The sequence below is a fragment of the Streptomyces sp. NPDC093071 genome, assembly GCF_044754545.1.
Taxonomy (GTDB): domain Bacteria; phylum Actinomycetota; class Actinomycetes; order Streptomycetales; family Streptomycetaceae; genus Streptomyces.
Window position 1 is genome coordinate 1,182,747 of record NZ_JBIVPH010000003.1, and the last position, 57,671, is coordinate 1,240,417.

The following is a 57,671-nucleotide window of genomic DNA, read 5'->3' on the forward strand; positions in this document are numbered from 1 at the left end:
CCGCTTCTGGCACCCGGGCGGCTCGCTCAACGCGATCGCCCTGGAGACGGACGTGCACCCCGGCTTCCAGACCGACTGGCAGCAGCCGCTGGTGGTGGCCCTGACGCAGGCCTCCGGCCTCTCCATCGTCCACGAGACGGTGTACGAGTCGCGGCTCGGCTTCACCTCCGCGCTGAACCAGATGGGCGCGCACATCCAGCTGTACCGCGAGTGCCTGGGCGGCTCCGACTGCCGCTTCGGCCAGCGGAACTTCCTGCACTCGGCGGTCGTGTCCGGCCCGACCCGGCTGCAGGGCGCCGACCTGGTCATCCCCGACCTGCGCGGCGGCTTCTCGTACCTGATCGCGGCGCTCGCGGCCCAGGGCACCTCGCGGGTCCACGGCATCGAGCTGATCAACCGCGGCTACGAGAACTTCATGGAGAAGCTGATCGAGCTCGGCGCCAAGGTCGAGCTGCCGGGCAGCGCGCTGGTCTAGCGGCCCCGCGCTCCTCCGTACCGTACGGCTCCACGCACGCGCGTGGGGCCGTACGGCCGTTCGGGGGTCCTCCGGGGTCTGTACGGGCCGCACGGGGCTCCACGACGCCCCGGGCGGGCCCACGGGGCCGTACGGGGCGTTCTGGCGGGCGAACGAAAGGGCGGCCACCCCGTGACCGGGGTGGCCGCCCTTTCTGCGCCTCCAGGCCGCTTACTTGCCCTTGGCGGCTTCCTTGAGCTTCGAGCCCGCGGAGACCTTCACGCTGTAGCCGGCCGGGATGTTGATCGGGTCGCCGGTCTGCGGGTTACGAGCGGTGCGAGCGGCACGGTGGGTGCGCTCGAAGGTCAGGAAGCCGGGGATGGTGACCTTCTCGTCGCCCTTGGCGACGACCTCACCGACGGTCTCGGCGAGAGCGGCCAGCACGGCGTCGGCGTCCTTGCGGGTCACCTCGGCGCGGTCGGCCAGGGCGGCCACCAGCTCACTGCGGTTCATGTTGTTACTCCCGTGTTCTTCTTGCCTGTGAGGCGTGCCACGCGGCGGAAGCCGCGCGATTGGGTACAGCGAAGCCGATGCTGCCAGGGCCCTCGGACAGTCCCCGGACCCGGGTCACATGACAGACCCTCGCGCCCAAACACGCATCCTGCCCCCACCAGCGGCGGGAACGCCAATCCGGCACCCCCGCGGGTCACACGAAAAGCGCCGGAACCCCGCGGTGGTGACGTTCTGTCGACTCCCCGCGAACCGCGCGGAGTCGAAAAGCAACCCTAAAGGCGGGTTTACGCCACCGCGAATCGCGACGCGCCGTCAGAGCGCGGCCGGGGCCGCGCCGCCGCCCGCCGCCTTCGCCGCGGTGCGGACCGCTCCGGCGACCGCGCCCGCCACCTTGTCGTTGAAGACCGACGGGATGATGTAGTTCGGGTTGAGCTCGTCCTCGGTGACCACGTCGGCGAGGGCCGCGGCGGCCGCCAGCATCATGTCCGTGTTGACCGTGCGGGACTGGGCGTCGAGCAGGCCGCGGAAGACGCCCGGGAAGACCAGGACGTTGTTGATCTGGTTGGGGAAGTCGGAGCGGCCCGTGGCGACGACGGCGGCCGTCCGGCGCGCCTCGGCCGGGTCGACCTCCGGGTCGGGGTTCGCGAGCGCGAACACGATGGCGCCCTCCGCCATGGCGGCGACGTCCTCGGCGTCCAGCAGGTTCGGGGCGGAGACGCCGATGAAGACGTCCGCGCCGGCGACGGCCTGCTTGAGGGTGCCGGTGACGCCCTCGGGGTTGGTGTTGTCCGCGATCCAGCGCAGCGGCGAGTCGGCCGGGGCCTCGACCAGGTCCTCGCGGTCCGCGTGGACGACGCCCTTGATGTCGGCGACGACGGCGTGCTTGACGCCCGCGGCCAGGAGGAGCTTCAGGATGGCCGTACCGGCCGCGCCGGCGCCGGACATGACGACCCGTACGTCGCCGATGCCCTTGCCGACCACGCGCAGGGCGTTGGTGAGGGCGGCGAGGACGACGATGGCGGTGCCGTGCTGGTCGTCGTGGAAGACCGGGATGTCGAGGGCCTCGCGCAGCCGGGCCTCGATCTCGAAGCAGCGGGGCGCGGAGATGTCCTCCAGGTTGATGCCCGCGAAGCCGGGGGCGATGGCCTTGACGATCGCGACGATCTCGTCGGTGTCCTGGGTGTCCAGGCAGAGCGGCCAGGCGTCGATGCCGGCGAAGCGCTTGAAGAGGGCGGCCTTGCCCTCCATGACGGGCAGGGCGGCCTTGGGGCCGATGTTGCCGAGGCCGAGGACGGCGGAGCCGTCGGTGACGACCGCGACGGAGTTGCGCTTGATGGTGAGGCGGCGGGCGTCCTCGGGGTTCTCGGCGATCGCCATGCAGACCCGGGCGACGCCGGGGGTGTAGATCATGGAGAGGTCGTCGCGGTTGCGGATGGGGTGCTTGGACGCCATCTCGATCTTGCCGCCGAGGTGCATCAGGAAGGTGCGGTCGGAGACCTTGCCGAGGACGACGCCCTCGATGCCGCGCAGCTGCTCCACGATCAGGTCGGCGTGGGCCGTGGAGGTCGCGGCGATGGTGACGTCGATGCGGAGCTTCTCGTGGCCGGAGGCGGTCACGTCGAGGCCGGTGACGGAACCGCCGGACGACTCCACCGCCGTGGTGAGCTGGGAGACCGCGGTCCCGCTCGCGGGAACCTCCAGCCGGACCGTCATCGAGTACGAGACGCTGGGCGCCGTTGCCATGGCCGAGTTCCTCTGCTTTCCCTGAGCTTCGTTGCTACGCCGCCCCGGCTGGTTGCCCGGCGGCGCCCTCCGATGGTCGCACCTACCTGCGAGTAGCGGGTAATGCGGTCATTTTGTTTTCGGAAAGTAGTTTCCACCATACGAGAGAGGCTCGGGAAACAGAAGAGGCCCCCGCCACCTGGGGTGACGAGGGCCTCGACTTCGTACGTACGTCCAAAGGACGGCTTAGGTGGCACCGACCCGCCATGCTCGCCTCGCGGCAAGTGGTCCCTCTGAGGGACGAAGGTTGGGCCCGGGGGCTTGGATCGAGCCGGTGCCACACCCAGGCTAACAAACCACTCCCGCCGGTGATTCCAGCGCCACAGGTTGACCTGAAACCGGCTGTGGTTCCGGTGCCGCGGCGGGCGCCGGACGGGCCCGCCGCAGACTGGGGCTCAGTCCCGCAGCAGGTCCGGCACCCCCGCCGCGTCCGGCAGGTCGCCAGCCCCCGCGACCACCGTGAGCTGCTGCGTCGCCCGGGTCAGGGCCACGTAGAGCACCCGGAGCCCGGCCGGGGACTCGTCCGCGATCTCCGCGGGCGAGACGACCACCGTCGCGTCGTACTCCAGGCCCTTCGCCTCCAGGGAGCCGAGCGCGACCACCCGGTCGCCCAGCTCCGCGAGCCAGCGGGCGGCCTCCTCGCGCCGCCGCATGGCGACGACGACGCCGACCGTGCCCTCGACCTGTTCGAGCAGCCTTCGCGCCTCGAAACGTACGGTTTCGGCCAGATCCGCGTCCCCCGCGCCCTCCGGGACCGCGACGAACCGGGGCTCGACGCCGGTGGAGCGGACCGCGCGGGGCGACTCCTTGCCCGGCATGGCGAGGGCGAGGACCTTGGCGGCCAGCTCGGCGATCTCGGCCGGGTTGCGGTAGTTCACGGTCAGCTCGAAGCGGCGGCGCGGCCGGGAGCCGAGCGCCTCGTCCCGGGCCGCGGCCGCCTCGTCCGGGTCGGACCAGGAGGACTGCGCCGGGTCCCCGACGACCGTCCAGGTGGCGTGCCGGCCGCGCCGCCCGACCATCCGCCACTGCATGGGCGTGAGGTCCTGGGCCTCGTCGACGATCACGTGCGCGTACTCGGTGCGCTCCGCCGCGAGCCGCTCGGCCCGCTCGCGCTGGGTCTCCTCCCGTACCGGCATCAGCTCCTCCAGGCCCGTGAGCTGGTCCAGCGGGTCGTACTCCCGCCGCTTCCGGGGCCGGGCCGGGGCGCCGAGCAGGGTGTTCAGCTCGTCGAGGAGGGCCACGTCGTGGACGGAGAGCTCCGGGCGGCGCAGCGAGCGGGCGAGCCTGCGCACCTCGCCCGGGTTGAGGATCCGGCGGGCCCAGCGGCCCAGGCGCCGCTCGTCGGCCATCGCACCGAGGACCTGCCGGGGGGTGAGCTCGGGCCACCAGGCGTCGAGGAAGCCGAGGAAGGAGTCCTCGGTGGAGACGTCCTCGTCGAAGGAGGAGCGCAGCTCGGCGGCCAGCTCGGGGTCGCTGTGCCGACCGGACGCGCCGGACTTGGCGTAGAGCGCGTCGAGCAGCAGCCGGCGGGCGCGCGGGCGGAGCAGGTTGACGGGGGCGGTGCCGCCGAGGACGTGGTGGCGGATGCGCCGCAGCTCGTCGGCCTCCAGCTCCAGGCGGCGCCCGAAGGCGACGACGCGCAGCCGGGTGGGGGTGCCGGCGGGCGCCCGCTCCGCGTCCTCCCCCAGCTCGGGCTGGACCCTGGGCGCGGGGGTCTCCAGGGCGCCCCGGGCGGCCTTGCGGAGCACCGCGAGCATCCGGGAGGAGCCCTTGATCCGGGCCACGGCCGGGTCGTCGTAGGCGGTGGCCTCGGCGCCGTCGACCAGCGAGCCGACCGCGCGGATCGCGACCTGCCCCTCCTCGCCGAGGGAGGGCAGGACGCCCTCGGTGTACGAGACGAGGAGCGGGGTCGGGGAGACGATCAGGATGCCGCCCGCGTACCGCCGCCGGTCCTGGTAGAGCAGGTACGCGGCCCGGTGCAGGGCCACGGCCGTCTTGCCGGTGCCGGGGCCGCCCTCCACGTACGTCACGGAGGCGGCGGGCGCCCGGATGACGAGGTCCTGCTCGGCCTGGATGGAGGAGACGATGTCCCGCATGGTGTGGCCGCGGGCCTGGCCGAGGGCGGCCATCAGGGCGCCGTCGCCGATGACGGGCAGCTCGTGCCCGCCGAGCGTGGCCCGCAGCTCGGGGCGCATCAGGTCGTCCTCGACGCCGAGGACCCGGCGGCCCTTGGAGCGGATGACCCGGCGGCGCACGACCCGGCCGGGGTCGACGGGGGTGGACCGGTAGAAGGGCGCGGCGGCGGGCGCGCGCCAGTCGATGACGAGCGGCGCGTAGTCGGAGTCGAGGACGCCGATGCGGCCGATGTGGAGGGTCTCCCCGATGTCGGCGGTGTTGTCCGGGCGTACGGCGTCCTCGGCGGGCTCGACGGAGGTGTAGGCCCCGTCGGGGCCCTTCTTCCCGTCCTTGCCGTACAGCAGGTCGATCCTGCCGAAGAGGAAGTCCTCGAACTCGTTGTTGAGCCGGTTGAGGTGGATGCCGGCCCGGAAGACCTGGGCGTCGCGCTCGGCGAGGGCGCCGGGCGTGCCGACCTGCCCGCGCCGGGCGGCGTCGTTCATCAGGAACTCCGCCTCGTGGATCTTCTCCTCCAGCCGGCGGTAGACCTGGTCAAGATGTTCCTGCTCGACACCGATCTCACGGTCCCTGACCGTGTCCACGGCTTCCTGCGCGGCCACCTAAGGCCCCCTTCTCACGTGCACTGGGCAGCCGTCGAGCGTACGCCACCGGGAGCCGCCGTGTCAGGCGGGCGGGGGGTCGTCGTGCAGGAGCCGCTGGAAGAGGTGGTGGTCGCGCCACGCGCCGTCGATGTGGAGGAGCCGGGGAGCGGTCCCGATCCGGGTGAAGCCGCTCTTGGCGAGGACCCGCTGGGAGGCGTGGTTGTCGAGGAGGGTCCCGGCCTCGACGCGGTGCAGCCCGAGGTCGTCGCGGGCGGCCCGGCAGGCCTCCGCGACGAGCGCGGTGGCCAGGCCGCGCCCGGCGTGGTGCGGGTCGATCCAGTACCCGAGGGAGGCGCTGCGGAGGGGCCCGAGGACGATCCCGGAGAGCGTGGCGACGCCCGTGATCTCGTCCCCGTCGACGGCGAACCACCGCACCCCGCCGTCCGCGAGCCGTTCGGCCTGTCCCTCGACGGTGTAGTACCGCTCGGCCCGGTACGGCTCCCACGGCTTCATGTACTCCCGGTTCCGCACCACCGCCCTGGCGAGGGCGGGGGCGTCGGCGGGGACTGCGGGGCGGATGCGGGGGCCTTCGGCGGTCATGCGCGTACGGTAGCGGGCCGCCCGGCTCCGGAACCCCGTCCCCTACCCGTCGTACTTGTCGTCCGCCGACGGGTCAAGGGCCAGCCGGTAGCCCCGCTTCACCACCGTCTGGATCAGCTTCGGGGTGCCGAGGGCCGTGCGGAGGCGGGCCATCGCGGTCTCGACCGCGTGCTCGTCGCGGCCCGCGCCCGGGAGGGCGCGCAGGAGGTCGGCGCGGGAGACGACCCAGCCGGGGCGGCGGGCGAGGAGGCCGAGGAGGGCCATGCCGGCGGGCGGGACGGGGCGCAGGGCGCCGTCGACGAGGACGGCGTGGCCGCGCACCTCCACGCGGTGCCCGGCCACCGGCAGGACCCGGGCGCGGGCGGGCAGTTCGGTGCAGAGGACCTGGACGAGCGGCCCGAGCCGGAAGCGCTCCGGCTGGTACGTGTCGACGCCCTCCGCCTGGAGCGGCAGCGCGGTCACGGGCCCCACGCACACCGCGAGCACGTCGTGCCGCAGCGCCGCGACGAGTTCCGCCCGTACCCCCTTCTCCTCGGCCCGGGAGAGCAGCGAGGCGGCGGCCGGGGCGCTGGTGAAGGTCACCGCGTCCAGGCTCCGGGCGAGGACCGCGTCGAGGAGCCGGTCGAGCGGGCCGGTGTCCTCCGGCGGCATCCAGCGGTAGACGGGGACGACGACGACCTCGGCGCCGCCCTCGGTCAGCGCCTCCACGAAGCCGGGCAGCGGCTCCCCGTGCAGCTGGAGCGCGATCCGGCGGCCGGTCACGCCCTCGGCGAGGAGCCGGTCGAGGACCTCGGCCATGGACTCCGAGGACGGCGACCAGGACTCGGTGAGTCCGGCGGCCCGTACGGCTCCCTTGACCTTCGGTCCCCGGGCGAGGAGTTCGACGTCCCGCAGGACGGCGAGGAGCTCCTCGCCGCATCCCCAGCCGTCGGCGGCCTCGACCCAGCCCCGGAAGCCGATCGCCGTGGTGGCGACGACGACGTCCGGGGCGTGGCCGATGAGTTCCTTGGTGGCGGCGAGGAGTTCGGTGTCGTCGGCGAGCGGCACGATCCGCAGGGCGGGTCCGTGGACGACGGCGGCGCCGCGCCGGCGCAGCAGGGCGATGAGTTCGTCCGCGCGCCGCGCCGCGGTGACGCCGACGGTGAAGCCGGCGAGGGGGCCGTGTTCTTGCTCGTCCATGGACGCAGAGCCTGACGGGGACGCGTGACGGACGCGGTTCGCCCGTATTTCCTGGTCGTTACGGTCCGTGCCGGGCACCGGGGATCACACCTTCGCGTAACCGGGCCGGGGCTCCGGCTCCGTGACGGCCTCGGCGGTCTCGGGCACGGCCGCCGGCCGCCGAAGGTATACCGCCCGGGTGACGGCCATGCAGAGGGCGTAGAAGACGAGGAAGGCGACGAAGGCGGCGGTGCCGGTGCCGGAGGTCTGGAAGGACTGGCGGAAGGCGAGGTTGATGCCGAGCCCGCCGAGCGCGCCGACCGCTCCGATGAGGCCCATGGCGGCGCCGGAGAGGCGCCGGCCGTATGCCTCGGCCTCCTCGTCGGCGAGCCCCTTCCGGTGTCCCTGGGCGAGGAAGATCGCCGGAATCATCTTGTACGTGGAGCCGTTGCCGAGGCCGCTGAGGACGAAGAGGCCGATGAAGCCGGCGAGGAAGACGGCGAGGGACTCGATCACGGAGGCGTAGATCACCACGGAGGTCGCGGCGGCCATCGCGGCGAAGGTCCACAGGGTGATGCGGGCGCCGCCGTGCCGGTCGGCGAGGGAGCCGCCGACGGGCCGGACGAGCGAGCCGAGCAGGGGGCCGATGAAGGTGAGCGAGGCGGCCTGGAGGGGGGTGCGGCCGAACTGGGTCTGGAGCACCAGGCCGAAGGCGAAGCTGTAGCCGATGAAGGAGCCGAAGGTGCCGACGTAGAGGAAGGCCATGATCCAGGTGTGCCGGGCCCGCACGGCCTCCTTCGCGGCCCCGGTGTCGTTCCTGACGGGGGCGAGGTTGTCCATGAAGAGCGCGGAGCACGTGGCGGCGACCACGATCAGGGGCAGGTAGACGCCGAGCACGATCCGGGGGTGCACCGCGCCCGCGGTCCCGATGACGAGGAGGCCGACGAGCTGCACGACGGGGACGCCGATGTTGCCGCCGCCCGCGTTGAGCCCGAGCGCCCAGCCCTTCTTCCGCAGCGGGAAGAAGGCGTTGATGTTGGTCATGGAGGAGGCGAAGTTGCCGCCGCCGACGCCGGTGAGGGCCGCCACCAGGACGAAGGTGGTGTACGACGTCCCGGGCTCCATGACCGCGAAGGCGAGGCCGGTCGGCAGCAGGAGCAGCAGGGCGCTGAAGACGGTCCAGTTCCGGCCGCCGAAGCGGGCGACGGCGAAGGTGTACGGGATCCGGATCAGCGCGCCGACGAAGGTGGCGGTCGCGATCAGGAAGAACTTGCCGGCGGGGTCGACGCCGTACTGCGGTCCCATGAAGAGGACCATGACCGACCACAGGCTCCAGATCGAGAAGCCGATGTGCTCGGAGAGGACGGAGAAGACCAGGTTCCGCCGTGCGATCCGCTCCCCCTCCTCACGCCAGAAGGTCTCGTCCTCCGGTTCCCACCGTTCGATCCACCGGCCGCCCATGTCGCACCTCCGCGGGGTCGGGCCCGGGGCGTCCACTGCCCCGGTCCACCTGCCAACGACGCTAGGGAGGCCGCGTTTCAGGCCGGTGCCGCGAGGTGACGGCGGCGGAACCTTGCTCTCACCCGGGGGGCGGGGTTGCTGTGAGCGGGGCCGCCGTGCGCGGGGGACGGGGGAGCCCGGTGCCGGGCAGGCCCGGTTCGCCCTCCGGCAGCCAGGAGTCCGGCGGGCGGACGAGCCAGCCCTCCCGGGCGCCGATCTCGGCGGCGGCGGTCCGCAGGGCGTCCAGGCCGGGGTGGCGGAGCCCCTTGCGCCACACCAGGCTGACGGGCGACAGGGGGACGGGGGCGACCAGCGGCCGCAGGACGCAGCCGGGCATGGGCGGGAACTCGACGACGGCGAGCACCGGGTGGCGGTGCTTGGCCATGATCCGGCGGAACTCCTCCTTGCCGACCGCGAGCGGGGCGGGCGGGGAGAGCTCGATGCCGCGCCCGGCGAAGAGCCGGACGGCGAGGTCGGTCCACTCGGGGGTGCGCTCGTTCCCGGCCCCGGCGTAGATCCGCTCCCCGGCGAGGGAGGCGAGCGGGACCTCGGGGAGCGCGGCGAGGGGATGGTCGTCGGGCAGGATCACGGCCATCGGCTCGTACCGCACGAACTGCGCGTCGAGTCCGGCCCGCAGATCGGCCGCGAGGCCGCCGTAGCGGCCGAAGGAGACGTCGAGCCGGCCGGCCAGGACGGCCCGCGCGGCGCCGGTGAGGCCGCTCTCGTACCGGGCCATCAGTTCGAGGTCGGGGGCGAGCTCGCGGGCCCGGCGCAGGACGCACTCATGGGCGAGGTCGGGGCTGTTGAGGTCGACGAGCAGGGGCCGGGGCGCGGCCCGGAAGGCCTCGCGCAGCTCGTCGTGGGCGGCGAGCACCCGGCGCGCGTACGGCAGGAGCCGTTCGCCGTCGGGGGTGAGGGAGACCTGCCGGGTGGTCCGGACGAACAGCTCGGCGCCCAGCTCGCGCTCCAGGCGCCGGACGTCCCGGCTGAGGGCCTGCTGGGCGACGTAGAGGCGGGCGGCGGCGCGGGTGAAGTGCAGCTCCTCGGCGACGGCGGTGAAGGCGCGCAGGAGACGGGGGTCGGTGTCGTACGGAGAGGCCACCGCCGCATTCAACAACACGGGTGCGTGAATGGCCATCGATCAGGTGTTGGACCGGGCGGGTGCGGGCGCCCGAACCTTGATCCATGCCGCAACCGGACCTCACCCTGACCCCGGCGGGCCCGGCCTTCGCGCCGCGCTACGACGCCCCTTCCCCCATCTCCTCTTGTGAGAGGAAAGACCGCCGCGCCGGGCGGACCCGCAACCCCTACCGCCTTCTCTTCGCCCGCCCCGGCACCCTCGCCTTCACCGCCGGGGGCCTGATCGGCCGGCTGCCCGCGGGCATGTTCGGCGTCAGCGCCGTGATCATGATCGCGGCGGCGTACGACTCGTACGCCCTGGCCGGCGCGGTCACCGCCACCGGTCTCGCCGTCGGCTCCGTCGTCGCCCCCCTGACCGCCCGGCTCGTCGACCGGTACGGGCAGGCCAGGATCGCGGTCCCGGCCGCCGCGTACGCCCTCCTCGGCCAGCTGGTCCTGGCGCTGTGCGTGCACGGACGGGCCCCGGCCTGGACGCTCTTCGCGGCGGTCGCCCTCACCTCCACGTTCCCGAACACCGGCGGGATGTCCCGGGCCCGCTGGGCGCACCTCCTGCGGGACGACCCGGACGCGCTGCACACCGCGAACTCCTTCGAGCAGGCCGTCGACGAGCTCTGCTTCATGGTGGGCCCGGTGCTCGCCGCCCTCCTCTGCTCGGCGCTCTTCCCGGAGGCGGGCACGCTCGCGGCCGGCGCGTTCCTCCTCGGCGGGACGCTCCTCTTCACGGCCCAGCGCTCCACCGAGCCGCCGGTCGCCCCGCGCGTCCCGGCGGGCTCCCCGCTGCGGGCCCCCGGCATGGTGCCGCTGCTCGCGGTCTTCCTGGCCACCGGGGCGGTCTTCGGCTCCATGGAGGTGGTGACCCTGGCGTACGTGGACGGGCCCGTCGCCGGACCGGTCCTCGCCCTCCAGGCGGCGGGCTCCTGCGCCGCCGGCCTGCTCTACGGCCGGATCCGCCGCACCGCCCGGCTGCGCACCTGCCTGGCCGCGATGACGGCCCTGATGGCGCTGCCGCTGCTCGCCGCCTCGACCGGCTCCCTGCTCGCCTTGGCCGCCGGCCTGCTGGTGGCGGGCATGGCGACGGCGCCGACGATGGTGACGGGGATGGGCCTGGTCCAGCGCCTCACGCCCGCCGACCGGCTCAACGAGGGCATGACCCTGGCCGTGACCGCGCTCCTGGCGGGCATCGCGACCGGTTCGGCCACCGGCGGCTGGGCCGCCGACCACGCCCCGTTCGCCGCGTTCGGCTTCCTGGTCCCGCTCGCTGCGGCGGCCACGGCGCTGGCCCTCTGTGCGGTCGCGGGCATGACGAAGGCCCGGCGGTCGTGGTGACCACCGGGCCTTCGCCCACATGGGATGAGTGGAGATGGCGGGAATCGAACCCGCGTCCAACGGTACGGAAACAGAGCTTCTCCGTGTGCAGTCCGCTACGCGTTTCTCAGCCCCGGAGATCACGCGGACAAGTCTCCGACGGGCTCAGTCACTGTTTGATTTCCCTCCAACCCCCGTGACCGGGGCTAGAGGTTTAGATCCCTTGATGACGCCAGGATCCGGGTCGGGACCATCCCCGGGCTGACGCTCCTCACAGAGGCTTCTGTTCGTTACCTAAAATTAGGCAGCGAGGGCGAAGCGGGAGTTATCGCTCTTGGTGTTGGCGATTATTGGTTGCGACATATGGTTTACGAGATCATTGCCGCTTCCTCGACACGCTTCCTCTGCATCGGTATCCGCTGTCGAAACCGATCATCCCCATGTTGATTTTTCAAAGGTCGCACCCGCCGTGGGGTGCGTGGCCCATCGTACGTGACCAACGGCGGCCGTCGCCAGCGTATTCCCGGCGGCCGGTCCCCCGGCTAGAGCGACTGGCCCGCGCGCTGGCGCCGCTTGGCCGCCGCGATGGCCCGGTTCGTCTCGCGCGTGTCCTGCTTCTCGCGCAGGGTCTGGCGCTTGTCGTACTCCTTCTTGCCCTTGGCGAGGGCGATCTCGACCTTGACCCGGCCGTTGAGGAAGTACAGGGCGAGGGGCACGATCGTGTGACCCGTCTCCTGCGACTTCGCCTCCAGCTTGTCGATCTCCTCCCGGTGCAGGAGCAGCTTGCGCTTCCGCTTGGCCGAGTGGTTGGTCCAGCTGCCCTGCATGTACTCCGGGACGTGGATGTTGTGCAGCCACGCCTCGTGGTTGTCGATCTGGACGAAGCCGTCGACCAGCGAGGCCCGTCCCATCCGCAGCGACTTGACCTCGGTGCCCATGAGCACCACACCGCACTCGTAGGTGTCGATGATGAGGTAGTCGTGCCGCGCCTTCTTGTTCTGCGCGATCAGCTTGCGCTCCGGCGCCTTGTCCTGGTTCTTCTTGGCAGGCTTGCCCTGCACGTTCACGAGTCCCTTTGCCATAGTGCGGTCATTTTCGCACTACGAGCCCCCTCCGAGGCCACTCAATACCGTCCTCGCCCGCTCCTCGGCCCGCTCCCCCGCCGCCAGGTCCGGGGTGATGCCGCTCCCGTCGACGGCGTGCCCGGCCGGGGTCCGGTAGTGGCCGACGGTCAGCTCGGCGACCGAGCCGTCGGGCAGGGTGCTCGGCATCTGGACCGAGCCCTTGCCGAAGGTCCGGGAGCCGACCGTGACGGCCCGCCCCCGGTCCTGGAGGGCGCCGGTGAGCAGCTCGGCCGCGCTCATCGTGCCCCCGTCGACCAGCGCCACCAGGGGCCGCTCGGTGTCGCCGCCGCCCTCCGCGTACACGGCCCGCTCCTCGCCCTCCACGTCGTACGTGGCGACGAGCCCGCCGTCCAGGAAGGCGGAGGCGGCCACGGCGGCCTCCTCGACCAGGCCGCCCGCGTTGCCCCGCAGGTCCAGGAGGACGCCCGCGCCGGCCGGGGCGTCCCGCACCGCGTCCCGCACGCGCGTGCCCGCGCCCTTGGTGAAGGCCTCGACCCGGATCAGTACGGCCCCGTCGTCGAGGCGGCGGACGGTCACCGGGTCCGTCGCGAGCCGGGCCCGGCGCAGGGTCTGCGTCCAGGCGGCGCGCCCGCGCTCGACCCGCAGGGCGACGGACGAGCCCGGCACCCCGTCGCCGCGCAGCAGGGCGACGACCTCGGAGACGGAGAGCCCGTCGACCGGGCGGCCGTCGACGGAGACGAGCCGGTCGCCGGTGCGGAGCCCGGCCCCGGCGGCGGGGCCGCCGGACCGGACCCGGGTGATCCGGACGCGGTCGCCGTCGGCCCGGCCCGCGGAGAGCCCGACGCCCGTGTAGGCGCCGTCGAGGGACTGCTCGAACTCCGCGTACTCCCGCTTGTCGTACACCGCGCCCCAGCGGTCGCCGCTGCGGCTGACGAACTCCTCGGCGGCCTCCTTGCCCGACTTCCCGTCGGCCATGGCCGCGGCGGCGGCGCGGCGGAGCGCGGCGCTGTCGACGGGCGCCCGGTCCCCGGACCACCGTCCCTCGTCCGGGGTCCCCCCGGCCCGCTCGGCCGCCGGTTCCTGCCGGGGCAGCGAGCCCGTGGCGGCGGCGGTGGCGAGGACGCCGGTGAAGACCAACGTCAGAACGGCCCCACGGAGCACTCCGCGGGGCCGGATACAGAGAAGGTCGGTGCCGGCCGGCATGTCGCCCACTCTAGGACAAGGCGATGGCGCCGCACGGGCTTTGGCCGTACGACGCCATGCGCGGAGAGGGGTGTCTTCTCACACCTTCAGGTACTTGCGCAGCGCGATGAGAGCCGCCACGGCGGGCATCAGGAGCCCGATGGCGATCACCAGCGGCAGCTTGGCGAAGACCGCGTCCCAGCCGATGAACTGGATGAGCTGGACCTTGTCGGCGAGGGCGATGCCGTGGTCGATCAGGAAGTACCGGCCGAGCAGCAGCAGCACGCAGGCGACGCCGCCGCCGAGGAGTCCGGCGAAGGCGGCCTCCATGATGAACGGCATCTGGATGTAGAAGCTGGACGCGCCGACGAGCCGCATGATCCCCGTCTCGCGGCGGCGGCTGAAGGCCGAGACGCGCACGGTGTTGACGATCAGCATCAGCGCGATGACCAGCATCAGGCCCATGACGCAGAGCGCGGCGATGTTCATGCCGTTCATCAGGTCGAAGAGGTTCTGCAGGATGTTCCGCTGGTCCTGGACCGACTCGACGCCGTCCCGGCCGGCGAAGGCCGTGGCCACCACCTGGTACTTCTCCGGGTCCTTGAGCTTGACCCGGAACGACGACGGCATCTGGTCCGGCGTCACCACGGAGGCGAGGGCGGTCTCGCCGTACTGCTCCTTGTAGTGCTTGTAGGCCTCGTCGGACGTCTCGTAGTGGACGGACTCGACGATGTCCATCTTCTTCAGGTCGGCCTCGATCCGCTCCTTCTGCTGGCCGGTGACCGCGCCCTTGGGGCACTTGCCCGCGGTGGCCGCGTCGGCCTTGTTGCAGAGGTAGATGGAGACGTTGACCTTGTCGTACCAGTAGTCCTTCATCGTGCTGACCTGCTCGCGCATGAGCAGGGCGCCGCCGAACAGGGCGAGCGAGAGGGCCACGGAGACGATGACGGCGAAGGTCATCGTGAGATTGCGCCGGAGGCCGACGCCGATCTCGGAGAGCACGAACTGAGCGCGCATGGGTCTGCTTTCTCCTACTCGCTACAGGCTCAGTGCTGGTATCCGTAGACGCCGCGCGCCTGGTCGCGGACGAGGCGACCCTTTTCCAGCTCGATGACGCGCTTGCGCATCTGGTCGACGATGTTCTGGTCGTGGGTCGCCATGACGACGGTGGTTCCCGTCCTGTTGATGCGGTCGAGCAGCTTCATGATGCCGACGGAGGTCTGCGGGTCGAGGTTGCCGGTGGGCTCGTCGGCGATCAGCAGCATCGGCCGGTTCACGAAGGCGCGGGCGATGGCGACGCGCTGCTGCTCACCGCCGGAGAGCTCGCCCGGCATCCGGTCCTCCTTGCCGCCGAGGCCGACCAGGTCGAGCACCTGGGGGACGGCCTTGCGGATCTCGCCGCGCGGCTTGCCGATGACCTCCTGGGCGAAGGCCACGTTCTGGGCGACGGTCTTGTTGGGCAGCAGGCGGAAGTCCTGGAAGACGGTCCCGAGCTGGCGCCGCATGTGCGGCACCTTCCAGTTGGACAGCCGGGCCAGGTCCTTGCCGAGGACGTGCACCTGGCCCTGGCTGGCGCGCTCCTCACGCAGGAGCAGCCGCAGGAAGGTCGACTTTCCGGAGCCGGAGGAACCGACGAGGAAGACGAACTCCCCCTTCTCGATCTCCAGGGATACATCCCGGAGCGCGGGGCGGTTCTGCTTCGGATAGGACTTGGAGACGTTGTCGAATCGGATCACGGATGCACCACGGTCGGCCGGGAGTAGGTGTGCGTGACCTTACGCGACCGGGGACGGCCCCCGCAGTCGCGGTCCTGGCTTGTGCGGTATATCCTTTTCGCCCTTCCGGGCGGAGGGCGACGGGCCTGCGGGGCGCGCCGAAACGGCGCGGAGCTGGCACAGTGGTAGGGGAACGCCCGGACCCCTCCGGTCGTTGCCCTGGTGGGTACCCCAGTGCGGGAGGAGGAGAGCGCATGACCTACGACCGACTGGTGTGCGCCAACTGCGCGGCCCCGGTCGCCGAGGGCCGCTGCCCCGTCTGCCGCGCGAACCGGGAGCGACTGACCCCGCAGGGTCTTTCCCCCGCCATGCTGCTGACGGTGGCGATCGCCCTGCTTGCGGCGATCGCGCTGCTCGCGGCGGTCCGTACGGCCTAGGGGCCGCCCGGACGGCCCCTACAGGCCCATACGAGCCGGATGAACGACCGAAGGGCCGGGGAGAGGTCTCCCCGGCCCTTCGTCACGCACGGAACCGTCAGGCGGCGGTACGGCCGCCGGCGACGAGGCGCGGCAGCATACGGAAGCCGATGCCGCCGGCGATCATGGTCGCGGCGCCGATGATCAGGAACGAGGTCTCGGCCGCACCGGTCTCGGCGAGCTCCTCCTTGGCCTGACCCTGCTGCACGGGCTGCGAGCCCACGTTCTGGGTGTCGGGGTTGTTGTTGGAGGCGTCGACGCACTCGGCGCCGTCGACGTCGACGGTGCAGGAACCGGCACCGCCGCCGGTGGCGTTGCCGCCTCCGGTGGAGGAGGCGGTGTTGCCGCCCGAGCCGCCGGTGTCACCGGAACCGCCGTTGTCGCCGTTTCCGTTGCCGCCGTTTCCGGCGTTGCCGCCGTTCCCACCATTTCCGGCGTTGCCGCCGTTCCCGTTGCCGCCGTTGCCGTTACCGCCGGCGGCGTCGTTCCCGCCCGCAGCGTCATTGCCACCGGCCGCGTCGTTACCACCGGCCGCGTCATTGCCACCAGCGGCGTCATTGCCGCCCGCAGCGTCGTTACCACCGGCCGCGTCGTTCCCGCCCGCAGCGTCATTGCCACCGGCCGCGTCGTTACCACCCGCAGCGTCATTGCCACCGGCCGCGTCGTTACCACCCGCAGCGTCATTGCCACCGGCCGCGTCGTTACCACCCGCAGCGTCATTGCCACCAGCGGCGTCATTGCCGCCCGCAGCGTCGTTACCACCGGCCGCGTCGTTACCACCCGCAGCGTCATTGCCACCGGCCGCGTCGTTACCACCGGCCGCGTCGTTACCACCGGCCGCGTCGTTACCACCCGCAGCGTCATTACCACCGGCCGCGTCGTTGCCGCCGGCGGTGTCGGTGCCACCGCTCTCGGCGCCCTCGATGCTGCCGACGATCGTGTTGCCGTCGGTGTCGCCCTCGCTCTGGAGGGTGATCTCCTCGGACTGGCTCGCGTCCGAACCGAAGCTGTCGACGGCCTGTGCGGCGCCGGCCGCCGTCAGGGACGCACCGGCGATGATCACGGCACTGGCCGCGACCCGCACCAGGCGGACCCGCGTCTTGTTGGTCATCTGGCTGCTACCCCCAGTAGCTCATCTCGTCATGGGGCAGCGCTCGGGGCCTGCGCGGCAGGGGCGGCGTCACGACTGGACCGGCCCCCGTTCACACGCGCCCCAGAAATGCGCATGCCAGTACGTCACCCTTCCGAGTTTCCGAAGAGGCGTCAAGGTCGTTGCGCGTGCGATGCCCGAAAGATCACTTGCTGACCGACATGCGACGATGCAACTGTGACGTAAACCCTGAACTACGGGCCCCGCCGCGTCAGTTCCCTTGTCGACAAAGCGTCCTGACGGGCCGTCGTCCGCTTGCTCCAGCGAATACGGGCCCCGCACCGTGTCGGTGCGGGGCCCGTGGGGAGGAGCGCGCGGAGGCTACTTGTCCTGCTGCTTGCGCCAGCGGATGCCCGCCTCCAGGAAGCCGTCGATCTCGCCGTCCAGGACGGACTGCGGGTTGCCGACCTCGAACTCCGTACGGAGGTCCTTGACCATCTGGTACGGGTGGAGGACGTACGAGCGCATCTGGTTGCCCCAGGAGCTGCCGCTGTCCTTCAGCGCGTCCATCTTGGCGCGCTCCTCCTGGCGCTGGCGCTCCAGGAGCTTGGCCTGGAGGACGTTCATGGCGCTCGCCTTGTTCTGGATCTGGGAGCGCTCGTTCTGGCAGGAGACCACGATGCCGGTCGGGAGGTGCGTGATGCGCACGGCCGAGTCGGTCGTGTTGACGCCCTGGCCGCCGGGGCCCGAGGCGCGGTAGACGTCGACGCGCAGGTCCGACTCGTCGATCTCGACGTGGTCGGAGGACTCGACGACCGGCAGGACCTCGACGCCCGCGAAGGAGGTCTGGCGGCGCCCCTGGTTGTCGAAGGGCGAGATGCGCACGAGGCGGTGGGTGCCCTGCTCGACGGAGAGCGTGCCGTAGGCGTACGGGGCCTTCACCACGAAGGTGGTCGACTTGATGCCGGCCTCCTCCGCGTACGAGGTCTCGTAGATCTCGGTGGAGTAGCCGTGGCGCTCCGCCCAGCGCAGGTACATGCGCTGGAGCCGCTCGGCGAAGTCGGAGGCGTCGACGCCGCCGGCCTCGGCCCGGATGTTGACCAGGGCCTCGCGCTCGTCGTACTCGCCGGAGAGGAGGGTGCGGACCTCCATCTCGTCGAGGGCCTTGCGGACGGAGGTCAGCTCCGCCTCGGCCTCGGCGAGGGTGTCCGGGTCGTCCATCTCCTCGGCGAGCTCGAAGAGCACCCCGAGGTCGTCGATCCGCCCGCGCAGCGTCTCGGCCTTGCGGACCTCGGCCTGGAGGTGCGAAAGCTTGCTCGTGATCTTCTGCGCCGCCTCCGGGTCGTCCCACAGGGACGGGGCCGCGGCCTGCTCTTCGAGCACGGCGATGTCGGCCCTCAGCTTCTCGAGGTCCAGGACGGCCTCGATCGACCCCATGGTCGAGGAGAGGGACTTCAGCTCTTCGGATACGTCGACGACTGCCACGCGTCCAGCGTAACGGCTCCGGGCGGGGAGCCGAACCTGCGGCCGCCGGGGGGTGTCCCGGCGGTCCGCGGGGGCCCTACGGCAGGGGCGAGGACTGCTTCGAGTCCTGCGGCGGGGCCTCCCCGTCGCCGGAGGCCGCGTAGTAGCCGCCGGCGCCCAGGGCTCCCGCGAGCACGACCGCCGCGACGGCGAAGGCGATCCGGCGCTTGCGGACCGCGCCCGCCTTGTGCCGGGCCGAGCCGGGGCGGCGGGCGCCCGCCGGGCGGGGGGCGCGGGCCGTGCCGAGGGGGCCGCCGGAGAGCTCGTCGGGGGCCGGGACCCGCATGGAGGTGTGGGTGTCGCGGTGGGAGTCGGCGGAGGCTCCGGGGACCAGCGGGACGGCGGCCCGGCGCGGGCCGGGCTCGGCGGCGCCCGTCGCGGTGGAGTGGGCGTCGTCCTCGTACGGCTCCGGGGCCGGCTCCGCGTCGGGCTCGTCCACGTCGAGCGGCGGGATGCCCTTGAGCAGCGGCAGGACGTCCCTGAGGCGGGCGGCCAGCTCGGAGGCGCGCAGCCGGGAGGCCGGGGCCTTGGCGAGGCACTGGACGAGCAGCTGCCACAGCTCCTCGGGGATGCCGGGCAGCGGGACGACGGTCTCGGTGACGTGGCGGCGCAGCACCGCGCCGGGGTGGCCGCCGCCGAACGGGGTGAAGCCGGCGAGCAGCTCGTACAGGACGGTCGCGAGGGCGTAGATGTCGACGGCGGCGCGCGGCGGGAGGCCCTCGACGATCTCGGGGGCGAGGTAGTCGGGGGTGCCGATGATCCGGGTGGCCTTGGTGCGGCCGGGGGTGTCGATGAGCTTGGCGACGCCGAAGTCGGTGAGCAGGGCGGGGTGGGCGCCGCCGGGGCCGAGCGGGCCCTCCATGTCGAGCAGGATGTTCTCGGGCTTGACGTCCCGGTGGACGACCCCGGCGGCGTGCGCGGCGGCCAGGGCGTCGGCGACGTCGGCGACGATCGCGACGGCGGCCTCGGGGGCGAGCCGGCGCTCGCGGTCGAGGCGGGTGCGCAGGTCGGTGCCGCGCACGAGGTCCATGACGAGGGCGAGGTCGTTGCCGTCGACGACGAGGTCGCGGACCTTGACCACGCGCGGATGGTCGAGTCCGAGCAGGGCGGTCCGCTCCCGGACGAAGCGGCCGACGAGCTCCTGGTCGGAGGCCAGGTCCTCGCGCAGCAGTTTGACGGCGACGGGCCCCTCGGGGCCCTCGCCGAGCCACACCGTTCCGGCGCTGCCCCGCCCGAGGATCTGGTGGGCGGTGTAGCGGCTGCCGATGTTCCGTGCCAAGACTGCTCCCTCAGCGGCTGCGGTTCACGCCAAACGTACGCGTCCGTGGGCGCCGCTCGTCACTTCCGGGAGGAAAACACCCCCTGGAAGTCGACAAATCAACAGTATTACTGTCCCGTACCGCCGGTAGCACCCGTGTTTCCGGTGCCGGTGCTCGCGCTGTCGAATAGGTCGGACACCCAGGTGGTGAAGGACGAGACGCCGTCGCCGATCGCCTCCCAGTAGCCCTTGCCCTCGGCGACCCAGCTCTGGAGCGGGGTCAGCTCCCAGACGAGCCAGCCGGCGACCACGAACAGGATGATCATGACCAGGCAGCCCTTGAGGCAGCCGAGGCCGGGGATCCGGATCGGGTTGGCGCTGCGCCGGCGCGGCTCGCGCGGCGGGCGCGGCTCGCGGGGCGCCGGGGCCTGGGGCGGCGGCTGCGGGGGCGCGTACTGCTGCTGGGGCGGGGCGTACTGCTGCTGCGGGGCGGGCGGCGGCGGGGGCGCGTACTGCTGGGGCTGGTGCTGCGGCTGGTACCGCTGGGGCGCGGGCCGCTGCGGAGCCGGGCGCTGCTGCTGGTACGACGGGGGCTGCTGCCGCTGCTGGTTCTGCGGCGGGTGCGGGGGCTGCTGCGGCTGGCGCTGCGGGCGGCGGCGCAGGGGGTCCTGGCTCGGGTCCAGGTACTGCACCTGCGTCTGCTCGTTGCGGTCGCGGGCGGCGCGCAGCTGGTTCTGCCAGGGGTGCGGCTCCTCGCCCTGGCCGCCCTGTCCGGCCTGACCGCCCTGTCCGGCCTGCGGCGGGCCCGGGGGCACGGGGGGCATGACGGTCGTTGGGTCGGCGCCGCCGCCCGGGCCGCCGGTCGGCATGACGCTGGTCGCGCCGGCGGGGTCGTAGCGCGGGGGCGCCCCGGCCCCGGCGGGCAGCACCTGGGTGGGGTCGGCGGAGCCGGGGGCGCCGTGGGACAGCACCTGGGTCGGGTCGGCGGCCCCGGGCGTCCCGGGGACCGGCGCGGGCGCCGGGTCGGGGGCGAGGAGCGCCCCGACGCCGTCCGCCGCCTCGATCTGGGCGGGCGTGGCGTGCACGCCGATGCCGGCGGCGACCGCGCGCAGGCCGCGGGCGAGGTTCACGGCGCTCGGGCGCCGGTCGGGGTCCTTGCTGAGGCAGCGCTCTATGACCGTCCACAGCGGGCCGGGGACGGTCGAGGGGCGGCGCGGCTCCTCGCTGAGGTGGCGGTGCAGGACCTCCAGGGCGGTGCCGCCCGCGAACGGCGGGCGGCCGGTGACCAGCTCGTAGAGGAGGATGCCCGCGCCGTAGATGTCGACGGCGGAGGTCTGCGGGCGGCCCTCGGCGGACTCGGGCGCCACGTACGCGGGCGTGCCGACGAACTCGTGGGTGCGGGTCAGGCCCGGGGAGTCGGCGAGGCGCGCGATGCCGAAGTCGGTGAGCATCGGGTGCATCTCGCCGTTGTGCTCGGCGAGCAGGACGTTGGCCGGCTTCAGGTCGCGGTGGACGACGCCGTCGGCGTGGCTGGCGGCGAGCGCGTCGGCGATCTGGGCGGTGAGGAGCGCGGCGGCGACCGGGGTGAGCGGTCCGCTCTCCCGGATGTACCGGTGCAGGTCGGGGCCCTCGACGAGGTCCATGACGAGGGCGAGGACGTCGCCCTCGACGACCAGGTCGCGGGTGCGCACGATGTTCGGGTGGGTGAGCCGGAGGAGCACGGACCGCTCGCGCAGGAAGCGCATCACGATGTCCGCGTCGTTGGCCAGCTCCTCCTTGAGGACCTTGATCGCGACGGTCTCGCCGGGCTGGCCGGGCACGGCCGCCTCGGCGCCCGCCGTCTCCCGCTGGCGGGCTCGCCAGACGGTGCCCGTGGCGCCGCGGCCGAGCGGCTCCTCGAGCAGGTACTTGCTGCCGATAGGCCGCACGTCACGCGCTCCCTGCTGATCGTGGTCCTGGGGTGGTTCCTGTGCTGTCCCCGCGGTCCCTGTCCTCTGTTGTGACCCGTCCGGGTGTCCGACCCACTTTAGTGCCGCCGAACGGGTCCCAGGCCGGTCGTCCACAGGGCGTTTCCGGAGGACGCCCTGACCGAAGATGTCCGGAACGTACCCCGGTCCTGTCCGGAAGGAGACGCTTCTCCGAGCGGGTCGGTTGCCGGGCATGTTCCGAAGGCATGTCCAACCAGGCACTTTTGCGCCCACAGCCGACCATTCAAGATCACTTACGGCCGACCGGCGGGCGCGCTGTCGGTGGCAGGTGCGAGGATGCCTCCAGCACGTCGCACCGATGGGGTCGGGAGCCCCGCGCCGTGCCGACCTGTACCGGACGACGCGTCCGTGCCGGGTGGGGGGAGACACGGGCGGTTCCCCTGCCGGGCACGTCGCGCAGAAGGGACCGCTGACGGCGATGCAGATCCGGCTGACCGTCCTCGCGCCGCACGCCGGCCACGGCGCCGGGCGCGCCTGCGACGTGCTCGTCACCGCACCGGCCGGGACGGCGCTCTCCGCCGTGGCCTCCCAGCTGGCCGCCGCCGTCACGGGCCCCGAGACCTCCGCCTCGGGCACGACCGTGCTCTACGCGGGCGCGGAGCGGCTGGACGGCCGGCGCTGCGTGCTCGGCGAGCCCCCGCTGGTCGACGGCGCCGTCCTCTCGCTCCAGGTCCCCGGACCGGACGACCGGGTCGGGGAGGGTGCGGCCGCCCGGCTGCACGTGGTGGCGGGTCCGGACGCGGGCGGGGTGCACCTGCTGCACGGCGGAGCGATCAGAATCGGCCGTTCCGTCGACGCCGACGTCCCGCTCGACGACCCGGACGTCTCCCGCGCGCACTGCACGGTGACCGTCGGCGCGGACGGCCGGGTCACGGTCGCCGACCGCGGCTCGACGAACGGCACGACCCTCGACGGCGCCCCCGTCGGCGAGCGCCCGGTCCGGCTCCGGCCGGGCGCGCTGCTGCGCCTCGGCGAGTCCGCCCTCCGCCTGACGGGCCCGGGCGACGACCCCTGCGGTACGGACGCGGTGGCGACGGCCCCGGACGGCGAGGGCCACCTGCGGCTCACGCGCGGGCCCGGCGCGGACCGGCCGGTCCCGGCGGGCGGTCCCGGGGCGGCCCCGGGCGGCCCCCGGACGGCTCCGGGCGGCCCGGTGGACGACGACACGACCCACGGCGGCGGGCACGCGCTCGCGTGGGGCGGCGACGCGGCCGACGACGGCCGGGGCGCGCCGTACGCCGACGGACACGACCACGACCACGGCGGCGACCCGCACGCGCACGACCGCTACGACGACGATTCCCGCGGCCACGCGCGCGACGGCGGCCCCCACGACCCGTACGGCTCCGGCTCCGCCGGTGACGGGGGCCCGGCCGCCCGGGCGCAGACGCAGGCGTCGCGACCGGCCGGCAGGCGCGGGCTCGGCGCGTGGGCCCGGCGGCTCGCCGGGGGCCGCGAGGAGCTTCCGGCCCCCGCCGCCGAGGCCCGTCCGGTCCCCGACACGCACGCGGGCACCCGGCAGGGCCCCGGCGCCCGCGACGGCGCCCGGGGGCCCGTACCGGGCGCCGACACCTGGCCCGACCCGGCCACCGTCCTGCTCACCGCGCTCGGCCCCGGCCCCCGGCTCTGGGAGCGGGACCCGGACCACCCCGAGTACCTGGCGGTCCGGCTCGGCACCACGGACCGCGCCGAGCTCTCCGGGGTGCCGGTCACGGTCGGGCTGCGCGAGGCCGGTTCGCTCGGTCTCGCGGGTCCCGGTGACCGGCTCGCCGGGTTCGCCCGCTCGGTGGTGGCCCAGCTCGCCGCCCTGCACTCCCCCTCCGACCTGGAGATCGTCCTCGTCAGCGCCGACCGGAACCGCTCCCTGGAGGAGCGGCGCCGCGCCTGGGGCTGGCTCGGCTGGCTCCCGCACGTCCGCCCGGCCCACGGCCAGGACTGCCGGCTGCTCCTGGCGTACGACCGCGAGCAGGCCCACGCGCGCACGTCCGAGCTGACCCGGCGGCTCGACGACGGCCCGCTCGGGCCCGGCTGGCCCAGCGCCGACCGTGCGTCCGTCGCGGAGGCCGCCGCCCGCTACGAGGGGCCCCGGACGGTGGTGGTCGTGGACGGCGACCCCGGTACGGCGGCGCTGCGCGAGACCGTGGCGCGGCTCGCGGGAGCCGGGGCGGCCGCCGGCATCCACCTCCTCTGTCTGGCCGAGGCGCCCTCCGCCTCCCCGGTGTCGCCGGTGGCCGCGACCTACGAGGCCGCGTGCGCCGCGTCCCTCGCGTTCCGCGAGTGCGGGGCCGCCGCGCTCCTGAGCGGGGACGTGGCGACGGCGCTGCGGCTGCTGCGCACGGCGGGCGGGCGCGTGGCGGGCCACGGGACCGTCGGCGTGGTCGACGCGGTCTCCGTCGCCTGGGCCGAGCGGTTCGGGCGGGCCCTCGCGCCGCTGCGGCCGGAGACCCCGGCGGCGCCGCACGGGCGGGCCGCCGCGCTGCCCCCGTCCTCCCGGCTGCTCGACGAGCTGGGGCTCGCCCGGGCCACGCCCGCCTCCCTGATGGCCCGCTGGGCCTCCGCCGGGGACGGGACGGCCGTCCTGGGCACGGGCCCGCACGGCCCGCTGGCCGTGGACCTCACCCAGGAGGGCCCGCACCTGCTGATCGAGGGCCCGGCGGGCAGCGGGCGCACGGAGCTGCTCCGCTCGATCGCCGCCTCGCTCGCGGCGGGCGGCCGCCCCGACCGGCTCGGCCTGCTCCTCGTGGACGGGGCCGGTGGCGAGCGCGGCGAGGGCCTCGCGGCCTGTACGGAGCTGCCGCACGTGACCGAGCATCTGGTGGCGTCGGACCCGGTCCGGATGAGGGAGTTCGCGCAGGCGCTCGGCGCCGAGCTGAAGCGGCGGGCCGAGCTCCTGGGGGACACCCCCTTCGCCGACCGCCGGGGCGCCCGCGCCCCGCAGGTGTCCGAGCGGCTGATCGGCCAGCGCGCGCCGAGCGCGGCGGAGTCCGTCCCCCGGGGTGCCCGCGCGACCGTCCGCCTCCCGGACACCGGCGACCATTCGAGCGGCCGCACCCTCCGCACGGGCGACGGCACGATCGGCGCCCTCCCGAGCAGCCGCACGGCGCCCCGGACACCGTACCCGGGCGCGGACGACACCCCCGCCCGGACCCCGTACCCCGGCGGGGACTCCCGCCCCGCCCGCACCGGCAGCGGCCCGTCCCGCTCCGGAGCGGACGCCTTCCTGACCGACACACCCAGCGGCCGACTCCCACGCCGGGGCCCCGGCTCCCCGGACGACCGCCGCGTCCCCCGCACCGGGGCCGACGACCTGGGCGGCCACGCCGGCGGCAGAACGCTCCGTACCGGAGACGGCGACCTCGACACCCGTACGAGCGGACGCGTGCCCCGCACCGGGGCCGACGACCTCACCGACCGCCCCAGCAGGCGCGTGCCCCCCACCAGGGACGGCGACCTGGGCGGCCACGCCAGCGGCCGAACCCTCCGCACCGGAGACGGGGACCTCGACACCCGTACGAGCAGGCGCACCCCGCGCGCCGGAGACGGCGACCCGGGCGACCGCCCCAGCAGCCGGACCCTCCGCACCGGAGACGGCGACCTCGACACCCGTACAAGCGGGCGCGTGCCCCGCGCCGGAGCCGACGACCTCACCGACCGGCCCAGCAGGCACGTCCCTCCCACCAGAGACGGCGACCCGGGCGACCGCCCCAGCAGCCGAACCCTCCGCACCGGAGACGGCGACCTCGACACCCGTACGAGCGGGCGCGTGCCCCGCACCGGGGCCGACGACCTCGACAACCGCCCCAGCGGACGCGTCCCCCGTACCGAGGGGGCCGGGATCCGGATTCCGCGGCCCGCCTCGGGGGAGGCGGCGGCGGGGGGTCGGGCACTGCCCCGGCTGGTCGTGCTGGTCGACGACTTCGACGCCCTGGTCGCGCCCGCGCTCGGCGCCCCCGGCCGGCCCGCCGCCGGGTCCGTGGTGCGGGCCCTGGAGGCCGTCGCCCGGCACGGCGAGCGGCTCGGCGTGCACCTCGTCGTGACCTCGGCCCGCCCGGACCGGACGGCCGACACCGAGCCGGCCCACAGCGCCCGGCTGCGGATCGTGCTCGACGCGCCCCCGGTGACGGCGGGACCGGACGTCCCGGCGGCCGGGCGGGGCCGTCTCGGGCACCCGGACGGCCGGGTGACCCCCTTCCAGGCGGGCCGCGTCACCGGCCGGATCCCCCGGACGGCGACGCTCCGGCCGACGGTCGTCCCGCTGGAGTGGGAGCGGATGGGCGACCCGCCCACCCGCCGCCCGGTCCGCGAGCTGGGCAACGGACCGACGGACCTCGCCCTCCTCGCGAGCGCGCTCGACCGCGCGGCCCGCTCGGTGGAGGCGACACCCGTGGCCCCCCTCTCCTCTCCCGCGACGTCCGCCGGAAACCCTTCCTGACGCCACGTCACGAGCCAATCACGATCGTCCACTTGACACGGAAGGCGGTATTGCGGCCCCCGCATCACCGGGCGTAGACCTGTCGGCACGGGACAGCTCAGCGCACGAAAGAGACGGGGCAGCGATGCGTACAACTCTTCGTCCACGCAAGGCCGCCGTGACCTTCACGGCACTCACGGCGCTCGCCGCGCTCGCCCTCGCGGGCTGCGGCGACGGCGGCTCCGGGGACCCGGAGGCGAAGCCGAGCGGCGATCTCCCCCTGAAGGGCGAGAAGATCGAGGTCGCGGCCGTCTGGACGGGCCCGGAGCAGGAGAACTTCACCAAGGTCCTGAAGGAGTTCGAGAAGCGGACCGGCGCGACCGTGACGTTCGTGCCCGCCCAGGACCCGATCGTGAACTTCCTCGGCACGAAGATCGCGGGCGGCTCCCCGCCCGACGTGGCGATGCTCCCGCAGGTGGGGGCGATCCAGCAGGCCGCCGCCCAGAAGTGGCTCAAGCCGGTCGGCCCGGAGGCCAAGGCCCAGCTGGCCGCGAACTACTCGCGCGGCTGGCAGGAGCTGGGCGCGGTGGACGGCACCCAGTACGGCGTCTACTTCAAGGCCGCCAACAAGTCCCTGGTCTGGTACAACACGGCCGTCTTCGAGAACGCGGGCGCCACCGAGCCGAAGACCTGGAAGGAGTTCCTGACCACCGCCGAGACGATATCGGCGTCCGGCGTCACGCCGGTCTCGGTCGGCGGCGCGGACGGCTGGACCCTCACCGACTGGTTCGAGAACGTCTACCTCTCCCAGGCGGGCCCGGAGAAGTACGACCGGCTGGCGAAGCACGAGATCAAGTGGACGGACCCGTCCGTCACCGCCGCCCTGACCACGCTCGCCGAGCTGTTCGGCAAGCCGTCGCTGCTCGCGGGCGGCACGAGCGGCGCGCTCCAGACGGAGTACCCGGCCTCGGTCACCCAGACCTTCACCGGCGGGGCCGAGCCGAAGGGCGCGATGGTCTACGAGGGCGACTTCGCCGCCGTCAACATCGCCCAGACCGAGGCGAAGATCGGCACGGACGCGAAGGTCTTCCCCTTCCCGAAGGTCGGGGACGCCGGGACCGTGCCCGTGGTGACGGCCGGAGACGCGGCCGTGGCCCTCAAGGACACCAAGGGCGCCCAGGCGCTCCTCGCCTTCCTGGCCTCCCCGGACGCGGCGAAGATCTGGGCGGGCGCGGGCGGCTTCCTCTCGCCGAACAAGAACCTGGACCCGTCGGCGTACCCGAACGACGTCCAGCGCGAGATCGCCGAGGCCCTGATCGGCGCCGGTGACGACTTCCGGTTCGACATGTCGGACCAGATGCCGCAGTCGTTCGGCGGGACGCCCGGCAAGGGCGAGTGGAAGGCGCTCCAGGACTTCCTGAAGAACCCGAAGGACATCGCCGGGACCCAGGCGCGCCTGGAGGCGGACGCGGCGAAGGCGTACCGGGCCGCCGCGAAGGGCTGAGGCCGGTCATGTCCTCCACCACCGCCACGCGCGCGAGGAGCACGGCCGGAACGGACGGCTCCCGAGGGAAGGGCAGCGGGGACGCGAGGCGGCGCCGGGCCGTGGCGGCGGGGTTCCTCCTGCCCGCCCTGCTCCTGCTCGGCGCGCTCGTCGTCTACCCGATCGGGTACTCCGTCCAGCGCTCGTTCTTCGACCGCTCCGGCTCCTCCTTCGTCGGCCTCGACAACTACCTGGCCCTGTTCACCGACGACTCGCTCCGCACCGCCGTGAAGAACAACCTGGTCTGGCTGGTGGTGGCCCCCGCGGTCGCCACCGCCCTCGGCCTGGTCTTCGCGGTCCTGACCGAACGCGTCCGCTGGGGAACGGCGTTCAAACTGCTCGTCTTCATGCCGATGGCGATCTCGATGCTGGCCGCCGGGATCATCTTCCGGCTGGTGTACGAGCAGGATCCGGACCGGGGCGTCGCGAACGCGGTCTGGGTCGGCGTCCACGACACCTTCGCCGAGTCCTCGGTCTTCCCGAAGGCCAGGCCGCTGCCCGTGCACCCGCTGAAGGCGGCCGGGGACGGCGCGTTCGTGACGAAGGAACCGGTGCGGGCCGGGCAGCCCGTACGGCTTCCGCTGGTCGGGGTGGCCCCGGCGCAGATGCCGGAGGGCGCGCGCCCGGCCGCGCCGCCCGCCGGCACGGACCCGGGCACGATCACCGGCACGGCCTGGCTGGACTTCACCCGGGGCGGCGGCGGGCGGCCGAACGAGGTCGACCCGGCCGAACGGGGCCTCGCGGGGCTGCGGATCGAGGCCGTACGGGACGGGAAGGTGGTCGCCACGGCGACGGCGGCGGCCGACGGCACGTTCGCCCTGCCCGCCGACCGCGCGGACGGGGCCGTGCTGCGGCTGCCCGCGGGCAACTTCCGGGAGCAGTACAACGGCGTCGAGTGGCTGGGCCCCTCGCTCGTCACGCCCGCGATCATCGGGGCGTACGTGTGGATGTGGGCCGGGTTCGCGATGGTGCTCATCGGGGCCGGGCTCGCGGCCGTGCCGCGCGAACTGCTCGAAGCGGCGCGGGTGGACGGGGCGAACGAGTGGCAGGTGTTCCGCCGGATCACGGTGCCGCTCCTGGCGCCGGTCCTAGCGGTCGTCCTCGTCACCCTGATGATCAACGTGCTGAAGATCTTCGACCTGGTCTTCGTGATCGCACCGGGCTCGGCGCAGGACGACGCGAACGTGCTCGCGCTCCAGTTGTACCGCTCGTCCTTCGGCACGGACGCGGACCTCGGGGTCGGCTCGGCCATCGCCGTCCTGCTGCTCCTGCTGGTGGTGCCGGTGATGGTCCTCAACATCCGCCGTATGCGCAGGGAGGCCCGCCGATGAGCACGACCGACGTCCGGCCGACCCGTCCCTCCCGTTCCCCGGCGGCGCGGATCGCGTCCGTGGCCGCGTCCGGCGCGGTCCGGGTCTTCCTCGTCCTGGCGGGCCTGTTCTGGCTGCTGCCGACGGTCGGGCTGCTGCTCTCCTCGCTCCGCTCGCCGTCCGACATCGCGGCGAGCGGCTGGTGGGAGGTGTTCGCGGCGCCGGCCCGGCTGACCACGGAGAACTACGCGCACCTGCTCGCGAACGACACGATCACCGGCTCCCTGCTCAACACCGTCCTGATCACCGTCCCAGCCACGCTGCTCGTCCTGGTGATCGGCTCGTTCGCCGGGTACGCGTTCGCGTGGCTGGAGTTCCCGGGCAGGGACTGGTGGTTCCTCGGCGTGGTGGCCCTGCTGGTGGTGCCGGTGCAGGTCGCCCTGGTGCCGGTGTCGAAGCTGTTCGGGGCGGTCGGGCTGTTCGAGACGACCGCCGGGGTGGTCCTCTTCCACACGGCCTTCGGCCTGCCGTTCGCGATCTTCCTGCTGCGGAACTTCTTCGCGGAGATCCCGCGCGAGCTCCTGGAGGCGGCGCGGCTCGACGGGGCGGGCGAGATCCGGCTGTTCACCCGGGTGGTGCTGCCGCTCGGCGGCCCGGCGATCGCCTCGCTCGGCATCTTCCAGTTCCTCTGGGTCTGGAACGACATGCTGATCGCGCTGATCTTCGCGGACTCGCAGTCACCCCCGATCACGGTGGCGCTCCAGCAGCAGGTCCGGCAGTTCGGCAACAACGTGGACGTGCTCGCACCGGGCGCGTTCCTGTCCATGGTGGTGCCGCTGGTGGTGTTCTTCGCGTTCCAGCGGCAGTTCGCGTCGGGGGTGATGGCGGGCGCGGTGAAGTGACCCCTCTTCGCGGGGTCAGCCCGTGAGCGCCGCCACCGCCGAGCGCGCGAGGTCGTCGACGTACCCCGGGGGCGGCGGGGTGCGGACGACGACCAGGCGCCAGTACAGCGGCCCGGCGACCAGGTCGAGGGCCCGGTCCGGGTCGGCGCCCTCGGGGAGTTCGCCGCGCGCGACGGCCTCGCGGATGATCCGGGCGACGACGCCCTGCTGTCCGTCGAGCAGCGCTGCCTTGACGGCGTCGGCGATCTCGGGGTGCCGGGCGGCCTCGACGAGGAGGTCGGGGACGACCCGGGAGGCGACCGGGTGGCTCAGGGCCTGCGCGGCCACCTCCAGGAGGGCGCGCACGTCCCCGTACAGGGAGCCGGTGGCGGGCACCGGCAGGCCCTGGGCGGCGAAGGCGCCGACGAGGTCGAGGACGAGGGAGAGCTTGGACTTCCAGCGCCGGTAGACGGCGGTCTTGCCGACGCCCGCGCGGCGCGCGATCCCCTCGATGGACATCCGGGCGAAGCCGACGGCCGCGAGCTCCTCGAAGACGGCGGCGCGGATGGCCTCGGTCACGTCCTCGCGGAGCACGGCGGCTCCGGCGGGCGTGCGGCGGGGGGTCGGTTCGGTCATGGACGGCATCCTAACCAACGACGACGTCACGACGATACGGTTGCGTTCCGTCGTCCGGCGTCCTACTGTCCCCGTAGCGACGGTACGGGACCGTCCCGTCGTAACGAGCCCCGTCACCCGGCCCGGCCCGTACCGCCCATGCCGACCCCGCCCCGAAAGCCCGCCCATGACCGTCACCCTCGCTCCGCCCCCGTCCCGGACCGCCCCTCCCCCCGCCGAGGACCTCCGCGCGCTCGCCCTCCGGCACGGACTGACCGTCAGCGGGGCCCGTCCGCCGCTGGCGGAGTACGTCCGGCAGCTCTGGTCCCGCCGCGACTTCGTCGCCGCCTTCGCGACCGCCCGGCTGACCGCCCAGTACAGCCAGGCCCGTCTCGGCCAGGTCTGGCAGCTGGCGACCCCGCTGCTCAACGCGGCCGTCTACTACCTGATCTTCGGCGTGTTCATGAACGCCAAGCACGGCGTCCCCGACTACGTCCCCTTCCTGATCACCGGCGTCTTCGTGTGGACCTTCACCTCCAACACGCTGATGGCCGGCACCCGGGCGATCAGCGGCAACCTCGGCCTGGTCCGCGCCCTGCACTTCCCGCGCGCGAGCCTGCCGCTCTCGCTCGCCTTCCAGCAGCTCCAGCAGTTCCTGCTCTCGCTCGCCGCGCTCGTCGTGATCCTGCTCTGCTGCGGCCAGTTCCCCGCCCGGAGCTGGCTGCTCGCCGTCCCCGCGCTCGTCTGCCAGACCCTGTTCAACACGGGCGTGGCGCTCGCCCTGGCCCGGCTCGGGGCCCGCACCCCGGACGTCGGCCAGCTGATGCCGTTCGCGCTCCGCACCTGGATGTACGCCTCGGGCGCCATGTGGTCGATCCAGAACCTGGCGGGCGGCGGGCGGCTCCCCGAGGGCGTGGTGCTCGCCCTCCGCTGCAACCCGGCGGCGGTCTACATCGACCTCATGCGCTTCGCCCTGATCGGGAGCCACACGGCGGACCGGCTGCCGCCGCACGTCTGGGCGCTCGCCGCCGGCTGGGCCCTGCTGTCCTTCGCGGGCGGCTTCCTCTGGTTCTGGAAGGCGGAGGAGGCGTACGGCCGTGGCTGAGGCGCGCGAGCACGAGAGGATCCCGACCGTCGTGGCCGACGGCGTCCACATCACGTACACCGTGCACGGACAGGGACAGGGGCAGGGGCAGGGACGGGGAGAGAAACGGGGACGCGGGCGGTGGCGGAGGACCCCGGCCACCCGCCGGGTCCACGCCGTCGAGGGAGTCGACTTCGTCGCGTACCGGGGCGAGGCGATCGGCCTGATCGGTTCGAACGGATCGGGGAAGTCCACCCTCCTGAAGGCCGTCGCGGGGCTCCTGCCCGTCGACCGGGGCCGGATCTACACCCACGGCCGCCCCGCCCTCCTCGGCGTCGACGCGGTCCTGATGAACGACCTGACGGGCGAGCGGAACGTCGTCCTCGGCGGCCTCGCCCTGGGCATGAGCCGTACGGAGGTCCGCGAGCGCTACGACGGGATCGTCGACTTCTCCGGCGTCAACGAGAAGGACGACGCGATCTCCCGCCCCATGCGGACGTACTCCTCCGGAATGGGCGCCCGGCTGCGCTTCTCCATCGCCGCCGCGAGGAGCCACGACGTCCTGCTGATCGACGAGGCCCTGGCCACCGGCGACGCCCGCTTCCGCCGCCGCAGCAGGCGGCGGATCGAGGAACTGCGGGCGGAGGCCGGGACGGTCCTCCTGGTCAGCCACTCGAACTCCACCGTCGTGGAGACCTGCGAGCGCGCCCTGTGGCTGGAGGCGGGGACGCTCCGGATGGACGGCCCGGCGCGGGAGGTGGTGGCGGCGTACGAGGAGTTCACCGCGTCAGGGGCGAAGACCACCGGCAAAAACGACATTACGGTCTAAAGTGCGGTGGGGTGACGAACGATCAGCCGCAGACCCCCCACCCGGCCGGCGCCGCACCCCCGGCCTCCCCCGCGTCCGGCCCCCCGTCCGGCCCCCCGCGCCCCACCGGCACCGAACCCCCCGCCCTCACCCGCTCCCCCTTCGCGTCGGACACCTTCACCTCCGCCACCTTCGTCACGGTCGGCAGCGGCCCCCGGCTCGCGCTCGCCGCCGTCTGGCTCCTCACCCGGGCCGGGATGCTCCTGCTGCTCCTCCGCGACGACCTCGGCATCGGCGGGGTGGCCCGCGAGGTGGCGCTCTACGAGCACTGGTACGGGAAGTTCGTCACGGGCACCTTCCCGCCCGGCGACGTCACCTGGCAGTACCCGCCGGGGGCCGGGCTCGTGATCATGTCCCCGGGCGCCCTCCCCTGGCTCACCTACTTCCAGGCCTTCGTCACCCTCACCCTCCTCGCCGACGCGGTCGTCACCCTCGCCCTCGCCCGCGCCGACGGCGCGCGCCTCACCCACGGCGCCTGGATCTGGGTCTGCGGCCTCCCGCTCCTCCTGCACCTCCCCCTCGCCCGGTACGACGTCCAGACCACCGCCCTCGCCGTCCTGGCCCTGCTCGCCGTCACGGCCCGGACGACCACCGCCCACCAGCTCGGCGGGGCGCTCGCCGGGATCGGGGCGATGGTCAAGGTGTGGCCGGCGCTGGCCCTCCTCGGCACGCCCCGGGGCCGGACCACCCGGGAGGCGTGGAGCGCCGCCGCCGTCACCGCCGTCGCGCTCCTCGCGACCCTCGCGCTCTTCTTCTCCGAGTCGCTCGGCTTCCTGCGCCAGCAGGGCGACCGGGGCATCCAGATCGAGTCCCTGGGCGGCACCGCCCTCGCGCTCGCCCGGTCCGCCGGCGTCTGGCCGGGGAAGGTCGAGTTCCGTTACGGCGCCCTGGAGTACGTCGGCCCGTACGTCTCCACCCTCGGCCACCTCGCCCTGCTGTGCACCGTCCTCGCCCTGGCCTGGCTGGTCCTCTGGCGCGTCCGGGCCCACCGCTGGACCCCCGCCACCCCGCTGGACACGGCCTTCGCCGCCGTCCTGCTGTTCACCGTCACCAGCCGGGTGATCAGCCCCCAGTACATGATCTGGCTGCTGGGGCTGGCCGCCGTCTGCCTGACCTCCCGGGACACCGTGATGCGGCCGGTGGCGCTGCTGCTCCTCCCGGCGGCGGCGCTGAGCGCGCTGGCGTACCCCGTCCTCTACTTCGACGTCATCGACGGCACCCCCACCGGCCTCGCCGTGATGGTGCTCCGCAACGGCCTGCTGCTCACCGCCGCCCTGCTCGCCGCCCGCCGCCTGTGGACCTCGACGGTCGCCGCCGCGCCGGAGGAGTGAGCGCGCCGGAGGACGACGGAAAGGGCGAGGGGCCCCGCCGGAGAACCGGCGGGGCCCCTCGCTCGCGCGCTCCCTAGCTGTGCGAGCGCAGCAGCGTGCGCATCGTCCGCATCGCCACCGACAGGTTCGCCAGGTCGAAGGTGTCCGAGCCCTGGATCTCCTCCAGGGTCGTCCGCGCGCGGCCCAGGATCGCCGCGTTCCGCTCCTCCCAGGCCTTGAACCGCTCCTCCGGCCCGGCGTCGGCGCCGCCCGCCGTCAGGACGTCCTGCGTGAGCGCCGCGTGCGCCGCGAACAGGTCCTCGCGGATCGAGGCGCGGGCCATCGACTGCCAGCGGTCGTCGCGCGGCAGCTCGATGATCCGGTCCATCAGGTCGGTGATCCGCAGCCGGTCGGCCAAGTCGTAGTAGACCTCGGCCACCGCGAGCGGGTCCGTGCCCGTCCGGTCCGCGATCGCGACGATGTCGAGCGCCGGGAAGGCGGAGGAGAACCCGGCGACCCGCCGCGCGAGCTCCTCCGGCACCCCGAACCCGGTCAGCTCGTCCAGGATCGACCGGTACCACTCCAGGTCCGCGCCGCGCAGCAGCTCCGGCAGCCGCGACCAGACCTCCTCGACGCGCTCGGCGAAGAACTCGATGGTCTCGGTGAGCCGGAGCGGCTGCGGCCGGTTGTTGAGCAGCCAGCGCGTGCCGCGCTCGACGAGCCGGCGCGAGTGCAGCCGCATCCGGGTCTGGATCTCGGCCGGCACCACGTTGTCGAGGGCCTCGACGGCGTCCCAGACCTGGCCGAGGCGGAAGACGACGCGGGCGGCGGTCTGCGCCCGGACGATCTCCTCGATCGACGCGCCGGTCTCCTCGCGGAGGCGGTGCAGGAAGGTCGAACCGCCGGCGTTGACGGTGTCGTTGACCAGGACGGTGGTGACGATCTCGCGGCGCAGCGGGTGGCCGTCGACGGCCTCGGTGAACCGCTCGCGCAGCAGCGTCGGGAAGTACGCGTGGAGCAGCCCGGTCAGGTACGGGTCGTCCGGCAGCTCCGTGCCGATCAGCTCGTCGGCCACCGTGATCTTGGTGTACGCGAGGAGGACGGCGAGCTCCGGCTGGCTCAGGCCCTTGCCGTTGTTGAGGAGTTCGCGGATCTGCCGGTCGTTGGGCAGGAACTCCAGGGAGCGGTCGAGGGCCCCGTCGCGGCCCAGGCGGCGCATGAACCGCTGGTGGGCGTGGAGCAGGGACGGCGACTGGGCGACGGCGTTGGCCAGGGCCGTGTTCTGCGCGTAGTTGTTGCGCAGGACGAGCGTGCCGACCTCGTCGGTCATCTCCGCGAGGATCTTGTTGCGCTGCTTGACGGTCATGTCGCCCTCGGCGACGAGCCCGTTCAGCAGGATCTTGATGTTGACCTCGTGGTCGGAGGTGTCGACGCCGGCGCTGTTGTCGATGGCGTCGGTGTTGACCTTGCCGCCCGCGCCCTCGGGGCCGCCGGTGCGGGCGAACTCGATGCGGCCCAGCTGGGTCGCGCCGAGGTTGCCGCCCTCGCCGATCACCTTCGCGCGGACGTCCTGGCCGTCGACGCGGATGGCGTCGTTGGCCTTGTCGCCGACGTCGGCGTTGGACTCGGCCGAGGACTTGACGTACGTGCCGATGCCGCCGTTCCACAGCAGGTCGACGGGCGACTGCAGGATCGCCTTCATCAGCTCGGCCGGGGTCATCTTGGTGACCCCGTCCTCGATGCCGAGGGCGGCCCTGACCTGCGCGTTGATCGGGATCGACTTGGCGCTGCGGGGGTGGACGCCGCCGCCCGAGGAGAGCAGCGAGACGTCGTAGTCGGCCCAGGAGGAGCGGGGCAGCTCGAAGAGGCGGCGGCGCTCGGCGTACGAGACGGCCGCGTCGGGCTCCGGGTCGAGGAAGATGTGCCGGTGATCGAAGGCGGCGACCAGGCGGATGTGCTCGGAGAGCAGCATTCCGTTGCCGAAGACATCGCCGGACATGTCGCCGACGCCGACGACGCGGAAGTCCTCGGTCTGGGTGTCGTGGCCCAGCTCGCGGAAGTGGCGCTTGACGGACTCCCAGGCGCCGCGGGCGGTGATGCCCATGCCCTTGTGGTCGTAGCCGGCCGAGCCGCCGGAGGCGAACGCGTCGCCGAGCCAGAAGCCGTACGCCTCCGCGACCCCGTTGGCGATGTCGGAGAAGGTCGCGGTGCCCTTGTCGGCGGCGACGACCAGATAGGTGTCGTCCTCGTCGTGGCGGACCACGTCGACCGGCGGCACGACCTCGCCCGCGACCAGGTTGTCGGTGATGTCGAGCAGGGCCGAGATGAACGTCTTGTACGAGGCGATGCCCTCGGCCAGCCAGGCGTCCCGGTCCGCGGTCGGGTCCGGGAGCTGCTTGGCGACGAAGCCGCCCTTGGCGCCGACGGGCACGATGACGGTGTTCTTCACCATCTGCGCCTTGACCAGGCCGAGGATCTCGGTGCGGAAGTCCTCGCGCCGGTCGGACCAGCGCAGACCGCCGCGGGCCACCTTGCCGAAGCGCAGGTGGACGCCCTCGACGCGCGGCGAATACACCCAGATCTCGAAGGCGGGGCGCGGGGCCGGCAGCTCGGGGATGGCCTGCGGGTCGAACTTCATCGACACGTAGGAGTGCGGCCGGCCCTCGGAGTCCTTCTGGAAGAAGTTGGTCCGCAGGGTGGCCTTGATGACGGTGAGGAAGGAGCGCAGGATGCGGTCCTCGTCCAGGCTCGCGACCTGGTCGAGGGCGGCGTCCAGCTCTTCGAGGAGGGCGTCGATCAGCTCGGTGCCGGCGCGCTGGCGCTCCGGCGCCATCCGGGCCTCGAAGAGGTTGACGAGCAGCCGGGTGGTGTGGACGTTGTTACGGAGGGTGTCCTCCATGTAGTCCTGGCTGAAGGTCGCGCCGGCCTGGCGCAGGTACTTGGCGTAGGCGCGCAGCACCATCGCCTCGCGCCAGTTGAGCCCGGCGGAGAGGACCAGGGAGTTGAAGCCGTCGTTCTCGGCCTCGCCGGTCCAGGTGGCGGCGAAGGCCTCCTGGAAGCGCTCGCGGGCGTCGTCGCCCAGGGTGACGCCGCTGCCGTTGGTGGCCGGGAGCCGCAGGCCGAAGTCGTAGATCCAGGCGTGGGTGCGGTCGGCGCAGCGCAGCTCGTAGGGGCGCTCGTCGGTGACCTCGACGCCGAGCCGGTTGAGGACCGGCAGGACGGCGGAGAGGGAGATCTGGTCGCCGGTCTTGTAGATCTTGAAGCGGCGCTCGCCGGGGCCCGCGAGGACCGGCTCGTACAGGGACAGCGAGAAGTCCTTCTCGCTGTCGGCGAGGGCCTCCAGGTGGACCAGGTCGGAGACGGCCGCGCGCGGCGAGTGGTCGGCCTTGTAGCCCTCGGGGAAGGCGTTGCCGTAGCGGCGCAGCAGCTCGGCGGCGCGCTCCTCGCCCAGCTCGGCGTTGAGCGCCTCGCCGAAGCCGTCGGACCAGGAGCGGGCGGCCTCGGCGAGCCGGCCCTCGATGCGCTCGACGTCGGCGTCGGTGAGCTTGGCCAGCTCGGTGCCGGGCTCGACGCGGACGACGAAGTGCAGCCGGGAGAGGATCGACTCGGTGTTCCAGGCGGTGAAGTCGACGCTGGTGCCGCCGAGCTCCTCCTTCAGGATGTCGATGATCCGCAGCCGGACGCGGGTGGTGTAGCGGTCGCGCGGCAGGTAGACGAGGGCCGAGTAGTAGCGGCCGTACTCGTCCTGGCGCAGGTAGAGCCGCAGCCGGCGCCGCTCCTGGAGGTAGAGGACGCTGGTGACGACGGCCTGGAGCTGGTCGGCCGGGGTCTGGAAGAGCTCGTCGCGCGGGTAGGTCTCCAGGATCTGGAGCAGGTCGCGGCCGTCGTGGCTGTTCGGGGAGAAGCCGGCGCCCGCCAGGACCTCCTGGACCTTGCGCTTGACGACCGGGACGCGGCGGACGGACTCGGTGTAGGCGGCCGAGGAGAAGAGGCCGAGGAAGCGGCGCTCGCCGACGACGTTGCCCGCGGCGTCGAACTTCTTCACGCCGATGTAGTCGAGGTACGAGGGCCGGTGCACGGTCGCCCGGCTGTTGGCCTTCGTCAGGATCAGCAGCTTGTGCTCGCGCGCCTTGGCGCGGGCGTCGGCGGGCAGCCGGCTGAAGGAGGGCGACACGGGGTGGGCGTGGTGGCCCTCGTCGTCGCCGGAGTGGCGCGGGTCGGAGCGCAGGATGCCGAGGCCGGTGCCGGGCACGGCGGACAGCGCGTCGCCGTCGACGAGCTCGTACTCGCGGTAGCCGAGGAAGGTGAAGTGGTCGTCGGCGAGCCAGCGCAGCAGCTCGCGGGCCTCCTCCACCTCGGTCGGACGCAGGTCGGGGGCGGTGGGCTCGTCGGCGAGGCCGTCCGCGATGCGCAGCGCGGCGTCGCGCATCTTCTCCCAGTCCTCGACCGTCTCGCGGACGTCGGACAGGACGCGCAGCAGGTCGGCGGTGATCTGCTTGAGGTCGGCGCGGTCGGTCTCGCGGTCGATCTCGACGTGGATCCAGGACTCGGTGAGCGCGTCGTGCGGCAGCTCGCCGTGGATCTGGGCCGACAGGACCTCGATGAGGCGGCCGGTGACGTCGCGGCGGACGAGGACCTGCGGGTGGATGACGACGTGGATGCCGCGGCCCTGGCGGGACAGCTCGTTGGTCACCGAGTCGACGAGGAAGGGCATGTCGTCGGTGACGACCTCGACGACGGAGTGGCTGCTGGTCCAGCCGTTCTCCTCGACCGTCGGGGTGTGGACGCGCACGTTCGCCGTGCCCTGCGGACGGTTCTCCGCGAGGCGGTAGTGGGAGAGGGCGGCGCCGAAGACGTCGACCGGGTCGCGGTCGGACAGGTCCTCGGGCGCGGTGTGCAGGTAGTAGCGCTGGAGGTACTCGAGCACGGTGTCGCCGTCCGGGCGTCGGCCCGCACCGTCCGGCCCCGTCGGAAGTCGCCCCCCGACCGGGCTGTGCTCAGCTACCCGGGCGGCCCTTTCGAGCAGCTCGGCCTTGGCTTCGTCCAGCTTGGTCTGCATGTCCTCTGACTCCTGGCCGCGCGCCGTTGCGCGGCATCGGTGGAAGGAAGGGCATCACGCCTCCGCGTCGTGTTTCCGCGAAAGACGGCGTCATGCCCGGATGAGAGATGCCCGGGTCGTCTTCGGCCGCCGACGGCGGCCCGCCCGGGCGGAGGGGATCGGCGCACGCGCGGTCGGCCCGGCCGCCGGAGCGGGTCGGGCGGCAGCCGGGGGCTTCACTGCCCCCTCGGCGTATCGCGCTGATCACGACGAAAGCCTATCGCTCCCGACCCCCGAACCGTCATGAGCCGTATGTGTACAAAAGAGGGGGTGGAAGTTTGACGTTATGGACAGCGACACATGTCCTCTTGGCACGGCATCCGACCTTCTGCGAGCTGGGAGAGCCATGGCGAGGATCCTGATCGTGACCGGGGACGCGGCGGAGTCGCTGGAGGTGCTGTATCCCTACCAGCGCCTCCTGGAGGAGGGGTACGAGGTCGACATCGCGGCTCCGGCCCGCAAGACGCTGCGGTTCGTGGTCCACGACTTCGAGCCCGGCTTCGACACGTACACCGAGAAGCCCGGCTACACCTGGCCCGCCGACCTGGCCTTCTCGGAGGTCGACCCGGGGGCGTACGCGGCGGTGGTGATCCCGGGCGGCCGGGCGCCGGAGTACCTGCGGAACGATCCGGAGCTCCGCAAGATCCTCAAGGCCTTCTTCGACGCGGACAAGCCGGTCGCGCAGATCTGCCACGGCCCGCTCCTGACGGCGGCGACCGGCAGCCTGGAGGGCCGCCGGGTCACGGCCTACCCGGCCCTGGAGCTCGACATGCAGGCGGCCGGGGCGTCGTTCCAGGACACGGCGGCCGTGGTGGACGGGCTGCTCGTCTCCTCGCGGGCGTGGCCGGACCATCCGGTCTGGATGCGGGAGTTCCTGAAGGTGCTCGGGTCGCGGGGCTGAGGGCTCCGCCCGTAGGTGGTGGCGGAGGGGCTAGACCAGCTCCTCCGCCACGGCGACCGCCTCCGCGAGGGAGTCGACCACCGGCACCCCCACCCGCTCCAGGGAGGCGCGGCTGTGCGAGCCGCCGGTGTAGAGCACGGCCTTGGCCCCGACGTGCGCGGCGGCGAGCGCGTCGTCCGCCGCGTCGCCGATGACGACCACCCTCTCGGGCAGGATGCCCTCCAGGGCGGCCAGGTGACGCACCATGTGCCCGGACTTCCCGTCCGTGGAGGTGTCGGTCCGCCCGTCCATGCGCAGGAACCGCTCCGCGATCCCGTGCCGCCGCACGAGGGGCACGAGGTCGGCGTGCGGGGCGAGCGAGAGCAGCGACTGCGTGAAGCCGGACGCCTGGCGCGCGGCGAGCAGCTCGGCGGCGCCGAGGGTCAGGCCGCAGTGCTCGGCGCGCTCCCAGTAGTACCGGTGGAAGACCCCGTCCATGAGGGTCCACTCGGCGTCGGTGGGCAGCCGCCCCATGAGTCGCTCGTAGAACTTCGGCACCGGCACCATGTACAGCTCGCGGTACCGCTCCAGCGTGAGCGGTTCGAGTCCCAGTTCGGCGAAGGCGGCGTTCGTCGCCCCGATGACGGCGTCGATGTCGTCGAGCAGCGTGCCGTTCCAGTCCCAGACCAGGTGTTTTCCGTGCTTCCCCATGGAAGGACGGTACCCGCCGCCTCCGACGGCGAAGAGTGCGGAGCCCTCTCGGGATCCTCCCGTGACCCTCAGCCCAGCAGCCCGGGGATCTCCTGCACCCCGAACCACAGCAGTTCGTGGTCCTCGACCCCGTCGACGGTGAACCGCGCGTCGTCGTCGCCGAGGTCCGCCGCGCCCAGCGCGTCCGCCGCCGCCCTGACGTCCGCCTCGGCGTCGTCCGCGTCAGCGTGCACGGCCGCGGCCTTGGCCAGCGGTACGGGCCCGGCGATCCGGACCTCGCCGATCGAACCGGCGTCGAGCCCGCGGTCGGGGTCCGTGACCGCGTCCTCGTCGGCCACGTCGACGGCGACGACGACCCGGCGCCGGGGTGCCCCGGGGTCGGCGGCGAGCAGCCGCAGGGAGGCGGCGGCGGCCCGGCCGAGCGCCGCGTACTCCAGCTCCTCGATGTCGTCGGAGACGTACCACTCGCGCAGCACGGGGGTGACGGCGTAGGCGGTCAGCGGACCGGGGCCCAGCTCGCCCGCCTTGTGCGCCTGTGCGAGACCGGGGAGGGTCAGGGGGACGTAGACGCGCATCGGCTGGCCGCTTTCGTAGAGGGAGAGGACCTCAGGATACGTGCGGAGTCCCCCTTCGGGGCGGCGGGCCGAACGAGCCGCCCGTCCACCCCCCGCGCCCGTACGCAGGACCCCCGAAGAGCCGATTTCCGCCCCCGTCACCCGGATAGGTGATCTCCCTCCGCCCCACCCCGGAACGACGGCCTCCTTGCGGCGCCCCGGCCCCCCGCCGTACAAGATCCCCAACGAAAGTTACTGACCGGTACCACTCGGTTACGCAACGAACAGGGGCTCACCATGACCACGACCCTCACGCCACCGCCCGCGACGCCGCGACCCGCCGAACCGTCGACGCCCGGGGCCCCGACCGCAAGGACCGCCTCTCCGACCACGACTGCCGGCCCGAGCACGACCACGGCCACGGCCACCGGCCCGGACACGGCCGCCGGGCCCGCCACGTCTCCGACCGCAACCCTCATGCCTACGGCCCCGACCGCCCCCGCCACGGCCCTGACCGCAACCCGCATGACCCCGGCTCCGACCTCGGACGGCGGGCCCGCCACGACCCCGACCACCCTCTCTCCGGCCCTGGCCGGCGGGCACGCCAAGGCCCTGACCACGGCCCCCACGCCCCTGGCTCCGGCTCCGGCCCCGGCCGCCAGCCCGACCCCGGCCCCGGCCTCGATCAGCAGGCCTGCCAAGGCCCAGGCCTCGACCACCGCCTCCACAACGGCCCCGCCCGCCACCTCCACGGCCGCCGGGCTCACCACGACCCCCACAGCCCCGGCCCCGGCCGCCCCGGCCCCCACGGTCCCGGCCCAGGCCCAGGCCCCCGCCCCCACCGCCGCCGCCACCCGCCGCGCCCCCCGCCCCCGTACCGCCCCCGGAGGGCCCGCCGGGACGCGGCCGCGTGGGGCCGCCGGTGCCCGGCCGCGTACGGCCGGGCGCGGTGTGCCCCACGCGCTCCCCCCGCACACCGTCTTCGCCGAGCGGCTGCTCGCCGTCCTGAGCGGGGAGCGGCCGGTGCACTGGATGCTCGGGCACACCCTCGGCGAGGCGTACGAGCAGCTCGTCCGGCTCGCCCCGGAGACGCCCCTGCGCTCGCTCGGCCCCCGGCCGGTCCTGCGCCGCTGCTCGATCCAGGCGCATCCCGCCCAGGGCGCCGTCGAGGCCTTCGCGACCGTCGCCACCGGCGCCCGCGTCCGGGCGATGGCGTTCCGCCTCGAACGCGGCGCCGACCACCGCTGGCGCTGCGCGGCCGTGGAGCTCGACGGCCTGGGCGCGACCGCCGCCCACCGCACATGACGACGGAGGGGCCGCCCACCCCACCGGGTGAACGGCCCCTCCCGCGCCGAAGGCTCAGCGCGTCACTTCTTGCGGCGACGCCCGCCGCCCGCGTTCTTCTGCGCCTTGCGCCGCTCCGCGCGGGTCAGCCCGTCGCCGGAGTCCGGCTCGCCGGAGGCGAAGTCGCCCTCGACGACCCCGCCGTCGCCGTCCACGGTCGGCGCGGAGAAGTGCAGCCGGTCCGGCCGCTGCGGGGCGTCGAGCCCCTTGGCGCGGATCTCGGGACGCCCGGCACCGGCCGGCACCGCGTCGCCCTTGTCGAGCGAGGGCGCCTGCACCGGGACCTCCTCGACCTGCTGCTCGACCTGGACCTCCAGGTTGAACAGGTAGCCGACGGACTCCTCCTTGATCCCCTCCATCATGGCGGTGAACATGTCGAAGCCCTCGCGCTGGTACTCGACCAGCGGGTCCTTCTGCGCCATGGCCCGCAGGCCGATGCCCTCCTGGAGGTAGTCCATCTCGTAGAGGTGCTCGCGCCACTTGCGGTCCAGGACCGACAGGACCACGCGCCGCTCCAGCTCGCGCATGATCTCCGAGCCGAGCTGCTTCTCGCGCGCGTCGTACTGCTCGTGGATGTCGTCCTTGATGGACTCGGCGATGAACTCGGCGGTGATGCCCGCCCGGTCCCCGGCCGCGTCCTCCAGGTCCTCCACGGTGACCTTCACCGGGTAGAGCTGCTTGAAGGCGTTCCACAGACGGTCGAGGTCCCACTCCTCCGCGAAGCCCTCGGCGGTCTCCTGGCGGATGTAGTCGTCGATCGTGTCGTCCATGAAGTGCTGGATCTGCTCGCGCAGGTCCTCGCCCTCCAGGACGCGCCGGCGCTCGCCGTAGATGACCTCGCGCTGCCGGTTGAGGACCTCGTCGTACTTCAGGACGTTCTTGCGGGTCTCGAAGTTCTGGGTCTCGACCTGGGACTGCGCGGAGGCGATGGCGCGGGTGACCATCTTGTTCTCGATCGGCACGTCGTCCGGCACGTTGGCCATGGCCATCACGCGCTCCACCATCTGCGCCTTGAACAGGCGCATCAGGTCGTCGCCGAGCGACAGGTAGAAGCGGGACTCGCCCGGGTCGCCCTGACGGCCGGAGCGGCCGCGGAGCTGGTTGTCGATACGACGGGACTCGTGGCGCTCGGTGCCCAGGACGTACAGCCCGCCGAGGTCCTTGACCTCCTCGAACTCCGCCTTCACGGCCTTCTCGGCCCGCTCCAGGGCGCCGGGCAGGGCCGCGGCCCACTCCTCGACGTGCTCGACCGGGTCCAGGCCCGCCTGGCGCAGCTCGGCCTCGGCGAGGTCGTCCGGGTTGCCGCCGAGCTTGATGTCCGTACCGCGTCCCGCCATGTTCGTGGCGACGGTGACGGCGCCGCGGCGGCCGGCCTGGGCGACGATGCTGGCCTCGCGCTCGTGGTGCTTGGCGTTGAGCACCTCGTGCTGGATGCCGCGCTTGGAGAGCTGCTGCGAGAGGTACTCGGACTTCTCGACGGAGGTCGTGCCGACCAGGATCGGCTGGCCCTTCTCGTGCTTCTCCGCGATGTCGTCGACGACGGCGGCGAACTTCGCGACCTCGGTCCGGTAGATCAGGTCCGACTGGTCCTTGCGGATCATCGGCTTGTTCGTCGGGATCGGGACGACGCCGAGCTTGTAGATCTGGTGGAACTCGGCGGCCTCGGTCATGGCCGTACCGGTCATGCCGGACAGCTTGTCGTACAGACGGAAGAAGTTCTGGAGGGTGATCGTGGCGAGCGTCTGGTTCTCGTCCTTGATCTGCACCCCCTCCTTCGCCTCGATCGCCTGGTGCATCCCCTCGTTGTAGCGGCGGCCGGCGAGGATGCGGCCGGTGTGCTCGTCGACGATCATGACCTCGCCGTCGATGACGACGTAGTCCTTGTCCTTCTTGAACAGTTCCTTCGCCTTGATGGCGTTGTTCAGGTAGCCGACGAGCGGGGTGTTCACCGACTCGTAGAGGTTGTCGATGCCCAGCCAGTCCTCGACCTTGGCGACGCCCGCCTCGTGGATGGCGACGGTGCGCTTCTTCTCGTCGACCTCGTAGTCGCCGGTCTCCTCGATGCCCTTGAGCTGGTTGCCGGGCTCGCCCTTGGTGAGGCGGGTGACCAGCTTGGCGAAGTCGCCGTACCACTTGGTGGCCTGGTCGGCGGGGCCGGAGATGATCAGCGGCGTACGGGCCTCGTCGACGAGGATGGAGTCGACCTCGTCGACACAGGCGAAGTTGTGGCCGCGCTGGACGAGCTCGTCCTTGGACCACGCCATGTTGTCGCGGAGGTAGTCGAAGCCGAACTCGTTGTTCGTGCCGTAGGTGATGTCGCAGTTGTACTGCTCGCGGCGCTGGGCCGGCGTCATGTTGGCGAGGATGCAGCCGACGTTCAGGCCGAGGAAGCGGTGGACCCGGCCCATGAGCTCGGAGTCGCGCTCGGCCAGGTAGTCGTTGACCGTGATCAGGTGCACGCCCTTGCCGGAGAGCGCGTTGAGGTACGCCGGGAGGGTGCCGACGAGGGTCTTGCCCTCACCGGTCTTCATCTCGGCGACGTAGCCGAGGTGGAGGGCGGCGCCGCCCATCAGCTGGACGTCGTAGTGGCGCTGGCCGAGGACGCGCTTGGCGGCCTCGCGCACCGTCGCGAAGGCCTCGGGCATCAGGTCGTCGAGGCTCTCACCGTCGGCGTACCGCTGCTTGTACTCGTCGGTGAGCGCCCGCAACTCGGCGTCGGAGAGGTTGACGAAGTCCTCTTCGATGGAGTTGACCTGGTCCGCGATGCGGTGCAGTTTGCGCAGGATCTTGCCTTCGCCTGCACGCATGAGCTTGTTGAAGACGGACACTGAGGCTGGTCTCCTTGCCGGTCGGGCCTGGCACTAGGTCTTGTCATGGACACGAGCGCGGGCACGGCAGGTGGTCCCCACCGCAACGGCCATCGTAAGCGAGACCGCCCCCGCACAGGGAGGCCCGCAGTGCCGGAGCCGTACGCACGCCCGGAATGAGAACGCACGAGGCGGGCGGAAGGTGCCGCCCCACCCGAAAAGTGTTCGCTTCGCCCCCGGCCGGTCACCACAATCCCTCCATGGAACCGATCACCCTCACCACCGACCGGCTGCGGCTGCGCAACCCCACCCCCGGCGACGCCGAGGACGTGTACGCGATCTGCCAGGATCCCGCCATCCGCCGCTGGACCACCGTCCCGGACCCCTACACCCGCCAGGACGCCGACTTCTTCCTGAACCGCCTGGTGCCCGACGGCTGGCGCGAGGACACCGAGTACCCCTTCGTCGCCGAACCGCTGGCCGGCGGCCCGCTGCTCGCCGCGGCCTCCCTGAGCGACCGCGGCCTGGGCACCTGGGAGGTCGGCTACTGGCTGGCCCCGGACCACCGCGGCCACGGCTACATGACGGAGATCGTCCGCGCCCTGGCCCACTGGGCCTTCACCGGCCTCGGCTGCACGCGCCTGGTGTGGCGCGCCGAGGTGGGCAACACCGGCTCGCGCGCGGTGGCCGAGCGCGTCGGCTTCGTCATGGAGGGCACCCAGCGCGCCGCCCTGCCCAACAAGGGCACGCTCCGGGACGCCTGGGTCGGCGCCCTGCTCCCCTCCGACTTCGGCCTGCCCAGCCCCCTGCCGTACCTCCCCGCGCGCGACCTGCCGGCGGCCTGACGCGGTCCCGCTCCGGCTGACGCGATCCCGCTCCCGCTGTCAGTGCCGGGGCCTAGGGTGCGGTCCATGACGTCTGTGCCGCGCCCCGCCGCCGAACTGTCCGCCGACGAAGCCCGCAGGATCGCGCTGCGCGCCCAGGGGTTCCTGGGTGCGCCCGACCGCCGCGCCGGTGTGCGCGGAGTGCTGCGGAGCCTCGGCCAGGTCCAGCTCGACACCATCTCGGTCCTGGCCCGCTCGCACGAGCTGATCCCGTACGCGCGCCTGGGCGCCGTGGGCCGCACGACGGTGGAGGACGCGTACTGGACGGGGACGCACGCCTTCGAGTACTGGTCGCACGCCGCCTGCGTGCTGCCCGTCGAGGAGTGGCCGCTCTTCGCCTTCCGCAGGCGCGCCTACCGCGGCCGCCCGCACTGGGGCCACGAGCTGTCGCCCGGGGCGTACGACAAGGTGATCTCCCAGCTGCGGGACGAGGGCCCGCGCACGGCGACCGAGCTGGGCGGCGCGAAGAACAAGGGCGAGTGGTGGGACTGGTCCGACTCCAAGATCGCCGTGGAGCGGGCGCTGATGCACGGCGAGGTGGTGGTGGTCGAGCGGCGCGGCTGGAAGCGGGTCTACGACCTGGCCGAGCGGGCGATCCCCGGGGCGCTGCTCCACGACGACCTGGACGACACCGAGTGCGTGCGGCGCCTGGTGCGGCAGGCGGGCGAGGCGCTCGGCGTGGGCACGCGCGCGGACATCGCCGACTACCACCGGCTCAAGGGCGAGCAGTTCGACGCGGTGGTCGAGGCGTCGGGGCTCGTGCCGGTGACGGTGGCGGGCTGGGGGAAGCCGGCCTGGGCGGACCCGGCGGCCCTGGCGACCGAGCCGCGCGGCCGACACCGCACGACGCTGCTCTCGCCGTTCGACTCGCTGATCTGGGAGCGGGCCCGCACGGAGCGGATCTTCGGCTTCACGCACCGCCTGGAGGCGTACGTGCCGAAGCAGAAGCGGATCCACGGCTACTTCGCGATGCCGGTCCTGGCGGGGGGCCGTCTGGTCGGCCGGGTGGACCCGGCCCGCGAGGGCCGGACGCTCGTGGCCCGCCAGGTGACCCTGGACGGCCCCAAGGCGGTCCCGGCGGTGGCCCGCGCCCTGCGCGAGGCGGCCGAGTGGGTCGGCTGCGACACGGTGACGGTGCTCCCGGACCGCGTGAACCTCCCGGCCCTGGCCCCGGACCTGATCAGGGAACTGGGCTGAGGCCCGAAGTCCCTCGGCAGACCGGGGTACCTCAGCGGATCTCCAGGATCTTCTCCCGCATCGCGTAGACCACGGCCTCCATCCGGGAGTGCAGCTGAAGCTTCTCCAGGATGTTCCGGACGTGGTTCTTCACGGTGTTCTCCGAGATGAACAACTCCTTGGCGATGTCCCGGTTGTTCATCCCGGTCGCGACGAGCTTGAGGACCTCCAGCTCGCGGTCGGTCAGCCGGGGCGCGGGCACGAGCCTGCGCTCGTCGGTCCGCTGGATCATCGACTTGAACTCGGTGAGGAGCTTGGACGCCATGGAGGGGCTGATCTGGGACTGCCCGTCCGCGACCGCGCGGATCGCCGTCGCGACCTCGTCGGTGGAGATCTCCTTGAGGAGGTAGCCGGTGGCCCCCGCCTTGATCGCCTCGTAGAGGTCGGCCTCCTCGTCGCTGATCGTCAGCATGATGATCTTCGCGCTGGGGGCGACCTCCTTGATGGTGGTGCACGCCTCGATGCCGCCACGCCGGGGCATCCGCACGTCCATCAGGACGATGTCGGGCAGCAGATCGGCCGCCTTCTCGACGGCCTCGGCCCCGTCGCCGGCTTCTCCGACGACCTGGATGTCCTCTTCGTGAAAGAGGACGATCTCCAGACCGCGTCGGAAAAGGGCGTGGTCGTCCACGACGAGGACCCGGATCGGCTCCTTGCGGAACGTTCCGCTGTCCGAATCCGATCCCTCCGGGACCGACTCACCGTGCTCGTGCCCGCTGAGCACCGGCCCGAAGCTGTCCGCCATCGTTCCTCCCCCTGAAGGCCGTGGCCTGAATTCGTTTCCGGTCCTCCAACCCGTGCCCAGGAAGCACGGGTTGGCGTGCACGCCATGATTTCATGCCCGGGCGGATGCGGTTCGATCCTCGGGCGCACGGGGGTGCCCCTGGGGGCGCGTCGGGCGCTCCAGGGGCACCGTGGGAAGGGAAGGGCGCGGGGCGGCGATCAGCCGCCGAGCGCACCGCCGGCGCCGCCGTCGGCGAGCGGGTCGCTCTCGGCGAGCGGATCGCTCTCCAGGTGGATGACGCCGTAGTCGTACGCGTGTCGCCGGTAGACGACGCTCGGCTGCTTGGTGTCGGAGTCGACGAAGAGGTAGAAGTCGTGCCCGACCAGCTCCATCTCGTAGAGCGCCTGGTCGAGCGTCATCGGTGCGGCCGTGTGGGTCTTCTCCCGGACCACCAGCGGGCCGTCGCCCTGGACTTCGATCGAGCCCACCATCTTGGTGGGCACCTCGTCGCCCTCGTCGACGACGAGCCGTCCGTCCCCGTCGAACTGGGCGACGCCGGGCACGACGTCACCGACCTCGGCGGCCGACAGCCGGCCGTTGCCACGGCGGGTGTACCGCTTGTCGTGCTGCTTGCGCAGTCGCGCCTCGAGCTTGTCGCTGGCGAGGTCGAGCGCTGCGTACGGGTCGCCTGCCGCAGCCTCCGCCCGGATCACCGGGCCGCGGGAGTGGAGGGTGATCTCCACGCGGTCGGACCGGTCGGCCTGCCGCGGGTTGTGCTCCTTGGACACCTCGACGTCGAGGCTGATCACCTTGCCGTCGAGCTTCTGGATCTTCTCCAGCTTCAGCTTCTCGGCCACGTGCTTGCGGAACCGCTCGGGCACCTCGGTCTTGCGGCCCTTGACGACGATGTCCACGCAGAACTCCGTTCCCGGATCGCCCGGATCGGCTCCTCGGCCGCCGGGCATCTCCCTTTGCACCAGACTCCGGATGGATTACCGGAGCTCGGACTCGGCGACTTTCACCTCCTCCTCCCCGGTCGGGAAGATCCCCACCCCTTCGACAGGAGGTTAATTCGCCCTGAACTCCTGTCCAGAGGCGCAACCATGTATTCGGTGAGGAGACGGCTTTCGCCATTCCTCACAACCGAACATAGCCCCTTCGGACGGGTGTCGGCACCCGCTACCGCGACATACCTCCGTTCGGGCGTTTTCACCTCTCACCACCTGCAACGATCCAAGATCTCGAAGAGTTCCGGTTTATTTCGAACGAAGCGGGAGAGGATGCAATCACAGCCGCCGCCCGCTGTTCGAATCCGTGCTGCGCGGAAGCGGCCGCTAAACCGTGCGGTATTTCAGAAATGAACGAAAGCTGTACGGCTCCGAGGGCGCGGGCCGCCTCCGCCAGCGAGGCTCCGGTGGTCATCAGGTCGTCCACGAGCACCACCGTTCCCGCCGCGAGCAGCCGCGCGCCGCCCGGCACGACCTCCAGGGCACCGGAGAGGTTCGCGAGCCGCCCCCGCGCCCCGAGCCCGGCCTGGTCCGCCACGTACCGCCGCTGCCGCAGCACGGGCACCACCCGCACGTCCCGCCCCGCCCGCCGCAGCCGCCCGGCCGCGGCCAGGGCGATCCGCCGCGTCGGATCGTGCCCGCGCGCCCGCACGGAGCGCCGCGAGGACGGCACCGGTACGAGGAGCAGCGGCCCGTCCCCGGACCCCGCCAAGGCCCCGGCGGCGGCCTCCACGGCACCGGCCAGGGCGCCGCCCAGGGGCCCGGCGAGGGCGAGCGCCCCGCGCTCCTTGTGGGCGAGGAGCACTTCCCGTACGGCGTCGGCGTAGGGCGCGGCCGCGTGGACCGCGGGCAGCCCGGCGGGCTCGGGCTCCGGCCGCACCCGGCGCGGCGCGGTCCCGGTCAGCGCCCGCGCGCACTTCGGGCACAACTCGGTCCGCGGTCTGCCGCAGCCTCCGCAGGCGACCGGCAGGACCAGCCCGGCGATCTCGCGCCACCACCCCCGCATGGCTCCACTGTGCGCCTTCCGGCGCCCTCCGGCCACCCCTGTGGAAAACCCCTGCGGCGAGCGGCGGAAACGGCGCTCGCCGAAGGCCCCGTGGGCCCCGGAGTACGTCAGGTACGCCCCGCGCGGGCCGGTGCCCGCACCGGGAGGAGGCCCCGGACGGACGGGCCTAGCCGGGATAGACCGGCGAGTCCCCGCTCTTCACCACCGGCTGCCAGTTCGTCCCCGGCGGCAGCCGGACGATGCCGTCCTCGGAGTCGGCCACCATCGGCGTGTCCACCGACTCCGTGTGCGGCGCGGACACCGAACTCACCCCGTTCAGACCGGGGAGCAGCGAGGTCGTGGAGGTCGAGCCGTCCGTCTGGAGGTAGCGGATCTGCTGCACGCCCCCCGCCTCCTTGCCGACCACGACGAGCCGGCTGGGCCCGGCCCAGGAGACGGCCGTGACCGACTCCATCCGGGGCGCGGCGGGTTGGAGGTCCACCACCGAGACGGTGCTCTCCTCGTCCGTCGTCTGCCGCTCGATCCGGCCGATCTGGAGGGTGGTGCGCTCGCCGTGCCTGACCACCAGGGCGATCCGGACGCCGTCGGCGGAGACCCGCAGCGACTCGATCCGGTCCTCCTCCAGCCACGGCGTGCGGACCTCGACGGGCTGCCCGGTACCGCCCGGCACCATCCACAGCCGCCGCTTGGCCGGATCGCGGTCGGCCACCCACAGGTCGCCCCGGCCGCCCCAACTGGGCGCGGACAGCCGGTCCTCCGGGCGGACGCCCTTGCTCTCCAGGACGGGCGGCTGGGCGGCCTGCTCCATGGTGATCGAGGAGACGAACAGCCGCCGGCCGTTCTTGTCGACCCCGGCCGCCCGGCTCTCGCCCCGGTCGACGGCGATCGAACCGAGCGCCACCGGGCCCTTGCCGAGCGGTCCCGGCACGTCGACCGGCGCGGCCGTCTCCTTGCCCGCGACCACCAGCTTCTTCAGCCGGCCCTGCTCGTCGACGAAGTACGGCTTCTCGTCGAGGTCGGTCTCCCGGACCGGCGCGAACTCGGCCGCCTGCCCCTTGCCGAGCCGGCACAGCGACTCCTGCTTGTCCAGGAGCTCCACCTGCTCGACCCGTACGGACGGCAGGTCGCGCAGCGTGAACAGCAACTGCGCCGCCATCCGTCGGCACGCCACCCCGTCGGCCCGGTTCCCCTTGAAGTCGAGCGGCACCTTCAGCGTGGACTGGTCGTCCGTCGCCAGGGTGGTGACGTCCTTCTGCAGCGTCGTACGGGAGGGGAAGCTGGAGTCGACGGCCTGCTTCAGCCAGTTCGTCGGGCCGTCGAGCAGCGCCTTGACGGTCTGGGTCACCGGATCCATCCGGGTGACCGGATCCTGCCGCTGCCGGATGTAGACGGGATCGGCGACGACCCAGTCCTCCCCGGAGGCGAAGTAGTACTTGTTGACCGAGCGGTAGTTGCGGAGGAAGTCGGCCTCGCCGAGGACCAGGCCGGGCGGGAGGCTGTCGATCCGCCACTCCTTGCCCTTGCCGTTCCCCGTCGGCTCCTGCACGACCTGGATCGACCACAGGTAGTCGGCGGGGCTGATCGGCTGGTACGCGTGGCGGGCGTCCACCGTCGCGATCTTGCGACCGGCGAGCGGGTAGACCCGGCCCTCCTTGTCGGGGTCGGCGTTGCGGTCGGCCTGCTTGCGGTTGGGCGCGGTGGCGAGCACGGTGATGCTCTGCTCCGGCTTCCAGCTGCCCGCGGCCTTCTTCGTCAGGTACTTGCGGGCGGTGGCGAAACCGGGGTCGTCACTGGTCATGGCCTCCAGGAAGCCGTCGACGATCTCGTCCGGGTCCGCGTTCTCGCGGGGGGCGACGGCGTAGACCCGTACCTGCGAGTCGCCCGTGTTGGAGCCCTTCACCTGCTGTACTTCCCCGCTGTCGGGCATCGACGCGCAGCCGCCCGCCAGAAGGGTGCCGCACGCGGCCAGCAGCGTCACTCGCGCGACCCGTCCCCGCCCCGCGTGCTCCGCTCGGGAGTCAGCGCCCACGTGTCCCACCCTCCTGCTCCGCGTTCCCGTTGCCCGCGCCGTCCCCGCCGCCGTTCCGGCCGGCGGTCGCCGTGCCCGGCCCGCGGCCGTCCGCGTCCGTCGCCGGCCGCGGCACCACCCGGGCGCCGCTTCCGGGCAGCGCCGTCGGGTCGACGGTCGCCCGGGGTGCCCCGGGCAGCCCCGGCGGCACCGGGAGCGCCTGCCGGTCCCCGCCGGACTGCGTCGGCACCGCCGTCCGGCGGCCGTTCTCCCGCGCGTGGCCGACGGCCGCCTGCTCGCGGTTGCGGCGCGAGTCCTCGGGCTCCAGGGGTATCGGGGAGCCCCGCAGCGGCTCGTCCGCCGTCCGCGGCAGGGTGAGCCGGAACTGCGAACCGCCGCCGGGCTCGCCCCAGGCCTGGAGCCAGCCGCCGTGCAGCCGGGCGTCCTCGACGGCGATCGACAGGCCGAGGCCGGTGCCGCCGGTCGTCCGGGCACGGGCCGGGTCGGCCCGCCAGAAGCGGTTGAACACCCGGGTCGCCTCGCCCGGCTTCAGCCCGACGCCGTAGTCGCGGACGGCGACGGCGACGGCCCCGCCCGCGGCGGCCAGCTTCACCACCACGTCCCGTCCCTCGCCGTGCTCGACGGCGTTGACCACGAGGTTGCGCAGCACCCGCTCGACGCGGCGGGCGTCCGCCTCGGCCACCACCGGCTGCTGGTCGCCGACGACCACGATCCGGGTGTTCTTGCGCTCGGCGAGCGGCTCGGCGCCGCCTATGACCCGGCGCACGACCTGCCGCAGGTCTATCGGTTCGGCCTCCAGGGCGGCCGCGCCCGCGTCGAAGCGGCTGATCTCCAGGAGGTCGGAGAGCAGCGACTCGAAGCGGTCGAGCTGGTCGCCGAGGAGTTCGGCGGAGCGTGCGGTAACCGGGTCGAAGTCGACCCGGGCCTCGTGGATGACGTCGGCCGCCATCCGGACCGTGGTCAGCGGGGTGCGCAGCTCGTGCGAGACGTCCGAGACGAACCGCCGCTGCATCCGCGACAGCTCCTCCAGCTGCTGGATCTTGAGCTGGAGGTTCTGCGCCATCTTGTTGAAGGCCTCGCCGAGCCGCGCGATGTCGTCCTCGCCGGTGACCTTCATCCGCTCCTGGAGGCGCCCGGCCGAGAGCCGCTCGGCGATCCCGGCGGCCATCCGCACGGGCGTGACGACCTGGCGCACCATGAGCCAGGCGATGGCCCCGAGCAGCACGACGACGAACAGTCCGGCGGTCGCCAGGGTGCCCTTGACCAGGGCGAGGGAGTCCTCCTCCTGGGTCAGCGGGAAGAGGTAGTACAGCTCGTACTGGGTGCCCTCGGCGTCGTTCAGGCGCTTGCCGATCACCAGGCCGGGCTCGGACGCCTTGCTGCTGGTGTAGTGGATCCGCGTGAACTTCTGGAAGGTGTCGGTGCCCTGGGCCACCGAGTGCCGCAGTTCGCGGGGAATGCTCGTCGCCGGGTCGACCTCGCCGGAGGCGCGGACGCCACGGCTCGCGGTGTCACCGGTGTCGAGGGAGAGCGCGACCACGTTGAAGGCGCTCTGACCGCCGCTGGCCAGCTGCTCGACCAGGGTGGAGCGCCAGTTCACGGAGGCGCCGTCCCGCCCGCCGTCCGGCTGCCCGGGCGTCGCGGGGGTGGTCGCCGCCCGGTCCTGCGCGGCGGAGAACCCGCCGGCGGCCTGGCCCTGGGCGGCCTTCTCCTTGGCGTCGAGCAGCCCGTTGCGGACCTGTCCGATGACGACGATGCCGAGCAGCAGCACGACCCCGAGGGACATCAGCAGGGTGCCCGCGACGATCCGCAGCTGGATGTTCCGCCGCCACAGGCGCACGGCGGGCAGCAGGGGCCGGCGGATCCAGCGCGCGAAGAGCCGGAAGAACCGCCCTCCCCGCGAACCGTCCTGGAGGAGCCGCGCGCCGCGCGGCGGACGGCCGGAACGCGAGCCCCCCCGCCCCGGTCCGGCAGCCCGCCCCGTACGGCTTCCCGGGTCCCCGGGCTTCGGAGCAGTACTGCCCGTACTCATGTCAGCTCGGTCCCGCCTTGTAACCGACGCCACGGACGGTCACCACGATCTCCGGGCGCTCGGGGTCCTTCTCGACCTTCGAGCGCAGCCGCTGGACGTGCACGTTCACCAGCCGGGTGTCGGCCGCGTGCCGGTAGCCCCACACCTGCTCCAGGAGGACCTCACGCGTGAAGACCTGCCACGGCTTGCGGGCGAGCGCGACGAGGAGGTCGAACTCGAGCGGGGTCAGGGCGATGGACTGCCCGTCCCGCTTCACGGAGTGCCCGGCCACGTCGATGACCAGGTCACCGATGGTGAGCTGCTCCGGAGCCGGCTCCTCGGACCGCCGCAGCCGCGCCCGGATGCGGGCGACGAGCTCCTTCGGCTTGAACGGCTTCACGATGTAGTCGTCGGCGCCGGACTCCAGGCCCACGACCACGTCGACCGTGTCGCTCTTGGCCGTGAGCATGACGATCGGCACTCCCGACTCGGCCCGGATGAGCCGGCACACCTCGATGCCGTCCCTGCCGGGCAGCATCAGGTCCAGCAGCACCAGGTCGGGCTTCGCCTCTCGGAAAGCGGCAAGCGCCTTGTCACCGTCCGCGACGAACGACGGCTCGAACCCTTCACCCCGCAGCACGATGCCGAGCATCTCGGCCAGTGCGGTGTCGTCGTCGACGACAAGAACGCGTCCCTTCATATCGACATCATCCCATTAGCCAATCGTTACCTGCCGTGACCTGTCCCACAGCGTCTCCCCCTGTCAGGGTCGTGATCTTGTGGAGAACGACCCGCTCGGCCCGCTGCCGCACGGTTCGCGCGGCCGGATCGGGCATCCGCACAGTGTGCCGCCTGCCGTCCTCACAATGAAGGTCCGGACGAAGCTACGAAGGACGAGGCCGCTCCCGCCCACGGGTGGGCCCCGCGTGGCACGATGGCACCCGGCCCGCCGCCGTGGTTCAGGTGTCGGCCGCCGTGACCGAGCCGGTTCGCCGATCCGGCACCGCGACCATTCCCACGAGGTGGACGACCGTGAACGACACTCCGGGCTGGACTTCGCCCGGATCCGCCCCTTCCGGCGGCCAGGAAGGCTCCGGCGTTCCCCGGCCCGCCGGCCCGGCCGACGTGAACGGCTCCACCTCCCAGTGGTCCAAGGACCAGCCGCCCGCCGGCCGGTGGTCCCCGCCCACCGGCCAGACGCCGCCCCCCGGCCCCGGCCGGAACTGGGGAGCGCCGCCCCCCGGCGCCCAGTGGGGCAGGCCGCCGGCCGCGAAGCCCGGTGTGGTCCCGCTGCGCCCGCTGGGCGTGGGCGAGATCCTCGACGGCTCGGTGAAGACCCTCCGCTCCTACTGGCGCACGATCCTGCCGATCACCGCCGCGCTCGCGGTGCTCGCCCAGGTCACCCACACCCTGGTCCAGCGCTATCTCGTCCCGGCGCCCCCGCCGCTCAGCCCGGACGCCACATCCGCCGAGGAGCTGGACCAGCTCGTCGACTCGGCCCGGTCCTCCCTGATCGGCCTGGGCCCGGACACGGTCGTGGCCCTGGTGGTGCTGATGGTCAGCAGCGCCCTGCTGGCCGTCGTCGCCGGCCGCGCGGTCCTCGGCCGCCCGATCTCGCTCGGAACCGCCTGGCGGGAGGCCCGCCCGCACCTGCCCCGGCTGCTCGGCCTGACCCTGCTGCTCGCGGTGATGGGCACGGGCATCATGCTCGTCGGCCTGCTCCCCGGTCTCGTGATCGGCGGCGCCCCGGGCGTGGCCCTGGCCGTCCTCGGCGGCCTCGCCGCCCTGCTGGTCGACATCTGGCTGATGGTCCGCTTCAGCCTCGCCTCCCCCGCCCTGATACTGGAACGCGGAGGCATCGTCCAGGCCCTGAAGCGCTCGGCGAAGCTGGTGCGGGGCTCGTGGTGGCGGATCTTCGGCATCACCCTGCTCATCCAGCTGCTGACCAACGTGTTCACGCTGATCATCTCGATCCCGTTCATCGCCATCGGCTTCGTGGTCGACGGCGAGGCCCTCTCCGCCCTCTCCTCCGGCTCCGCCGAGACCTTCGGCTGGCCGTTCCTGATCGTCACCGGCATCGGCGGCGTGATCACCGGCGCGGTCACCTACCCGATCTCCGCCGGCGTGACGGTCCTCCTCTACGTGGACCAGCGCATCCGTCGGGAGGCCCTGGACCTCGAACTGATCCGGGCCGCCGACCGCCCCGACCCCGGCCCCGCACCCGGCGACAAGGCCGTCGGGGGCTGATGCCGTGACGGGCACGGGGGGCGCGGTCACGGCCCTGGCACGCCTGCGCGCCGACGGCGACGTACCGGTGGACGTCTCCCGTGTCCCCGCCCGCGAGGCGGCGGAGCGGGAGCTGTCCAGGCCGATGTACCACGAGAACGATCCGAGCCTCCTCCAGCGGGGCCTGAACCGCTTCTGGGAGTGGCTCGACGCCCTCTTCGGCTCCGCGTCCGGGGCCGCCCCGGGCGGGGTGCTCGGCCTCCTCGTCATCGCCCTGGTGGCGATCGCGCTCGCCGCCGCCCTCTGGTGGCGCCTCGGCACCCCCCGGCGCATGCCCGCCACCACGGGCGACTCCCTCTTCGCGGACGGCCCCCGCTCCGCCCGCGACCACCGGGCGACCGCCGCCCGCCACGCCTCCGCCGGCCGCTGGAACGAAGCCGTCCAGGAACGGATGCGGGCCGTCGTCCGCTCCCTCGAAGAGCGCGCCCTGCTCGACCCCCGCCCCGGCCGCACGGCGGACGAAGCGGCCGCCGAGGCGGGCCGCTCCCTCCCCTCCCACGCGGACGACCTACGGCTCGCGGCCCGCACCTTCGACGACGTCACGTACGGCGGCCGCACCGCCGACGAGCCCGCGTACCGCCGCGTCGAGGAGTTGGACACCGCCCTGGAGCGGACCCGCCCCGCCCTCGACGCCCCTTCCACGGGAACGCCCGCATGAACGGCGCGGCCACCGGCACCCCGACACCCGACAGCACGGCCACCGCACCGGCCGGCACCACGTCGACCGCCCCTTCCGCCCGCCGGATCTGGACCCGCGTCCGCGGCACGGCCCTCGTCGTCGCCCTGGTCCTGATCGGCGGCCTCGTCCTCGCCACGGTCCGCTCCGCCGACGCCCACGGCGCCCTCGACCCCCGCTCCACCGAACCCCACGGCAGCCGTGCCGTCGCCGAACTCCTCAAGCAGCGGGGCGTCACGCTCACCCTCGCCACCACCCTCGACGAGGCCACGGCGGCCACGAACTCCGGAACCACCCTCCTGGTCACCGCCCCGGACCTGCTGACGGACGCCCAGCGGTCCACGCTCCGCTCGACCATGGAGAACTCCGCCGGACGCACGGTCCTCCTCGGCGCGGGCTCCCCCTCCCTCGGCACCCTGGCCCCGGGAGTCACCGGCGCCCCCGGCACCACCGTCACGAACCTCGACCCCGCCTGCACTCTGCCCGCAGCCACCCGCGCCGGCAGCGTCGACCTGGGCGGCGAACGCTACGAGGTCGCCCCCGGCACCACCGCCGACTCCTGCTACCCCTCCGGGGGCCGGCCGACCCTGGTCCGCCTCCCCGGCCCCGGCACCACCGACACGGTCCTCCTCGGCTCGCCCGACATCCTCCACAACACCCGTCTCGCCCAGCAGGGCAACGCCTCGCTCGCCCTGCAACTCCTCGGCTCCCGGCCCCATCTCGTCTGGTACCTCCCCTCCTTGTACGACGCCTCCGCCGACGCGTCCGAAGACGACACCACCGGAAACTTCCTCTCACTCATCCCCTCAGGCTGGCTGTGGGGCACGCTCCAGCTCGCGCTCGCGGCCCTGCTCGCCGCCGTCTGGCGCGGCCGCCGCCTCGGCCCCCTGGTGACCGAACGACTCCCCG

Annotated in this window: 43 protein-coding genes and 1 other RNA gene (2 of these 44 cut by a window edge); 17 read left to right on the forward strand and 27 right to left on the reverse strand. The window is 73.1% G+C overall.

Annotation, left to right across the window (positions count from 1 at the left end; translation table 11 throughout):
• Positions 1-475: the 3' end of a UDP-N-acetylglucosamine 1-carboxyvinyltransferase gene (gene murA / locus ACIQD7_RS16635; RefSeq protein ID WP_121830820.1), read on the forward strand. 872 nt of this gene lie to the left of the window's left edge; the window shows 475 of its 1,347 coding nt (coding positions 873-1,347); the start codon falls outside the window, past its left edge; the stop codon is at positions 473-475.
• A gap of 210 nt (positions 476-685) precedes the next feature.
• Here murA and ACIQD7_RS16640 read toward each other — a convergent pair whose 3' ends face one another.
• From ACIQD7_RS16640 to ACIQD7_RS16670, 7 genes are all read right to left on the reverse strand, one after another.
• Complete coding sequence (locus ACIQD7_RS16640; RefSeq protein ID WP_017237029.1) at positions 686-967, reverse strand: HU family DNA-binding protein; 282 nt, start codon at positions 965-967, stop codon at positions 686-688.
• A gap of 312 nt (positions 968-1,279) precedes the next feature.
• Positions 1,280-2,710: an NAD-dependent malic enzyme gene (locus ACIQD7_RS16645; RefSeq protein ID WP_161373332.1), complete on the reverse strand. Its 1,431-nt coding sequence runs from the start codon at positions 2,708-2,710 to the stop codon at positions 1,280-1,282.
• A 434-nt stretch (positions 2,711-3,144) separates the two neighbouring features.
• Positions 3,145-5,484: a HelD family protein gene (locus ACIQD7_RS16650; RefSeq protein WP_390755569.1), complete on the reverse strand. Its 2,340-nt coding sequence runs from the start codon at positions 5,482-5,484 to the stop codon at positions 3,145-3,147.
• 63 nt (positions 5,485-5,547) lie between these two features.
• A complete protein-coding gene (locus ACIQD7_RS16655; RefSeq protein WP_121830823.1) occupies positions 5,548-6,066 on the reverse strand; it encodes a GNAT family N-acetyltransferase in 519 nt (172 codons plus the stop codon).
• A 42-nt stretch (positions 6,067-6,108) separates the two neighbouring features.
• Positions 6,109-7,245 (reverse strand): uroporphyrinogen-III synthase, encoded by a 1,137-nt coding sequence (locus tag ACIQD7_RS16660; protein ID WP_402442267.1) that lies wholly within the window; start codon positions 7,243-7,245, stop codon positions 6,109-6,111.
• 84 nt (positions 7,246-7,329) lie between these two features.
• Complete coding sequence (locus ACIQD7_RS16665) at positions 7,330-8,685, reverse strand: nitrate/nitrite transporter (protein WP_402442269.1); 1,356 nt, start codon at positions 8,683-8,685, stop codon at positions 7,330-7,332.
• Positions 8,686-8,803: 118 nt separating this feature from the next.
• Entirely contained in the window at positions 8,804-9,862 is a 1,059-nt protein-coding gene (locus ACIQD7_RS16670) for a LysR family transcriptional regulator (RefSeq protein ID WP_402442271.1), read from the reverse strand.
• Between the two features lie 47 nt (positions 9,863-9,909).
• Between ACIQD7_RS16670 and ACIQD7_RS16675 the strand changes: the two genes are divergently transcribed.
• On the forward strand, positions 9,910-11,190 hold the full coding sequence (locus ACIQD7_RS16675) for an MFS transporter (RefSeq protein ID WP_402442273.1): 1,281 nt from the start codon (positions 9,910-9,912) through the stop codon (positions 11,188-11,190).
• A 26-nt stretch (positions 11,191-11,216) separates the two neighbouring features.
• Here ACIQD7_RS16675 and ssrA read toward each other — a convergent pair.
• From ssrA to ftsE, 5 genes are all read right to left on the reverse strand, one after another.
• Positions 11,217-11,609: a transfer-messenger RNA gene (ssrA, locus tag ACIQD7_RS16680) on the reverse strand.
• A gap of 102 nt (positions 11,610-11,711) precedes the next feature.
• The gene (gene smpB / locus ACIQD7_RS16685; RefSeq protein ID WP_202527956.1) at positions 11,712-12,251 is read right to left on the reverse strand and encodes an SsrA-binding protein SmpB; all 540 of its coding nucleotides are present in this window, start codon (positions 12,249-12,251) and stop codon (positions 11,712-11,714) included.
• Between the two features lie 18 nt (positions 12,252-12,269).
• Positions 12,270-13,457 (reverse strand): S41 family peptidase, encoded by a 1,188-nt coding sequence (locus tag ACIQD7_RS16690; RefSeq protein ID WP_402442274.1) that lies wholly within the window; start codon positions 13,455-13,457, stop codon positions 12,270-12,272.
• Positions 13,458-13,535: 78 nt separating this feature from the next.
• On the reverse strand, positions 13,536-14,453 hold the full coding sequence (gene ftsX / locus ACIQD7_RS16695; protein ID WP_402442276.1) for a permease-like cell division protein FtsX: 918 nt from the start codon (positions 14,451-14,453) through the stop codon (positions 13,536-13,538).
• Between the two features lie 29 nt (positions 14,454-14,482).
• Entirely contained in the window at positions 14,483-15,172 is a 690-nt protein-coding gene (gene ftsE, locus ACIQD7_RS16700; protein WP_053648390.1) for a cell division ATP-binding protein FtsE, read from the reverse strand.
• Between the two features lie 233 nt (positions 15,173-15,405).
• On the opposite strand from ftsE, the gene ACIQD7_RS16705 reads away from it, so the two are divergent.
• Complete coding sequence (locus ACIQD7_RS16705; protein ID WP_053648388.1) at positions 15,406-15,588, forward strand: hypothetical protein; 183 nt, start codon at positions 15,406-15,408, stop codon at positions 15,586-15,588.
• 97 nt (positions 15,589-15,685) lie between these two features.
• Here the strand turns inward: ACIQD7_RS16705 and ACIQD7_RS16710 are convergent, their stop codons facing one another.
• The 4 genes from ACIQD7_RS16710 to ACIQD7_RS16725 all read right to left on the reverse strand — a co-directional run bounded on the left by ACIQD7_RS16710 (position 15,686) and on the right by ACIQD7_RS16725 (position 21,427).
• Complete coding sequence (locus ACIQD7_RS16710) at positions 15,686-16,738, reverse strand: hypothetical protein (protein WP_402442277.1); 1,053 nt, start codon at positions 16,736-16,738, stop codon at positions 15,686-15,688.
• A 360-nt stretch (positions 16,739-17,098) separates the two neighbouring features.
• On the reverse strand, positions 17,099-18,202 hold the full coding sequence (prfB, locus tag ACIQD7_RS16715; protein ID WP_121830831.1) for a peptide chain release factor 2: 1,104 nt from the start codon (positions 18,200-18,202) through the stop codon (positions 17,099-17,101).
• A gap of 76 nt (positions 18,203-18,278) precedes the next feature.
• Entirely contained in the window at positions 18,279-19,520 is a 1,242-nt protein-coding gene (locus ACIQD7_RS16720; protein WP_390755573.1) for a serine/threonine-protein kinase, read from the reverse strand.
• A gap of 107 nt (positions 19,521-19,627) precedes the next feature.
• A complete protein-coding gene (locus ACIQD7_RS16725; RefSeq protein ID WP_402442279.1) occupies positions 19,628-21,427 on the reverse strand; it encodes a serine/threonine-protein kinase in 1,800 nt (599 codons plus the stop codon).
• Positions 21,428-21,905: 478 nt separating this feature from the next.
• Between ACIQD7_RS16725 and ACIQD7_RS16730 the strand changes: the two genes are divergently transcribed.
• The 4 genes from ACIQD7_RS16730 to ACIQD7_RS16745 all read left to right on the forward strand — a co-directional run bounded on the left by ACIQD7_RS16730 (position 21,906) and on the right by ACIQD7_RS16745 (position 29,653).
• Positions 21,906-25,919: an FHA domain-containing protein gene (locus ACIQD7_RS16730; RefSeq protein WP_402442280.1), complete on the forward strand. Its 4,014-nt coding sequence runs from the start codon at positions 21,906-21,908 to the stop codon at positions 25,917-25,919.
• Between the two features lie 124 nt (positions 25,920-26,043).
• Entirely contained in the window at positions 26,044-27,402 is a 1,359-nt protein-coding gene (locus ACIQD7_RS16735; protein ID WP_402442282.1) for an ABC transporter substrate-binding protein, read from the forward strand.
• 8 nt (positions 27,403-27,410) lie between these two features.
• Positions 27,411-28,772, forward strand: a complete 1,362-nt coding sequence (locus ACIQD7_RS16740; protein ID WP_402442283.1) for a carbohydrate ABC transporter permease — start codon at positions 27,411-27,413, stop codon at positions 28,770-28,772.
• The gene (locus ACIQD7_RS16745; RefSeq protein WP_402442285.1) at positions 28,769-29,653 is read left to right on the forward strand and encodes a carbohydrate ABC transporter permease; all 885 of its coding nucleotides are present in this window, start codon (positions 28,769-28,771) and stop codon (positions 29,651-29,653) included. The genes ACIQD7_RS16740 and ACIQD7_RS16745 overlap by 4 nt, the downstream gene beginning before the upstream one ends.
• Before the next feature lie 15 nt (positions 29,654-29,668).
• Here the strand turns inward: ACIQD7_RS16745 and ACIQD7_RS16750 are convergent, their stop codons facing one another.
• On the reverse strand, positions 29,669-30,268 hold the full coding sequence (locus tag ACIQD7_RS16750; protein WP_402442286.1) for a TetR/AcrR family transcriptional regulator: 600 nt from the start codon (positions 30,266-30,268) through the stop codon (positions 29,669-29,671).
• A 166-nt stretch (positions 30,269-30,434) separates the two neighbouring features.
• Between ACIQD7_RS16750 and ACIQD7_RS16755 the strand changes: the two genes are divergently transcribed.
• Genes ACIQD7_RS16755 through ACIQD7_RS16765 form a run of 3 tightly spaced genes read left to right on the forward strand, consistent with a single transcriptional unit; the run spans position 30,435 to position 33,530 of the window.
• Positions 30,435-31,352, forward strand: a complete 918-nt coding sequence (locus tag ACIQD7_RS16755; protein ID WP_402442288.1) for an ABC transporter permease — start codon at positions 30,435-30,437, stop codon at positions 31,350-31,352.
• On the forward strand, positions 31,345-32,160 hold the full coding sequence (locus ACIQD7_RS16760) for an ABC transporter ATP-binding protein (protein ID WP_402442290.1): 816 nt from the start codon (positions 31,345-31,347) through the stop codon (positions 32,158-32,160). The genes ACIQD7_RS16755 and ACIQD7_RS16760 overlap by 8 nt, the downstream gene beginning before the upstream one ends.
• An 11-nt stretch (positions 32,161-32,171) precedes the next feature.
• Positions 32,172-33,530: a glycosyltransferase 87 family protein gene (locus ACIQD7_RS16765; RefSeq protein ID WP_402442292.1), complete on the forward strand. Its 1,359-nt coding sequence runs from the start codon at positions 32,172-32,174 to the stop codon at positions 33,528-33,530.
• Between the two features lie 73 nt (positions 33,531-33,603).
• Here the strand turns inward: ACIQD7_RS16765 and ACIQD7_RS16770 are convergent, their stop codons facing one another.
• Complete coding sequence (locus ACIQD7_RS16770) at positions 33,604-38,568, reverse strand: NAD-glutamate dehydrogenase (RefSeq protein WP_402442294.1); 4,965 nt, start codon at positions 38,566-38,568, stop codon at positions 33,604-33,606.
• A 385-nt stretch (positions 38,569-38,953) separates the two neighbouring features.
• Here ACIQD7_RS16770 and ACIQD7_RS16775 point away from each other — a divergent pair, with 385 nt between their 5' ends.
• Positions 38,954-39,508: a DJ-1/PfpI family protein gene (locus tag ACIQD7_RS16775; RefSeq protein ID WP_121832668.1), complete on the forward strand. Its 555-nt coding sequence runs from the start codon at positions 38,954-38,956 to the stop codon at positions 39,506-39,508.
• Between the two features lie 30 nt (positions 39,509-39,538).
• Here ACIQD7_RS16775 and ACIQD7_RS16780 read toward each other — a convergent pair whose 3' ends face one another.
• Both ACIQD7_RS16780 and ACIQD7_RS16785 read right to left on the reverse strand, forming a co-directional pair.
• Positions 39,539-40,198, reverse strand: a complete 660-nt coding sequence (locus tag ACIQD7_RS16780; RefSeq protein WP_402442295.1) for an HAD family hydrolase — start codon at positions 40,196-40,198, stop codon at positions 39,539-39,541.
• Between the two features lie 68 nt (positions 40,199-40,266).
• Positions 40,267-40,773: a DUF6912 family protein gene (locus ACIQD7_RS16785; protein WP_402442297.1), complete on the reverse strand. Its 507-nt coding sequence runs from the start codon at positions 40,771-40,773 to the stop codon at positions 40,267-40,269.
• Between the two features lie 456 nt (positions 40,774-41,229).
• Between ACIQD7_RS16785 and ACIQD7_RS16790 the strand changes: the two genes are divergently transcribed.
• Complete coding sequence (locus tag ACIQD7_RS16790) at positions 41,230-42,057, forward strand: Rv3235 family protein (RefSeq protein WP_402442299.1); 828 nt, start codon at positions 41,230-41,232, stop codon at positions 42,055-42,057.
• 62 nt (positions 42,058-42,119) lie between these two features.
• Here ACIQD7_RS16790 and secA read toward each other — a convergent pair whose 3' ends face one another.
• Positions 42,120-44,924 carry a preprotein translocase subunit SecA gene (secA, locus tag ACIQD7_RS16795; RefSeq protein ID WP_121833395.1) on the reverse strand — a complete coding sequence of 935 codons (2,805 nt, stop codon included), beginning with the start codon at positions 44,922-44,924 and terminating at the stop codon, positions 42,120-42,122.
• 239 nt (positions 44,925-45,163) lie between these two features.
• On the opposite strand from secA, the gene ACIQD7_RS16800 reads away from it, so the two are divergent.
• Positions 45,164-45,748, forward strand: coding sequence for a GNAT family N-acetyltransferase (locus ACIQD7_RS16800; protein WP_121833396.1), 585 nt, complete (start codon positions 45,164-45,166; stop codon positions 45,746-45,748).
• A 66-nt stretch (positions 45,749-45,814) separates the two neighbouring features.
• Complete coding sequence (locus ACIQD7_RS16805; RefSeq protein WP_402442301.1) at positions 45,815-46,984, forward strand: winged helix-turn-helix domain-containing protein; 1,170 nt, start codon at positions 45,815-45,817, stop codon at positions 46,982-46,984.
• 31 nt (positions 46,985-47,015) lie between these two features.
• Here the strand turns inward: ACIQD7_RS16805 and ACIQD7_RS16810 are convergent, their stop codons facing one another.
• From ACIQD7_RS16810 to mtrA, 6 genes are all read right to left on the reverse strand, one after another.
• The gene (locus tag ACIQD7_RS16810; RefSeq protein ID WP_383408260.1) at positions 47,016-47,768 is read right to left on the reverse strand and encodes a response regulator; all 753 of its coding nucleotides are present in this window, start codon (positions 47,766-47,768) and stop codon (positions 47,016-47,018) included.
• Positions 47,769-47,965: 197 nt separating this feature from the next.
• Positions 47,966-48,661 (reverse strand): ribosome hibernation-promoting factor, HPF/YfiA family, encoded by a 696-nt coding sequence (hpf, locus tag ACIQD7_RS16815; RefSeq protein ID WP_205613953.1) that lies wholly within the window; start codon positions 48,659-48,661, stop codon positions 47,966-47,968.
• A gap of 295 nt (positions 48,662-48,956) precedes the next feature.
• Positions 48,957-49,760 carry a ComF family protein gene (locus tag ACIQD7_RS16820; RefSeq protein ID WP_402442303.1) on the reverse strand — a complete coding sequence of 268 codons (804 nt, stop codon included), beginning with the start codon at positions 49,758-49,760 and terminating at the stop codon, positions 48,957-48,959.
• A gap of 166 nt (positions 49,761-49,926) precedes the next feature.
• The gene (locus tag ACIQD7_RS16825) at positions 49,927-51,789 is read right to left on the reverse strand and encodes an LpqB family beta-propeller domain-containing protein (protein WP_402442305.1); all 1,863 of its coding nucleotides are present in this window, start codon (positions 51,787-51,789) and stop codon (positions 49,927-49,929) included.
• Positions 51,779-53,821 (reverse strand): MtrAB system histidine kinase MtrB, encoded by a 2,043-nt coding sequence (gene mtrB / locus ACIQD7_RS16830; protein ID WP_402442306.1) that lies wholly within the window; start codon positions 53,819-53,821, stop codon positions 51,779-51,781. The genes ACIQD7_RS16825 and mtrB overlap by 11 nt, the downstream gene beginning before the upstream one ends.
• 1 nt (position 53,822) lies before the next feature.
• Positions 53,823-54,500: a two-component system response regulator MtrA gene (mtrA, locus tag ACIQD7_RS16835; RefSeq protein ID WP_010356958.1), complete on the reverse strand. Its 678-nt coding sequence runs from the start codon at positions 54,498-54,500 to the stop codon at positions 53,823-53,825.
• Positions 54,501-54,832: 332 nt separating this feature from the next.
• On the opposite strand from mtrA, the gene ACIQD7_RS16840 reads away from it, so the two are divergent.
• The 3 genes in view from ACIQD7_RS16840 to ACIQD7_RS16850 are tightly spaced (at most 4 nt apart) and all read left to right on the forward strand, a layout consistent with a single transcriptional unit that may run on beyond the window.
• Positions 54,833-56,047, forward strand: coding sequence for a hypothetical protein (locus tag ACIQD7_RS16840; RefSeq protein ID WP_402442308.1), 1,215 nt, complete (start codon positions 54,833-54,835; stop codon positions 56,045-56,047).
• 4 nt (positions 56,048-56,051) lie between these two features.
• Positions 56,052-56,744 (forward strand): DUF4129 domain-containing protein, encoded by a 693-nt coding sequence (locus ACIQD7_RS16845; protein ID WP_402442310.1) that lies wholly within the window; start codon positions 56,052-56,054, stop codon positions 56,742-56,744.
• Positions 56,741-57,671, forward strand: the 5' portion of a protein-coding gene (locus ACIQD7_RS16850) for a DUF4350 domain-containing protein (protein ID WP_402442312.1). It continues 305 nt past the right edge of the window; 931 of the gene's 1,236 nt are visible here — the first part of the coding sequence; it begins with the start codon at positions 56,741-56,743; the stop codon falls past the right edge of the window. The genes ACIQD7_RS16845 and ACIQD7_RS16850 overlap by 4 nt, the downstream gene beginning before the upstream one ends.

Bases quoted from the DNA above. Each gene is read 5' to 3' on its own strand.
- ACIQD7_RS16775 (WP_121832668.1), top strand. From the start codon at position 38,954: ATGGCGAGGATCCTGATCGTGACCGGGGACGCGGCGGAGTCGCTGGAG.
- mtrB (WP_402442306.1), bottom strand. From the start codon at position 53,821: ATGAGTACGGGCAGTACTGCTCCGAAGCCCGGGGACCCGGGAAGCCGT.
- ACIQD7_RS16655 (WP_121830823.1), bottom strand. From the start codon at position 6,066: ATGACCGCCGAAGGCCCCCGCATCCGCCCCGCAGTCCCCGCCGACGCC.
- ACIQD7_RS16820 (WP_402442303.1), bottom strand. From the start codon at position 49,760: ATGCGGGGGTGGTGGCGCGAGATCGCCGGGCTGGTCCTGCCGGTCGCC.
- ACIQD7_RS16690 (WP_402442274.1), bottom strand. From the start codon at position 13,457: ATGCCGGCCGGCACCGACCTTCTCTGTATCCGGCCCCGCGGAGTGCTC.
- ACIQD7_RS16790 (WP_402442299.1), top strand. From the start codon at position 41,230: ATGCCTACGGCCCCGACCGCCCCCGCCACGGCCCTGACCGCAACCCGC.
- ACIQD7_RS16785 (WP_402442297.1), bottom strand. From the start codon at position 40,773: ATGCGCGTCTACGTCCCCCTGACCCTCCCCGGTCTCGCACAGGCGCAC.
- ACIQD7_RS16705 (WP_053648388.1), top strand. From the start codon at position 15,406: ATGACCTACGACCGACTGGTGTGCGCCAACTGCGCGGCCCCGGTCGCC.
- mtrA (WP_010356958.1), bottom strand. From the start codon at position 54,500: ATGAAGGGACGCGTTCTTGTCGTCGACGACGACACCGCACTGGCCGAG.
- ACIQD7_RS16810 (WP_383408260.1), bottom strand. From the start codon at position 47,768: ATGGCGGACAGCTTCGGGCCGGTGCTCAGCGGGCACGAGCACGGTGAG.
- ACIQD7_RS16805 (WP_402442301.1), top strand. From the start codon at position 45,815: ATGACGTCTGTGCCGCGCCCCGCCGCCGAACTGTCCGCCGACGAAGCC.
- ACIQD7_RS16675 (WP_402442273.1), top strand. From the start codon at position 9,910: ATGCCGCAACCGGACCTCACCCTGACCCCGGCGGGCCCGGCCTTCGCG.
- ACIQD7_RS16780 (WP_402442295.1), bottom strand. From the start codon at position 40,198: ATGGGGAAGCACGGAAAACACCTGGTCTGGGACTGGAACGGCACGCTG.
- ACIQD7_RS16800 (WP_121833396.1), top strand. From the start codon at position 45,164: ATGGAACCGATCACCCTCACCACCGACCGGCTGCGGCTGCGCAACCCC.
- ACIQD7_RS16665 (WP_402442269.1), bottom strand. From the start codon at position 8,685: ATGGGCGGCCGGTGGATCGAACGGTGGGAACCGGAGGACGAGACCTTC.
- ACIQD7_RS16640 (WP_017237029.1), bottom strand. From the start codon at position 967: ATGAACCGCAGTGAGCTGGTGGCCGCCCTGGCCGACCGCGCCGAGGTG.
- ACIQD7_RS16740 (WP_402442283.1), top strand. From the start codon at position 27,411: ATGTCCTCCACCACCGCCACGCGCGCGAGGAGCACGGCCGGAACGGAC.
- ACIQD7_RS16770 (WP_402442294.1), bottom strand. From the start codon at position 38,568: ATGCAGACCAAGCTGGACGAAGCCAAGGCCGAGCTGCTCGAAAGGGCC.
- ACIQD7_RS16730 (WP_402442280.1), top strand. From the start codon at position 21,906: ATGCAGATCCGGCTGACCGTCCTCGCGCCGCACGCCGGCCACGGCGCC.
- ACIQD7_RS16670 (WP_402442271.1), bottom strand. From the start codon at position 9,862: ATGGCCATTCACGCACCCGTGTTGTTGAATGCGGCGGTGGCCTCTCCG.
- ftsX (WP_402442276.1), bottom strand. From the start codon at position 14,453: ATGCGCGCTCAGTTCGTGCTCTCCGAGATCGGCGTCGGCCTCCGGCGC.
- smpB (WP_202527956.1), bottom strand. From the start codon at position 12,251: ATGGCAAAGGGACTCGTGAACGTGCAGGGCAAGCCTGCCAAGAAGAAC.
- ACIQD7_RS16645 (WP_161373332.1), bottom strand. From the start codon at position 2,710: ATGGCAACGGCGCCCAGCGTCTCGTACTCGATGACGGTCCGGCTGGAG.
- ACIQD7_RS16710 (WP_402442277.1), bottom strand. From the start codon at position 16,738: ATGACCAACAAGACGCGGGTCCGCCTGGTGCGGGTCGCGGCCAGTGCC.
- ACIQD7_RS16745 (WP_402442285.1), top strand. From the start codon at position 28,769: ATGAGCACGACCGACGTCCGGCCGACCCGTCCCTCCCGTTCCCCGGCG.
- ACIQD7_RS16755 (WP_402442288.1), top strand. From the start codon at position 30,435: ATGACCGTCACCCTCGCTCCGCCCCCGTCCCGGACCGCCCCTCCCCCC.
- ACIQD7_RS16750 (WP_402442286.1), bottom strand. From the start codon at position 30,268: ATGACCGAACCGACCCCCCGCCGCACGCCCGCCGGAGCCGCCGTGCTC.
- ACIQD7_RS16735 (WP_402442282.1), top strand. From the start codon at position 26,044: ATGCGTACAACTCTTCGTCCACGCAAGGCCGCCGTGACCTTCACGGCA.
- ACIQD7_RS16660 (WP_402442267.1), bottom strand. From the start codon at position 7,245: ATGGACGAGCAAGAACACGGCCCCCTCGCCGGCTTCACCGTCGGCGTC.